The organism is Anaerotignum faecicola (genome assembly GCA_024460105.1).
GTDB lineage: Bacteria > Bacillota > Clostridia > Lachnospirales > Anaerotignaceae > JANFXS01.
On record JANFXS010000007.1, the window covers coordinates 1 to 57,671 of the forward strand.

52 protein-coding genes and 1 other annotated feature (1 of these 53 running past the window's edge) are annotated in these 57,671 nt (G+C 38.7%); of the genes, 48 read left to right on the top strand and 4 right to left on the bottom strand.

Features of this window, described 5'->3' with window-relative positions; translation table 11 throughout:
- From NE664_11120 to NE664_11185, 14 genes are all read left to right on the top strand, one after another.
- The coding region (locus NE664_11120) for a site-specific DNA-methyltransferase (GenBank protein ID MCQ4727192.1) at positions 1-323 on the top strand (323 nt) is incomplete at its 5' end.
- A gap of 20 nt (positions 324-343) precedes the next feature.
- Complete coding sequence (locus tag NE664_11125; protein ID MCQ4727193.1) at positions 344-3,481, top strand: DEAD/DEAH box helicase family protein; 3,138 nt, start codon at positions 344-346, stop codon at positions 3,479-3,481.
- A 939-nt stretch (positions 3,482-4,420) separates the two neighbouring features.
- Positions 4,421-6,121, top strand: coding sequence for an ABC transporter substrate-binding protein (locus NE664_11130; GenBank protein ID MCQ4727194.1), 1,701 nt, complete (start codon positions 4,421-4,423; stop codon positions 6,119-6,121).
- Positions 6,122-6,286: 165 nt separating this feature from the next.
- Positions 6,287-7,216 carry an ABC transporter permease gene (locus tag NE664_11135; protein MCQ4727195.1) on the top strand — a complete coding sequence of 310 codons (930 nt, stop codon included), beginning with the start codon at positions 6,287-6,289 and terminating at the stop codon, positions 7,214-7,216.
- Between the two features lie 14 nt (positions 7,217-7,230).
- Positions 7,231-8,133: an ABC transporter permease gene (locus NE664_11140; protein ID MCQ4727196.1), complete on the top strand. Its 903-nt coding sequence runs from the start codon at positions 7,231-7,233 to the stop codon at positions 8,131-8,133.
- A gap of 15 nt (positions 8,134-8,148) precedes the next feature.
- A complete protein-coding gene (locus NE664_11145; protein MCQ4727197.1) occupies positions 8,149-9,117 on the top strand; it encodes an ABC transporter ATP-binding protein in 969 nt (322 codons plus the stop codon).
- A 34-nt stretch (positions 9,118-9,151) separates the two neighbouring features.
- A complete protein-coding gene (locus NE664_11150) occupies positions 9,152-10,102 on the top strand; it encodes an ATP-binding cassette domain-containing protein (GenBank protein MCQ4727198.1) in 951 nt (316 codons plus the stop codon).
- A 30-nt stretch (positions 10,103-10,132) separates the two neighbouring features.
- The gene (locus NE664_11155) at positions 10,133-10,450 is read left to right on the top strand and encodes a (2Fe-2S)-binding protein (protein MCQ4727199.1); all 318 of its coding nucleotides are present in this window, start codon (positions 10,133-10,135) and stop codon (positions 10,448-10,450) included.
- Positions 10,447-12,033 carry an FAD-dependent oxidoreductase gene (locus NE664_11160; protein MCQ4727200.1) on the top strand — a complete coding sequence of 529 codons (1,587 nt, stop codon included), beginning with the start codon at positions 10,447-10,449 and terminating at the stop codon, positions 12,031-12,033. The genes NE664_11155 and NE664_11160 overlap by 4 nt, the downstream gene beginning before the upstream one ends.
- Positions 12,033-12,359 carry a (2Fe-2S)-binding protein gene (locus NE664_11165; GenBank protein MCQ4727201.1) on the top strand — a complete coding sequence of 109 codons (327 nt, stop codon included), beginning with the start codon at positions 12,033-12,035 and terminating at the stop codon, positions 12,357-12,359. Before NE664_11160 ends, NE664_11165 begins: the two co-directional genes overlap by 1 nt.
- A complete protein-coding gene (locus NE664_11170) occupies positions 12,356-13,531 on the top strand; it encodes an FAD-binding oxidoreductase (protein MCQ4727202.1) in 1,176 nt (391 codons plus the stop codon). Before NE664_11165 ends, NE664_11170 begins: the two co-directional genes overlap by 4 nt.
- 631 nt (positions 13,532-14,162) lie before the next feature.
- On the top strand, positions 14,163-14,927 hold the full coding sequence (locus NE664_11175) for a MerR family transcriptional regulator (protein ID MCQ4727203.1): 765 nt from the start codon (positions 14,163-14,165) through the stop codon (positions 14,925-14,927).
- Positions 14,928-15,268: 341 nt separating this feature from the next.
- Positions 15,269-15,895 carry a TetR/AcrR family transcriptional regulator gene (locus NE664_11180; protein MCQ4727204.1) on the top strand — a complete coding sequence of 209 codons (627 nt, stop codon included), beginning with the start codon at positions 15,269-15,271 and terminating at the stop codon, positions 15,893-15,895.
- A gap of 541 nt (positions 15,896-16,436) precedes the next feature.
- Positions 16,437-16,922 (top strand): hypothetical protein, encoded by a 486-nt coding sequence (locus NE664_11185; GenBank protein ID MCQ4727205.1) that lies wholly within the window; start codon positions 16,437-16,439, stop codon positions 16,920-16,922.
- 447 nt (positions 16,923-17,369) lie between these two features.
- On the opposite strand, the gene NE664_11190 is transcribed toward NE664_11185, so the two are convergent.
- Positions 17,370-18,011 (bottom strand): GntR family transcriptional regulator, encoded by a 642-nt coding sequence (locus tag NE664_11190; GenBank protein ID MCQ4727206.1) that lies wholly within the window; start codon positions 18,009-18,011, stop codon positions 17,370-17,372.
- A 389-nt stretch (positions 18,012-18,400) separates the two neighbouring features.
- Here NE664_11190 and NE664_11195 point away from each other — a divergent pair, with 389 nt between their 5' ends.
- Both NE664_11195 and NE664_11200 read left to right on the top strand, forming a co-directional pair.
- Positions 18,401-19,822 (top strand): YfcC family protein, encoded by a 1,422-nt coding sequence (locus tag NE664_11195; GenBank protein MCQ4727207.1) that lies wholly within the window; start codon positions 18,401-18,403, stop codon positions 19,820-19,822.
- A 39-nt stretch (positions 19,823-19,861) separates the two neighbouring features.
- On the top strand, positions 19,862-21,319 hold the full coding sequence (locus NE664_11200; protein ID MCQ4727208.1) for an aminoacyl-histidine dipeptidase: 1,458 nt from the start codon (positions 19,862-19,864) through the stop codon (positions 21,317-21,319).
- 182 nt (positions 21,320-21,501) lie between these two features.
- Here NE664_11200 and nth read toward each other — a convergent pair whose 3' ends face one another.
- Positions 21,502-22,149: an endonuclease III gene (nth, locus tag NE664_11205; GenBank protein ID MCQ4727209.1), complete on the bottom strand. Its 648-nt coding sequence runs from the start codon at positions 22,147-22,149 to the stop codon at positions 21,502-21,504.
- Positions 22,146-23,897 (bottom strand): B12-binding domain-containing radical SAM protein, encoded by a 1,752-nt coding sequence (locus tag NE664_11210; GenBank protein MCQ4727210.1) that lies wholly within the window; start codon positions 23,895-23,897, stop codon positions 22,146-22,148. Before NE664_11210 ends, nth begins: the two co-directional genes overlap by 4 nt.
- Positions 23,898-23,989: 92 nt before the next feature.
- Between NE664_11210 and NE664_11215 the strand changes: the two genes are divergently transcribed.
- From NE664_11215 to NE664_11335, 25 genes are all read left to right on the top strand, one after another.
- Entirely contained in the window at positions 23,990-24,337 is a 348-nt protein-coding gene (locus NE664_11215; GenBank protein ID MCQ4727211.1) for a sulfite exporter TauE/SafE family protein, read from the top strand.
- Positions 24,334-24,681: a sulfite exporter TauE/SafE family protein gene (locus tag NE664_11220; GenBank protein MCQ4727212.1), complete on the top strand. Its 348-nt coding sequence runs from the start codon at positions 24,334-24,336 to the stop codon at positions 24,679-24,681. The genes NE664_11215 and NE664_11220 overlap by 4 nt, the downstream gene beginning before the upstream one ends.
- A 12-nt stretch (positions 24,682-24,693) precedes the next feature.
- Positions 24,694-24,864: a hypothetical protein gene (locus NE664_11225; GenBank protein MCQ4727213.1), complete on the top strand. Its 171-nt coding sequence runs from the start codon at positions 24,694-24,696 to the stop codon at positions 24,862-24,864.
- Positions 24,865-25,085: 221 nt separating this feature from the next.
- Entirely contained in the window at positions 25,086-25,517 is a 432-nt protein-coding gene (gene mraZ, locus NE664_11230) for a division/cell wall cluster transcriptional repressor MraZ (GenBank protein ID MCQ4727214.1), read from the top strand.
- A gap of 125 nt (positions 25,518-25,642) precedes the next feature.
- Positions 25,643-26,575, top strand: coding sequence for a 16S rRNA (cytosine(1402)-N(4))-methyltransferase RsmH (gene rsmH, locus NE664_11235; GenBank protein ID MCQ4727215.1), 933 nt, complete (start codon positions 25,643-25,645; stop codon positions 26,573-26,575).
- Positions 26,576-26,598: 23 nt separating this feature from the next.
- Positions 26,599-27,141, top strand: coding sequence for a septum formation initiator family protein (locus NE664_11240; GenBank protein ID MCQ4727216.1), 543 nt, complete (start codon positions 26,599-26,601; stop codon positions 27,139-27,141).
- A gap of 62 nt (positions 27,142-27,203) precedes the next feature.
- Complete coding sequence (locus tag NE664_11245) at positions 27,204-29,459, top strand: penicillin-binding transpeptidase domain-containing protein (GenBank protein ID MCQ4727217.1); 2,256 nt, start codon at positions 27,204-27,206, stop codon at positions 29,457-29,459.
- A 172-nt stretch (positions 29,460-29,631) separates the two neighbouring features.
- Complete coding sequence (locus NE664_11250) at positions 29,632-31,524, top strand: penicillin-binding transpeptidase domain-containing protein (GenBank protein ID MCQ4727218.1); 1,893 nt, start codon at positions 29,632-29,634, stop codon at positions 31,522-31,524.
- A gap of 103 nt (positions 31,525-31,627) precedes the next feature.
- Positions 31,628-33,076 (top strand): UDP-N-acetylmuramoyl-L-alanyl-D-glutamate--2,6-diaminopimelate ligase, encoded by a 1,449-nt coding sequence (locus NE664_11255; protein ID MCQ4727219.1) that lies wholly within the window; start codon positions 31,628-31,630, stop codon positions 33,074-33,076.
- Positions 33,076-34,446, top strand: coding sequence for a UDP-N-acetylmuramoyl-tripeptide--D-alanyl-D-alanine ligase (locus NE664_11260; GenBank protein MCQ4727220.1), 1,371 nt, complete (start codon positions 33,076-33,078; stop codon positions 34,444-34,446). Before NE664_11255 ends, NE664_11260 begins: the two co-directional genes overlap by 1 nt.
- Positions 34,447-35,415 (top strand): phospho-N-acetylmuramoyl-pentapeptide-transferase, encoded by a 969-nt coding sequence (mraY, locus tag NE664_11265; GenBank protein ID MCQ4727221.1) that lies wholly within the window; start codon positions 34,447-34,449, stop codon positions 35,413-35,415.
- 15 nt (positions 35,416-35,430) lie between these two features.
- Positions 35,431-36,780: a UDP-N-acetylmuramoyl-L-alanine--D-glutamate ligase gene (gene murD / locus NE664_11270; protein MCQ4727222.1), complete on the top strand. Its 1,350-nt coding sequence runs from the start codon at positions 35,431-35,433 to the stop codon at positions 36,778-36,780.
- A 28-nt stretch (positions 36,781-36,808) separates the two neighbouring features.
- Positions 36,809-38,032 (top strand): putative lipid II flippase FtsW, encoded by a 1,224-nt coding sequence (gene ftsW / locus NE664_11275; GenBank protein MCQ4727223.1) that lies wholly within the window; start codon positions 36,809-36,811, stop codon positions 38,030-38,032.
- Between the two features lie 59 nt (positions 38,033-38,091).
- Positions 38,092-38,309, top strand: a binding site (T-box leader).
- Positions 38,310-38,367: 58 nt separating this feature from the next.
- A complete protein-coding gene (locus tag NE664_11280) occupies positions 38,368-41,004 on the top strand; it encodes a valine--tRNA ligase (GenBank protein MCQ4727224.1) in 2,637 nt (878 codons plus the stop codon).
- A 197-nt stretch (positions 41,005-41,201) separates the two neighbouring features.
- Positions 41,202-41,513 carry a 50S ribosomal protein L21 gene (gene rplU / locus NE664_11285; GenBank protein MCQ4727225.1) on the top strand — a complete coding sequence of 104 codons (312 nt, stop codon included), beginning with the start codon at positions 41,202-41,204 and terminating at the stop codon, positions 41,511-41,513.
- A gap of 8 nt (positions 41,514-41,521) precedes the next feature.
- The gene (locus NE664_11290; protein ID MCQ4727226.1) at positions 41,522-41,872 is read left to right on the top strand and encodes a ribosomal-processing cysteine protease Prp; all 351 of its coding nucleotides are present in this window, start codon (positions 41,522-41,524) and stop codon (positions 41,870-41,872) included.
- Positions 41,869-42,162, top strand: coding sequence for a 50S ribosomal protein L27 (gene rpmA, locus NE664_11295; protein ID MCQ4727227.1), 294 nt, complete (start codon positions 41,869-41,871; stop codon positions 42,160-42,162). Before NE664_11290 ends, rpmA begins: the two co-directional genes overlap by 4 nt.
- A 292-nt stretch (positions 42,163-42,454) precedes the next feature.
- On the top strand, positions 42,455-43,732 hold the full coding sequence (obgE, locus tag NE664_11300; GenBank protein ID MCQ4727228.1) for a GTPase ObgE: 1,278 nt from the start codon (positions 42,455-42,457) through the stop codon (positions 43,730-43,732).
- Between the two features lie 530 nt (positions 43,733-44,262).
- The gene (locus tag NE664_11305; protein ID MCQ4727229.1) at positions 44,263-46,089 is read left to right on the top strand and encodes a methyl-accepting chemotaxis protein; all 1,827 of its coding nucleotides are present in this window, start codon (positions 44,263-44,265) and stop codon (positions 46,087-46,089) included.
- Positions 46,090-46,608: 519 nt separating this feature from the next.
- The gene (locus NE664_11310; GenBank protein ID MCQ4727230.1) at positions 46,609-47,295 is read left to right on the top strand and encodes an ATP-binding protein; all 687 of its coding nucleotides are present in this window, start codon (positions 46,609-46,611) and stop codon (positions 47,293-47,295) included.
- Between the two features lie 24 nt (positions 47,296-47,319).
- Complete coding sequence (locus NE664_11315) at positions 47,320-47,538, top strand: 4Fe-4S binding protein (GenBank protein ID MCQ4727231.1); 219 nt, start codon at positions 47,320-47,322, stop codon at positions 47,536-47,538.
- Between the two features lie 16 nt (positions 47,539-47,554).
- A complete protein-coding gene (gene vorB / locus NE664_11320; protein ID MCQ4727232.1) occupies positions 47,555-48,616 on the top strand; it encodes a 3-methyl-2-oxobutanoate dehydrogenase subunit VorB in 1,062 nt (353 codons plus the stop codon).
- On the top strand, positions 48,616-49,365 hold the full coding sequence (locus NE664_11325; GenBank protein MCQ4727233.1) for a thiamine pyrophosphate-dependent enzyme: 750 nt from the start codon (positions 48,616-48,618) through the stop codon (positions 49,363-49,365). The genes vorB and NE664_11325 overlap by 1 nt, the downstream gene beginning before the upstream one ends.
- A 2-nt stretch (positions 49,366-49,367) precedes the next feature.
- Entirely contained in the window at positions 49,368-49,925 is a 558-nt protein-coding gene (locus tag NE664_11330) for a 2-oxoacid:acceptor oxidoreductase family protein (GenBank protein ID MCQ4727234.1), read from the top strand.
- Between the two features lie 110 nt (positions 49,926-50,035).
- On the top strand, positions 50,036-50,608 hold the full coding sequence (locus NE664_11335) for a VanZ family protein (protein ID MCQ4727235.1): 573 nt from the start codon (positions 50,036-50,038) through the stop codon (positions 50,606-50,608).
- A 161-nt stretch (positions 50,609-50,769) separates the two neighbouring features.
- On the opposite strand, the gene NE664_11340 is transcribed toward NE664_11335, so the two are convergent.
- A complete protein-coding gene (locus NE664_11340) occupies positions 50,770-51,129 on the bottom strand; it encodes a metal-dependent transcriptional regulator (protein MCQ4727236.1) in 360 nt (119 codons plus the stop codon).
- A 392-nt stretch (positions 51,130-51,521) separates the two neighbouring features.
- Here NE664_11340 and NE664_11345 point away from each other — a divergent pair, with 392 nt between their 5' ends.
- The 7 genes from NE664_11345 to NE664_11375 all read left to right on the top strand — a co-directional run.
- Positions 51,522-51,734, top strand: coding sequence for a ferrous iron transport protein A (locus tag NE664_11345; protein ID MCQ4727237.1), 213 nt, complete (start codon positions 51,522-51,524; stop codon positions 51,732-51,734).
- Between the two features lie 21 nt (positions 51,735-51,755).
- Entirely contained in the window at positions 51,756-51,977 is a 222-nt protein-coding gene (locus NE664_11350; protein ID MCQ4727238.1) for a ferrous iron transport protein A, read from the top strand.
- Between the two features lie 45 nt (positions 51,978-52,022).
- The gene (gene feoB, locus NE664_11355) at positions 52,023-54,197 is read left to right on the top strand and encodes a ferrous iron transport protein B (GenBank protein MCQ4727239.1); all 2,175 of its coding nucleotides are present in this window, start codon (positions 52,023-52,025) and stop codon (positions 54,195-54,197) included.
- A 12-nt stretch (positions 54,198-54,209) separates the two neighbouring features.
- Entirely contained in the window at positions 54,210-54,350 is a 141-nt protein-coding gene (locus tag NE664_11360) for a FeoB-associated Cys-rich membrane protein (protein ID MCQ4727240.1), read from the top strand.
- A gap of 365 nt (positions 54,351-54,715) precedes the next feature.
- Complete coding sequence (locus NE664_11365) at positions 54,716-55,180, top strand: MarR family transcriptional regulator (GenBank protein ID MCQ4727241.1); 465 nt, start codon at positions 54,716-54,718, stop codon at positions 55,178-55,180.
- Positions 55,174-56,910, top strand: coding sequence for an ABC transporter ATP-binding protein/permease (locus NE664_11370; protein ID MCQ4727242.1), 1,737 nt, complete (start codon positions 55,174-55,176; stop codon positions 56,908-56,910). The genes NE664_11365 and NE664_11370 overlap by 7 nt, the downstream gene beginning before the upstream one ends.
- Positions 56,903-57,671, top strand: the beginning of a protein-coding gene (locus NE664_11375; GenBank protein MCQ4727243.1) for an ABC transporter ATP-binding protein/permease. 1,043 nt of this gene lie beyond the right edge of the window; 769 of the gene's 1,812 nt are visible here — the first part of the coding sequence; the start codon lies at positions 56,903-56,905; the stop codon falls past the right edge of the window. Before NE664_11370 ends, NE664_11375 begins: the two co-directional genes overlap by 8 nt.

The following is a 57,671-nucleotide window of genomic DNA, read 5'->3' on the forward strand; positions in this document are numbered from 1 at the left end:
AAAGGATAGACGAATTTCTTGAAGGTGTGAAGCCGGGAAGAACGCGGCTTGACGTAGTGTATGAGATAATTCTTAAAACCGGTTTTCCCCTTACGGCTAAAGTAGAAACAATAGATATAAACGGCCGGGAGGTATACTCGATAGATAACGAAACAATACTTATATGCCTTTTTGAGAACGTCGGTTTTGAGGACGTGGAAGAAATGGCGCAGTACGCGCCGGCGCATATAGTGTTTGGAGAAAAGTGTTTCGCCGATACAAGCGCGGTGAAAAACGCCAAAGAAGCGTTGAGGGATACCGGCATTGATATAAAGTTTTTCTGATAAGGATTTTAGGTGATATAATGAAACTGAAGTTTACAAAACAGGATTTTCAAATGGCGGCGGTTTCGGCGGCGGCTGATTTGTTTAAGGGGCAGGAAAAAACTAACGGTACGTTTTCCGTTATAAAAGAAAACCAAGTCAGCCTTCATGAAACAGATTTGGGCATAAGGAACCATATTTCCATAAGCAGGGAGAAACTTTTGGAAAACCTTCACGAAGTGCAGAAGAGAAACAATCTTCCGCTGACTGACGATATAGACGATATGCAGTTTTCGATAGAAATGGAAACGGGCGCCGGAAAAACGTATGTTTTCGCGAGAACGGTTTTCGAGCTTAACAAGCTTTATGGGTTCACGAAGTTTATCATTGTTGTTCCGTCCATATCCGTCAGGGAGGGGGACTATAAGTTTTTGCAGATATCCGAGGAACATTTCGGCCTGGAATATAACAGAGCGCCTGTCAGGTATTTTATTTATAATTCCCAACGTCTTTCAGACGTGCGCCAGTTCGCCACATCAGGCAATATCGAAATAATGATTATAAATATAGACGCTTTTAAAAAAGCCGAAAATATCATAAACCAAGCGCAGGACAGGCTTAACGGCGAGAGCGCAATGGAGTTTATACGGGGCACAAGGCCGGTGCTTATTATAGATGAGCCGCAAAGCGTAGATCATACGGAAAAGGCAAAAGACGCGCTTGCCGCTTTAAATCCTTTGTGTACGTTCCGATATTCGGCCACATTCAGGGATACAACAAATCTTATTTACCGCCTGACGCCGGTGGATGCCTTTGAAATGGGCATTGTAAAGCAGATAAGCGTAATATCTGCTCAGGCCGGGGCCGACGCCAGCGAAGCGTATATACGGCTTTTGTCAGTAGACAACTCCAACGGGTTTAAAGCCAAAGTTGAGATTGACAAGCTGAACAAAGCCGGAAAAGCCGAGCGTAAGTCCGTGACTGTTAAGCCTAACGACGATTTGTTTGTTCTTTCCGGGAACAGGGAGATTTATAACGGATACGTCGTCGCGGGAATAGACTGCACAAAAGGCTTTGAGTCCATTGAATTCGACAACGCCGAAATTGTGAAACTGGGTCAGGCTATAGGAGGGGTTGACGATCTGCTTATTAAAAGAGAACAGATACGCCGAACCATAGAAACTCATCTGCAAAAGGAATTAATGTATTACGAAAAGGGAATAAAGGTACTCTCATTATTTTTTATTGACAAAGTTGCCAATTACAGAGGAGAGGAAAACGGGAAAGGAGTTTATGCCGGCATATTTGAGGAACTGTATGACGAATTAATCAATCAGCCGAGATTTAAATCCCTGAAAGGAAAATTCCCTTTTCCCGTGGACAAAGTGCATGGCGGATATTTTTCACAGGACAAAAAAGGGCGGCTTAAAAACACAAGAGGGGACACAAACGACGATGCTGACACTTATAACGCAATCATGCGGGATAAAGAATGGCTGTTAAGTTTTGAATGTCCTTTGCGGTTTATATTTTCCCACTCGGCCCTCAGGGAAGGCTGGGACAACCCTAACGTATTTCAGGTATGCGCTCTTATAGACCAAAAGTCGATGTTCACATGCCGCCAGAAGATAGGACGCGGCATGCGCCTTTGCGTAAATAAAAACGGCGACAGGATTACGGACAGGGACGTCAATATTCTTCACGTTGTGGGAAATGAAAGCGTAGGCGAGTTTGCCGACAGGCTTCAGAAGGAATACGAGGAAGATACGGGAATTAAATTCGGCGTTATCAATATAAGCCTTTTTAACGGGATTACATACACGGAAACAATATCGGAAGAAAAAGTTATCGACCATAATCATGCCGAGAAAGTTATATCGTTTTATAGAGAAAAGGGCCTTTTGGACGATAACGGCTTAATAGCTGCAGACGCCGATAAAAAACTTACGGACGAGAGAGTTCCGGAAGAAATAAAAGAAGTTATGCCCGTTATGGAAAATATGGCTAAAATGTCGGAGCCGATAACGGCGTTGGCGGGAAAAAGTTTTGTCCGCGAGAAAACAGAGGAAAAATCTATTACCTATGAAACGGCAAAAAGCCTTGTGGAACATTTAGAGGAAAAAGGCTATATAACCAAAACCGGAAAAATAAAAGACACAATGAAGGAAGCCTTAAAAAACAATACTTTGGATCTGCCGAAAAGGTTTGAGGCGGCTAAGGAAAAACTGACGGAGGCTATCAGGAAAGCGGACAAAAAGGTTATTATCAGGGACGCGTCCAAAGACGTTGTTGTGAAGCTGAAAAAGGACGTAATTATTTCGCCGGAATTTTTAGAACTTTGGGACAAGCTCAAATATAAAACAACATATAGGATTAAAATAGACGAGAATGAGTTTAAACGTCTCTGCATAGACAGCATAAACAATATGCCTAAGATACCGAAAGCCCACATAGTTTCGGCGGCGGCCGATATTTCCGTCAACAGGCAGGGCATAGGATACAATGAGAAAAGTGTCAAGACAACCGCTTTAAACTATGACGCGGTTTTTCTCCCCAATATTATAGATTCCGTTTGCGAGGCGTGCGTTATAAATAGAAGGACATGCAGGGATATTATTTTAGGCTGCGAAAGGTGCGGCGAGTTTTATAATAATCCAAATCTGTTTATAGAAAATGTTATCGACTGCATAAACGACGTCAGCTATAAATTAAGCATAGCGGGAATTAAATACCATAAACTTGCGGGGGAAGAATACTATATACAGGAAATATTTGACAGCGGGGAACTTTTGGCAAACCTTGACAAGAACGCCGTGGCAGTGGAGCGGAGCGTTTATAATTATGTGACGTATGACAGCGAAACGGTCGAAAGGCCAATGGCCGTCGCTCTTGACAACGATCCGGAAGTTAAAATGTTTTTCAAAATACCGTCAAAGTTTAAAATAAGAACGCCGCTGGGCATGTATAATCCGGACTGGGCCGTTATGCTTGAAAAAAACGGGGAACAGAAGCTGTATTTTGTTTTGGAAACAAAAGGAAGCACAATAAATTTAGATTTGCGGGACAGGGAAAAACTGAAAATTCATTGCGGGCAGGAGCATTTTAAGGCGCTTGATAATGGCGTGGTATTTCAAAAAGCTGACAACTGGAGCAAGTTCAAGACAAAAAGTGTTGAATAAAATAGTTTTATGTATAAAAACCTCAATTTTTTTGAGGTTTTTTATTTTGGAATTTATAATATTTATTTTTTAAGTTCGTTAAATATTTCCGAATGATCGTCGGATAAATTTATTAAGATGCTTAGACATATTTTGTAAGTTTACATTACATAACGCGTGTTTTGATATTTATGAAATAATGATTGGCTGTCGATAAATTTTTTTATGAATTGAAAATATATCTCTTTAATTTCGATATTTATCGGTTGCTATAGTTTTTTGTTTAAATATTTCCATATACTGTATTTAAAAATCATGTGCGGAAATGGCTGTTAGATATGTTCAGTCATAAAATTTTATTTAGCTTTAAACAGCTGTTTCACAATTTGCGATTTTATTTTTTGGGATTTTGGAGTTTTATAATATTTATTTTCTTGAAAAAATAAGGCTGTTTCTGTAATTTTGTATTAGAAAATATTTACTTATAGTGACATATTTGGATTTTTATATTTATTTGGATAATGAAAATATAATAATTACTTATGAATAATACTAAAATAAATTTGATTTTATATTGATATAAGTATGTTTCAAAAAGTAAAAAAATAAAGTGTTTTGGCATACATTTTTATTAAAAAATTGTTAAATACAATCTAATACAGTTTTAATATTTTTATTTTAAATAATTTTTTTATTATTTTATTAAAAAAATAGTGCATTATATATAAATTGATATTGACTCTATGCTAACTATATACTTTATAATTATGATCAATATAAAAGTCGCTTTTACAACTACATAAATTATGAGAAATAATGAATTTAGACTATGCAAACCGGGTTGGGAATCTAAATTGATTTAATGTATGTGTGTTTAAGAGCTGGCCGCATATACGTTGCACGGCTCTAAGATATAATGGCATGCGCAAGTTCTGCATGTTAAAAAAAGGAGGAAAAATTATGAAAAAGAAGTTTGCAATAGTGGGAATCAGCGTCTTTATGTCTGCAATACTTTTGTTAAGCGGCTGCGGCGGATCTTCAAGCGGTTCCGATTCGGCAGGTTCGGAGCCTGACAATGCCGCAAACGGCAGCGGGGAAGCTTCAAGCGCACAAAGCGAAGGCGAGAAACTTATGGCAAACGCCACGGCAAGGATGGGGACTGTTACCGTAGCAAACGGCGAGGGTGCGGATCGCGATGATTTGACATTTATAAGCGTTATAGAACCTACGTCTTTAGAACCCGGCGGGCTTGCTTCATCGGACTCAAACTTCCGCGTTGTCGCCACACAAATTTATGAAACCCTCGTAAGGGAAACCCCTATGGACAGGACTCAGCTTCAGCCTATGCTCGCGGAAAGCTGGGAATTCAATGAAGACAACACACAGGTAACTTTTAAAATTAAAGAGGGGGTAAAATTCCATAATGGAGATACGATGACAGCCGATGACGTTGCTTACTCCCTTAACAGGGCTATCGGCCTTGCAACGAATGCCGATATATCTGAAATGATGGCGGATGCCGTTGTTGTCGACGATACCCATGTTACACTTAATTTAAAATATGCTTACGGCCCTGTTTTAAACATATTAACAAATCCTAACTTTGCTGTTGTAAGCCAGAAATATGTTGAAGAGTGTGAAGCTAATGGCACAAACTTCGGGCGCAATCCTATGGGTACGGGCGCTTATAAGTTTGTTGAGTGGATAAACGGTTCCAGCATAACGCTCGAAGCTTTTGAGGAATGGAACGGCGGGGATGTTCCTATTAAAAACCTTACATACAACTTTATAACAGATACAACAACGGCCGCGGTTTCGCTTGAATCGGGGGACGCCGATTTATTATATGGAAGCGACAGCGCCGATATGGTTCGTATGGTTGATAATCCTGATATTAACGTAATGGCTACGCAGAGCTCAGGTTTCTATTTCCTTACGCTTAACACAGAAAGCGAACTTCTCAGTGACGAAAGGGTTCGTAAAGCAATTGCTATGTGTATTGACAGGCAGGAAATTATAGACGGAGGCCAGGATGGTCTTGGATGGGCAACAGAATGTCCGATCACTCCGGGCATATTCGGTTATCAGGAAGATTTCAAAGCTACGGCAACAGACCCTGAAGGAGCTAAAGCGCTTTTGGCTGAAGCAGGATATCCGGACGGAATAACAATTAAGTTCATTTGCCCTGAAGCAAACTATTATTCAAGGCCTGCGCAGGTTATCCAGGAACAGCTCAGAAGAGGCGGCATCAATGCTGAACTTACAATTATGGAAAGGGGCGCGTTTGATACGGATCTTTCAAACAGGAACTTTGAGATGTCATATTCATTTATAGGCGCTTCATATCCGGATGCCGACAACATTGTTTATAAATTATTCCATAGCCAATATGCAAATACAACAGGACAGACAAACATGGCTAATGTTGTAGACGAGGAAGCTGACAGGATAGTTGAAACCGCAAGGAAATCTTCTGATAGTGAAGAAAGATATGCCCTTTACGGTGAGCTTTCAGCATTAAATGATGCGAACGCTTGGTATATTCCTATTTTGACAAGTACAAACTCAATCGTGGCTTCAGCTCAGGTCGGCGGTGTAACGGCTAACTCAGGTTCATTCTATTATGTATCTGACTATACTTACCAGCCGGAGGCAGAATAGTGGTTTGTTAACAAATATTTTGCCGTCAGGCATGGTTAAACGTATCTTATTTTGATATGAAAACTAACATGCCTGACCATTTTAAAAAGCACATATTTACAGTTAGATGGGGTTACGGTAAAAGCAAACTGTAACCCCGTTTGTGTATAGGAAGGAGAGTGGATTATGCATAGATATATCATTAAACGATTATTGATGCTGATACCTGTTATGCTTGGAATTTCATTTATACTTTATTCCATTATGACGTTAACCCCGGGGGATCCCGCACAGTTAATGCTCGGCCCGGGAGCAACGGAAGAAGCCATAGAAATGAAAAGGGCAGAACTTGGCACTGATAAGGGTTTCTGGGAAGGATATGTAGATTGGTTAAGCGGTGCGCTTACGGGTGATTTTGGTGAAAGCTACCGTTCCAAAGAGCCTGTTTTTAATGAAGTTTTTGCAAGATTTCCTAATACTCTCAAACTTGCTTCATCTGCTATTTTACTTTCTGTTATATTTGGAATTGGGCTTGGGATTTTCCAAGCGGTCCGGCAATATTCAATGTCTGATAATATTATATCGGCAGGAACGCTGCTGTTAACTTCCATGCCTGATTTCTGGATAGGACTTATTTTAATTATTGTATTTTCTGTAAAGATAAAATTGTTCCCCGCTTCCGGTGCGAGTCATTGGTATAATTTTGTTTTGCCGGCTATAACGGCATCCATAAACTATACTGCCAATACTATACGTATGACGCGTTCTTCTATGCTTGAAGTAATAAGGAGCGATTATATACGTACAGCAAGGGCGAAAGGCGCGCCTGAAAAAACAGTTGTGTTTAAACATGCATTAAAAAATGCCCTCCTTCCTGTTGTTACCCTTATTGGTATTAACCTTGGGTGGCAGCTTGGGGGAACAATTATAGTGGAGCAGATTTTTGCAATACCGGGAATAGGAACTTTGATGATTGGTGCAGTTCGTGCAAAAGACACGCCTTTGCTTATGGCGTCGGTATTGTTTGTAGCTTTGCTTTCGGCAATTATTAATCTTGTGACAGATATATTGTATGCTTATATTGACCCAAGGATTAAGGCTGAGTACAGTAAATAAAGGAGGGATGTAGTATGAATGCAGCAACGGGAACTCCGGCAATGGAAACCGCTATTCATCAATATAAGAAAAGAAGCCAGATAGCCATGATTTGGCGCAGGTTTAAGAAAAATAAATTAGCAATGATAGGACTGATTTTATTTGCTGTCATGTTGTGTCTGGCAATTACGGCTCCACTTTACATAGATTATGAAGCGGACGTTATCACCCAGACAATATCTGAGCGATACCAAGGTCCAAGCGTTGAACATATATTTGGCACAGATCAATTTGGGCGCGACATATTTTCACGCGTATTTTGGGGTGCAAGAATTTCTATGTTCGTAGGCGTAGTAGTAGTTGTTATTTCTTTAATTATAGGCGCTGTTTTGGGAGCTTTGGCAGGGTTTTTCGGCGGGCCCATAGATAATATAATCATGCGTTTTATGGATATACTTCTTGCGATTCCCGGAACAATGCTTGCTATTACCATAGTAGCGGCCTTAGGAGGGGGTATCCAGAACCTTCTTTTGGCGTTGAGCATAGAGCAGATACCGAAAATGACACGTATTGTACGTTCGTCGGTACTTACTCTTAAAACCCAGGATTATATTGAGGCGGCAAGAGCATATGGCACAACTAACGCCCGTATAATTTTCAGGTACATACTTCCCAATGCGATAGGGCCAATTTTAGTTCAGGCAAGTTTAACAGTTGCAAGAACTATTATTTCCGTAGCCAGCATGAGTTTTATAGGGCTTGGAATTAACCCGCCTGAGCCTGAATGGGGAGCCATGCTTTCGGAGGCTAAATCACAGCTTATGAATTACCCTTATCTGGTAATGGCTCCGGGCATTGCCATTGTTTTAACGGTTACATCGCTTACCCTTGTTGGTGACGGGCTGAGGGATGCTTTAGACCCTAAAATGAAAAACTGACGGGAGGATATTAATATGGGAGAGAAATTACTTGAAATTAAAAATTTAAGTGTTGAATACCATACGGATGACGACGATGTATTTGCTGTTAACAATGTTAATTTAAGCATTGATAAAGGCGAAACGCTGGGATTTGTAGGCGAAACAGGCGCGGGAAAGACGACGACATGCCTTAGTATTATGCGCCTTCTCCCTCAAAAGATAGGAGAGGTTACAAGTGGGGATATTTTTCTTAACGGCGAATCATTGATGAACAAATCTGAGCCTGAAATGCGGGCCATACGAGGAAATGAAGTTTCTATGATTTTTCAAGATCCTATGACCAGTTTAAATCCTGTTTATACCGTAGGGGAGCAGATTGCGGAAGTAATACAGCTTCATAATCCTAAATTAAACAAGGCAGACGTTGAACAAAGGGTTGACGAGATGTTTACAATGGTAGGTTTGCCATGTGAAAGAAAAGGAGAATTCCCGCATCAGTTTTCAGGAGGTATGAAACAGAGGATAGTTATTGCAATGGCGCTTGCTTGCGAACCTAACCTTATACTTGCCGATGAGCCGACAACTGCCTTGGATGTTACTATACAGGCACAAGTGCTTGAAATGATGAAAGATTTAAAAGAAAAACTAAATACCGCAATGATACTTGTAACGCATGATTTAGGGATCGTTGCCCAAACATGTGACCATGTGGCGGTTATGTACGCCGGTGAAATTATTGAAAACGGGACTGTTGAGGACATATTCGAGGGAGAAAAACATCACCCTTATACAGTAGGGCTTTTTGGTTCAATACCTGATTTAACAAGCAAGGCTCCACGCCTTAATCCTATCGACGGTATGATGCCAGATCCTTCAAATTTGCCCAAGGGCTGCAAGTTTAATCCAAGGTGTCCTCACTGTATGGAGGTTTGTAAGGAAAAAGAGCCTTCCGAAACTTTAAATGGCGCCCATATGATAAAATGCCACTTATTCGGCAAGTAATGGAAACGGTTAAAGAGAAAGGGAGGTTTTCAATATGGAAATGCCATTAATCGAAACAAAGGGGCTGAAAAAATATTTTAAAACAAGACGCGGCCTGCTGCATGCAGTTGATGATGTAAACTTTAAAATATTTAAAGGGCAGACTTTGGGAGTCGTAGGAGAATCCGGATGTGGAAAATCTACATTGGGACGCGTTATGATACGTTTATTGGACGCTACTGAAGGCGAGGTGCTTTTTAATGGCGACAACATAATGCGCTATGATAAAAAGCAGGTAGATGAGATGCGCAAGGATTTGCAGATAATATTCCAAGATCCATATGCTTCTTTAAACCCTCGTATGTCGGTCAGCGAAATTATAGCGGAACCTTTGAAAGTATGTAAAATGGTTACGGGAAAAAAAGAACTTGAGGAACGTGTATTTGATTTAATGAAACAGGTTGGATTGGCAGAACGTCTTGTTAATGCTTTCCCTCATGAACTTGACGGCGGACGCCGCCAAAGGATTGGTGTGGCGCGTGCGCTGGCTCTGGAGCCTAAGTTTATTGTATGCGACGAGCCTGTTTCGGCGCTTGATGTTTCCATTCAGGCTCAGGTGCTTAACCTTCTTATGGATCTTCAGGAAAAACTCGGCCTTACATATATGTTTATAACACATGATCTCAGCGTGGTAAAGCATATAAGCACGGAAATAGCCGTTATGTATCTCGGACAGTGTGTGGAAAAAGCGCCTGCGGATGAACTTTTCGATAATCCGGTGCATCCATATACAAAAGCATTGTTGAGCGCCATACCTGTACCGAATTTAAAATACAGGAATATGCATAATGTCCTTACGGGCGAAGTGACAAGTCCGATTAACCCCAAACCCGGCTGTCGGTTCGCCGCAAGGTGCCCTAAGGCAAGGCCAGAATGTATTGGAACGAATTTAGGGCTGAAAGAAATAAGCCCAAACCATTTTGTATCTTGTATTGAATTTTCTTAACAGGGGTTAGTAAAAGAAAGAAGGATTGCTATGAGGATCGAAAAGCATCCAATTATTGATTCTTACAACAAAGGGAAAAAGGTAAAATTTTTTTGTGACGGCAAGGAATTTGAAGGGTATGAAGGGGAACCCATTGCCGCTGCACTAAGCGCGGCCGGAATGAAGATACATCGCTATACTAAAAAGCTTGGCCAGCCAAGGGGAATTTTCTGCGCTATAGGAAGATGTACGGACTGCGTTATGATTGTTAACGGCAAACCTAATGTAAGAACATGTGTAACAATGCTGGAGGAAGGAATGGTTGTTGAAACGCAGTATGGAACGGGCGCAGGGAGGAATCATAAATGAGAAGATATGATCTGATTGTTGTCGGCGCCGGGCCGGCTGGCCTGTCGGCAGCTATAGAAGCCGCCGAGCACGGCATGTCAGTCGGTATATTTGATGAGAACTCAAGGCCAGGGGGCCAGTTGTTTAAACAAATACACAAATTTTTCGGTTCGAAAGAGCATAAAGCCAAGATGAGGGGATTTAATATAGGATACCGGCTTTTGGATGATGCAGACCGCTTAGGAGTTGACGTACATTTAAATTCAGTTGTAATGGGAATTTATAACCCTTTGCGAATTACTGTATCCGAAGAAGGTGGGATAAGCAGCTTTTCGGCAGACAATATAATTTTGGCGACAGGTGCGTCGGAGAATGCAGCGCCGTTTGAAGGATGGACTTTACCGGGCGTTATAGGAGCCGGCGCTGCGCAAACAATGATGAACCTTCATGGAGTGATGCCCGGCAAAAGAATACTTATGGTAGGTTCGGGAAACGTAGGGTTAGTAGTAAGTTTCCAGTTGCTTCAGGCCGGATGCATGGTTGAAGCGGTAATCGATTCGGCTTCAAGAATAGGCGGTTATGGCGTCCATGCCGCAAAGGTAGCAAGAACAGGAGTGCCGTTCTTGCTTTCCCATACTATTGTTAAAGCCGAAGGAAGCGGTAAGGTTGAGAAAGTTACTATAGCGCAGGTAGACAGTAGGTTTAAAGTTGTGAAAGGTACGGAAAAGGAACTTGAAGTGGACACCGTATGCCTTGCTGTAGGGCTTTCGCCTATGAGCCAGCTTGCAAGGATGGCCGGATGCGACATTAACAATGCCACTCTTGCGCCGAAATGTGATATTTACGGTCATACATCGGTTTCCGGCCTTTTTGCGGCCGGAGATGTATCGGGCATTGAAGAAGCCAGTTCAGCCATGATAGAGGGGCGTATAGCAGCGCTTTCAGCGGCTAAAAGAAGCGGATTTATTTCTGTCGGAGAATTTGAGAAACGTTATGAATACCAGCAAAAATCCTTGATGAAATTAAGGAAGGGCATGTTTTGCCGTGAAAACAAAGGCAGGACGGATTTAACCAGCACAGACGAGGGATATCCGCTGTCAATCAGTTTAATGAAGAAAGGATATATTTCTGAGGATGAAATAAAGTTATATCCGGGAGCAGCTGAAAGCAGTGAAGCGGGCGTACATCCCGTAATTGAGTGTACACAGAATATACCTTGCAACCCATGTCAGGATGCGTGCAAATTTGGATATATAAGCGTTGGGGATGACATAACAAGAATACCGTCAGTTAAGGAGAATTGTAATTGCATAAATTGCGGTATGTGCGTTGCTGCCTGCCCGGGCCAAGCCATTTTTCTTATAGATAATGATGCTGAACCGGGATTTGCCTATATTACTATACCTTATGAGTTTATTCCGCTTCCGGCGACAGGCGAGAGAGGCGTTGCGCTTGACAGAAGCGGCAAGACTGTTTGCCAGGCTGAGGTTGTTCTTGTAAGAACGGGTAAGGCGTTTGATCATACTGCGCTTTTGACAATAAAAGTGCCTTCTGATATGTCCGGCCGTGCCCGATTTTATAAAGGAAACGGGGGTGAAGGATGATGTCCGGTTATATAGATCGTTCAAAGGATATAGGACCATTTGTTCCGAGGAAAGATGATAACATAATTATATGCAGGTGTGAGGAAATAACTAAAGGTGAAATACGAATGGCGGTGCATATGGGGCTTTGGACTATGAATGAAGTAAAGCGTATGTTAAGGCCGGGGATGGGTCTGTGCCAGGGGCAGACCTGTTCAAAAAATGTTAAAAATATTATTGCCGATGAACTGGGCATTTCCGCATCATTTCTGGATGAAGCCACAGCAAGGCCGCCCGTACGCCCTATTGAAATGGGCGTGTTTGGGAACGAGGTGGAGAAGCTATGAACAATTTAAATGCGGATGTTATTATAGTCGGCGCCGGAATTGTAGGAAACTCAGCGGCATATTATTTAAGAAAAAACGGCGTAAGCTGCATTGTGCTTGATGAGGATATGATAGGAAACGGTGGATCGAGCAGAAATGGAGGAGGAGTGCGTCAGTCTGGACGTGATCCCAGGGAATTCGGTTTAGCAGCGTATGCTGTAAAACATATTTGGCCATACATTTCAGAAGAATTAGGGTTTGATATAGAATACAGGCAGACAGGATATTTGGTTTGCGGATATAATGAAGAGCATTATAAAAGCATTTCATCAAGAATTGAAACAGCTGCATCTTTCGGGGTTGATATGGAGATGAAATGCGGCGATGAAGTTAAGGATATATGCCCTTATGTTTCAGAACATGTAACCTGTGCAGGATGGACGCCTTCCGACGGCGTGGCCAATCCTATGAGGACTACTTTGGCTTATTATATCAGGGCACGTGAGAAAGGCGCGGTCTTTATCACGGGAGAAAAGGCTGTTGGAATAAATAAAGTTAAAGGCCATGCACGTCAGGTGATAACCAAAAACGGCAACATATACGAGGGGGATAAGATTATTGTAGCGGCCGGATACCATGGCAGGCAGCTGCTTGAAACTGTCGGAATTTCAGTGCCACTTCAGAAAAAGCTGAATGAAATGATTGTAACCGAACCGACAGAGAAACTTTTTGACTTCATGATTGGAGGAATGTCAGGTTTTTATGGGCAGCAGACGGAGCACGGGTCCTTTGTTTTCGGAAGCCCAAGCGGAAGGGAATACTGTTTTTTTGAGCAGGATAAACCTATATCAACAGCAGTAACAGCATCTTTTATATGCAATTCTTTGGGTGTAGATTTACCTATATTAAAAGGGCTTAAAGTGGTAAGAGCATGGTCGGGATGGGTTGATATAAATCTGGACGGTGTGCCTGTTGTCGGTTCTGTTGAGGAGGTGCCTGGGCTTTTGACTGTAATCGGATCATCGGGACATGGATTCGGAATTGGGCCTGCGGTCGGATATTGTTTAGCTGATATGGCGTGTGATAAACCGTCGCCGGTTGATATATCCAAACTCCATTTTGACAGGTTTGATTATCTGAACAAACAGCCGAGATATCAATATGCTTCCGGAGGAGGGGCTTTGATAAGGTAAAAATGCCTTAGCTTTTTATGATTTATCATAATATGGCTGTGACGGTAGTTTGCCGTTGAGAATTATGAAGATAAAGTATTTTTAAAAGAAAGCGCTGAAATGTTTTTTATGAAATCAAGTTTTATTGTATTTCATGGTCATATAGTTTATTTTTGACTGTAAAATTGACAGGGTTTCTGAAAGGCGATTTGCATATTTTAACATAAAAAACGGCAGGAAGCGACGCTGTGAACAGACAGCGTCGCTTTTTTAATGCATAGAATTTTAAGTTCGGTATCGTTAATTTGTAATTTTATTTATTGCGGTTTTATATTTGGAACAATTTTATTTTTTCGATTTCTATTTATTTCGTGGTTTTCAATAAAAACCACTTGATAAATAAAACGGCATAAATATACATATGGATAGCGGGCGGATATAATGCAGATATATACAATGCTTTGCGTCATAATAAATACAGCTTGGCGTTTAAGCAGACAGTTGCCATATGACAACAGGAATGATTACAATGGTATGGTCTGAAAAAACTTTTTATATAAACCGTTGGAGCAGTTTAAAAAATTTAATTTTTCCTTGACTTTGACGCGACGTAAACGTGTACAATAAAAATACAGTTAGGAGGCGGATAAATATGGAATACGGAATAAATCAGTTGTCTAAATTATCGGGAGTAAGCGCGCGTACTTTAAGATACTATGATGAAATAAAACTGCTTTGCCCGTCAAGAACAAGCAGCTCCGGATACAGGTTTTACAGCAATAATGAAGTTAATTTGCTTCAGCAGATACTGTTTTATAAGGAAAGGGGGCTGCCATTGGAAAAAATCCGCTCTATACTGTATGATGAAAGCTTTGATATGCTTGAGGCTCTTTATGAACATTTAAATGAACTTGAAAATCAGGAAAGAAGGCTTTCTAAATTGATTAATACAGTAAAAGATACTATAGCGTCGGCGAAAGGAGAATTAGTTATGTGCGATTCTGAAAGATTTGAAGCGTTTAAAAAGGACGTAGTAAACAAATATGAAAATATATATGGTTTGGAAGCGAGGGAGAAATACGGAAACGACGAAGTCGATGCATCTTTAAATAAAGTTTTGGCTTTGACAAGGGAAGATTATAAAAGGTTTCAGGAAATTGGGAAAAATGTTAAGGAAGTCCTGAAAGAGGCTGTATTATCAGGTGAAAAACCTGAGAGTGAAGCGGGACGAAAAGCAGCCTCTCTGCACAAAGAGTGGCTGGGATATTCATGGAAAGATTATACGGAACAAAAACATAAAGGCACAGTTGATTTATATATACAGGATGCAAGATTTAGAGAATACTATGATAGGGAACAGGATGGATGCGCGGAGTTTCTTATTGCCGCAGTAAATTTCTGGGCGGGGAAGTTGTAGAAATACCTGAATATATGAAAAAATAATGGCAAGGGAGATAGATAATTTAAACAGAAAATTGGAAAGCGCGTTATAATAAAATATATGCGTTTAATTTCTAAGAATATTACTAAAAATATTTATCGGGCTGAATGCATAATTTTACATGAAAGAGATGTTATTGGCAATATAGACTTAAGTTAGAAGAAGCCGCCTCTAAAAATGTAATATTTTATACGAATAAAGTGCAAAGGTGTCGACTTACTGCAAGTCTTATTTTACTCTTGTATTATATTTTTTTATATGGTAAAATAAAATCAAAATATAGAATTTGTTTTTATTTTATGCATGGGGGATGGAAGATGCCGAAGGTAGCCTATTCTGAGGCCGAGCGGGAACATATCAGGACTGAGCTTATAACTGTTGGACTTGAGCTTATGGCAAAACAGGGAATACAACATACAACTGTTGAACAGATATATAAGAAAATTGGGATTTCAAGGACGTTTTTTTACTCCTTTTTTCCTACAAAAGAAGATTTGGTTGTCGAAACATTGTATCTTCAGCAGCCGAAAATTATTAAATATGCTGAAAAACTTATGTCTGATCCTGAGTTGAGTTGGCGCGAAGCCGTAAAACGTTTTCTTGAGTCTTGCTGTTACGGCGAAAAGAACAGCATTGCCGTTTTAACGATTGAAGAACAACAACTTATCTTTAAGCGTTTATCAAAAGAAAGTTATAGAATATTCCGTGAAAAACAAACTGCTCTTTTCGGTAAAATATTAGAGAGCTTTGGCATTAGAGCAGACAAGGCAAGTATTAGTTTGTTTACTAATTTAAGTCTTACAGCGATTATTATATGCAGGGCAATCCCGGACACACTGCCTTTATTTGTTCCTGAGGCTGCCGAAGAAACGGTTGAATTTCAGATTAATGCGATTGTAGATGCTTTAGAAACGTTGAGGGAGCATAAACCACGTATTGACTGATACGAAGATATTTAAATCCGTCCGAATATTATGTTTCGGCGTTTTATTCAGACGGATTTATTTTACAGATAATAAAGATAAATTTTAGTTTTTATATTTATTTTTATGTTTTAAGTTTGAATATTGAATAATTTTTTATAAAGTATTTTTCAAATTCAGGCATTTAAAAAGTTCATGGGAATTAACGATATTAAACTGTTAAGCTCACAGAGTACAAAATCGCCTTCAAGAATTAACTTATAATGCGTCAACTATGCAGTTGTAAGTAAAGCAATACGATTTTTATAAATAAACTGCCGGTTGAGCCGGATACTATTTTGTATAAAAAATAGAGTATGAATAATTGTAATGCAAACAGTTTTGCTTTACAAGGGCACAAACCTCCAACAAAGAAAAATTTCCGCATTTCGGCGTTGAATACGCTTGCCATAGGATTTGTTACGCCTTGAACGGCAGCATTGCGAGGTTAAAACCGTGTGGCCAAACTGCTCTATTAACAATATATCTGCAAAAATATAATAAAATATAGGAGGAAAGTAATATGGGATTATTCAGTAAACTATTCAAAGGACCGGAAATTGACATGGAGAAGAGTAATGAGAATGCAAAAAAGATGCGTGCGTTATTTAATCATGTTGTAGAAAACGGGAATAACTACAGGTTGATTTTTGGATACACCGAGGACGTAAGCCGTTTTAATTATGGGTTTGTACATGGCAGTAAGACCAAAATCGGAAATCTTATTGTCGGATGGAATGATATGGAAGAGACTATTGTGGTTGTTCCTACAGTACCGGATCTTTCAGGATGTGGCGAACCGACATATTACCGTCGTACTGAGATTTTAAAAGCGTATAGGAATAAGTATCCTACAGATGCATTTATTATTTATTTGGATCGAAAAAGTTATATTGGTATTAATGCGTATGATTGGCTTGAAGATGAAAAATTGTATGTTTACATATCCCAAGACGATGAACTGGCGGCTTTTACCGACTTCTTTATGAACCGGTTTGCAAAAAAATAAATAATAAATATTAAAAATAGTGCGGAAAATTTTTTATTTTTTAAGTTGAATTAAAAGGCGGGGGGCGTATTTTATTTAATGAAAATTTTGAGGTAATAAAGTTTAGCGGTAGATTTTGTTTTAAACGTATATCATGTTATAAGTCTGATAAGATTAATTGTTGGCGAGCATTTTGAAACAGGAGATTAAATTGAATCAGAGGCATTATATATAGCTTGCTGCTTGAACAAATTTTCAGATGCAGAGAACATTATTTAAATTTATGCGGGAAAATACGTTTGATTTTTAGATACGGTTATAAAATCAAATATAACCGTTTTTTGTATAATACGTTTAGAATGTAGATTACTATCGTTTAGAAGGCGGATTTAGTAAATGTGAAATAAAAAACAAAAGCGGCGGCAAACTTAAAATTCTAAGTTTACCGCCGCTTTTGTTTTTTTAATTTTATTTCCAATGTTCTGTTATTGCTTTTTCCAAAAGCTTCATATCTTTTTCAAGAAAGGCCCGTAGTATTAAACGGTGGCCGTCGTTGCCTTTTTTTAAAAGTTCTGCTGTGTTTGAGTTATTGATGTTTTGATCCAGCGAAATATTTATATCCGGGGAATTATTTATTACATGATAGATTGTGTCAACAAGTATATGGTTATTGCTTTTTTGAAAATAAATATCATGGAATTTTCGTTGATTTGTTACATAGTCATGGAAATTATTAAATTCAATAGCCAAATCAATTTTTGCAATTGTTTCTTTCATGCGAAGGATATCTTCATCCGTAAGGTTATTAACGGCTTTCCTTGCACAAAGGAAATCTAAATCGGCAATAACCTCAAAAGCTGCAAGCCGTTCAGCTTCCGTAAATTTTTTTACAAAAAAACCTTTATATGGTTTTTTATCTAAAATTCCGTCTTTTGCCAAATTTGACATTACTTCTCTTACAGGAGTGCGGCTGACTTTAAAATATTCGGCAATAGGAGCCTCAAGGATTTTTTCTCCAGGCAAAAATGTACCGTTTTGGATACCGTTTTTTATATATTCATAAATTTGCTCTTTTATATGTTTTTTTGATTTACCGCGTTTATTTTCCATTTTAATTCCTCCAGCTCTTAAAAGCCAATGTATATATTTTAATAATATGGCAAGCGTTTTAAATTGTCAATTGTGATTTTATATTATAACACGATATTGACAATTTTTGAAACAATATTATAATTAATACAATTTTAAAAATAATTTAAATTGTATTAATTATAATAAATATTGCAATAAAAGTCCGATTATATATGGATAAATTAAATAATTAAAATAGTATTAAATAATAATATTTTAAAAAATATTATAAAAATAATATTGACATAAAATGGTTTTAGTGATAATTTTAAATTAACGTTGAAGGAGGGGGAGGCGTGGAAATAACAAAAATATTTATGTAGGCGATATTCATTAATAATTACGTATTTTTAGGAAGGGGAATGTGTATGGAAACGAAAAAAAGAAAAATTAAGATGCCTTCTACATATGGGACGCTGGCTATTTTTATTATTTTAGTGGCGATATTGTCATGGATAATACCGGGAGGCGCTTATGATTATATCGATTTGCAGCCGGTTGCGGGAAGCTACCATTTGGCTCAGTCAGATCCTCAGAGCTTGTTTGACATTATACAGGCTCCTATAAACGGATTTTTTGACTCTGTAGATATTATCCTTTATACATTGGTGATAGGCGGATTTATGGCTGTCGTTTCAAAGACCGGAGCGATTGACGCCGGAATAGGGAAAATACTTGAAAAATTAAATGGAAAAGAACAGCTGATGATACCTATTTTGATGTGCATGTTTGCTGTTGGAGGGGCCACGTTCGGAATGGAAGAAGAAACTCTCCCGTTTTTCCCGATTGTTATTCCGATTTTTCTGGCGGCAGGATATGATACTATAACTGCCATAGCGGTTATAAAGCTAGGAGCGGCGTTGGGAACAATGGGTTCTTTGGCAAATCCGTTTTCTGTTGCCATTGCCTGCAAGTTTGCGGATATTTCCATGGGTGACGGTATTTTAATACGTTTTTTAATATTATTTACAGGGATACCGATAGGGCTGTTTTTTGTAATGCGTTATGCCGCTATGGTGAAAAAAGATCCAACGAAATCAATTGTATACGATTTGTCGGAGGAAATGAAACAGAAGTTTCTCGGAAATGTTAGGGAAGGAAATAAGCTTCCTGAATTTACAAAACAAAGAAAAGTAATACTTATTATGTTTGCCTTAACTTTCGTTATAATGCTTTGGGGGATTATACCGTTTGAGGATTTGGGAATTACATTTATTCCGACCCTTGGCTGGTGGTTTGGTGAACTTGCAAGCCTTTTTTTGGGGGCCAGTATAATTATGGCGATTTATATGAAGTACAGCGAAGAGGAGTTTACAGATACGTTTATGGACGGTGCGAGAGGGCTTCTTGAAGTTGCTATTGTGATTGGCGTTGCAAGAGGAATTACAGTTGTCATGAACAATGCCATGATTACGGACACAATACTCCATGCCGGTGAAATGCTTTTGTCAAATGTTTCTTCCGCCGTATATTCAACTGCATCTTACTTATTTTATTTTATTATGAGTTTTGTAATACCATCCAGTTCGGGACTTGCTACACTCTCTATGGGCATTATGGCTCCGCTTGCCGATTTTGCGGGAGTTTCAAGGCATATAATTGTAATCGGATTTTCAGCGGCCAATGCGGTTGTCGGTTTTCTTGCCCCAACATGCGGACTGCTTATGGGCGTACTTGCAATGTGCAAAATACCGCTTTCAAAATGGATAAAATATGTTTGGAAACTGGTGGCCGCTATAATGATTGTAACTATTATTATTTTGTGCGCTGCAACCATAATTGGGATTTAGAGTTTTAAGTCTTAATAAAGCAGAAGGGGGAAACATCAAATGGAAAAGAGGTTACTTGAAAATATAGAACCAAAAGAAGTATTTTATTTTTTTGAAGAAATAAGTAAAATACCCAGAGGAACAGGAAACGAAAAGGCAGTAAGCGATTGGCTTGTAAAATTTGCGAAAGACAGAGGGCTTTATTATTTACAGGATGAAAAGTTTAATATATATATAAGAAAAGAAGCAACAAAGGGTTATGAAAGCAGGCCGGGAGTTATTTTTCAATCCCACATGGATATGGTTTGTGAAAAAAAAGAAGGAGCGCGGCATGATTTTTTGAAAGATCCAATTAATATAGTCGTAGAAGGAGACAAAATAACCGCTAGAGATACGACTTTGGGAGGCGACGACGGCATTGGCATGGCGCTTACGCTTGCGCTTTTGGATTCGGATACCATTGAACATCCACTTTTAGAAGCGGTTATTACTGTAGACGAAGAACTTGGAATGACAGGCGCCGAATGTTTTGATGCAGGAATGCTTGAAGGAGATATATTTATAAATCTTGATTCAGATGACGACGGAGTTTTTGTTGTCGGAAGTGCGGGAGGTCCGACTGTAAGCGCCCATATACCAATTGAATGGGAAAACGGCGGAGAGGGAGTTTCTTATATGCTTTCAGTTACAGGACTTTTGGGAGGTCATTCGGGTGAGGATATACACCGGGAAAGAGGCAATGCCAATAAATTGATTTCAAGGGTGCTTGACGCTATGGAACGTACGGCTGAATTTGAAATGGCATATGTAAACGGCGGCGTTATGTGCAATGCGATCCCGCGTGAAGCAAGGGCTTTGTTATTGGTAAAGGAAAGTAATGTTCTGAAGCTGAAAGAAGTTGCGGATGAGTATTCAAAAATTTATGCGAATGAATATAGGCTAAGCGATAAAGGGCTGACGTTGAGTTTTGAGCCTTTTGAAAGTAAAGTTGAAAGGGTGTTTTCAAAAAAGACGAAAGAGTCTGTAATCAGTTTTGGATGTCTTTGCGAAACAGGAATTATACGTATGAACCTTGAGTTTGAAAATGTTGTTGAGTCATCCAATAGTCTTGGTACGGTAACTACGGGAGAAGAGAGCGTTAAATTTACATTTGTAACGCGAAGTTCAATAGAAAGTATGTACCGAAATATGGTTTATAAAATTGACAGGCTTGCAAAAATATTTGGCGGGTACATGTGTAAGGAGTATGATTGCTTGGAATGGCCATATGATCCGGAAAATAGGATAAAAAAGATTTTTGAAAGCATTTATATGGAATTCTTCGGAAGGGAAGCAAGATCTGTTGTTCTGCATACGGGCCTTGAGTGCGGTATCATAGGCAGGAATGTCGGCCGTAAGATCGATATGATTTCAATGGGGCCGGAATGTAAAGATTTACATATGCCCGGAGAATGGCTCAGTATTGAATCAACTAAACGGTATTGGTCGATGCTTGCCGAAGTATTAAGAAGGGTTTGAATCGGTGCAAAAATAAGTTATGTTTTTTATTTTTTAATAGTTAAAATAACAAAAATATAAAGACTGGTAAAGAGGCATATCTTTATCAGTCTTTATCGTTGGTACTGATTTGGTTTTCTGATAATATGTTTAGAAAGGCATAATATTAATTTATTTAATATATCGTTATTACTTTATAAAGTTTATACAGCCCCGGGAGACTTTCTTATATAATCGTCGCATAGCCGGCTTAGAGGGCATATGTGGCATTGGGGGCGTCTTGCTATACATATTTTGCGTCCGTGGGCTATTACTTGCGTGTTATAACTTATCCAGTGATCCTGCGGCAGAATCTCCATTAATTCAAATTCTATTTTTACGGGATCTTGGCTTTTAGTAAAACCGATTAAATTTGAAATACGCTTTACATGCGTGTCAACGACTATGCTTGGTATACCGTATATATTCCCGCGTATAACGTTAGCTGTTTTTCGGCCTACTCCTGCAAGGGAAGTAAGCTTATCTATATCCTGAGGGACTTCACCGTTAAAATCGGTCAAAAGCTTTTGACAGCACAGAATAATATTTTTTGCTTTATTATGATAAAATCCTGTGGAACGTATATCGTTTTCAAGCTCCGAAAGGCTTGCTTCTGCAAAATCTTTAATAGAAGTATATTTTTCAAATAAATCTTTTGTTACTATATTTACTCTGTCGTCCGTACACTGGGCGCTCAATATTGTAGCAATCAAAAGCTGCCATGGATTTTGATGATTTAAATAACATTTTGTAGGACCGTAAACGTCGTCCAAAATTTTAAGCACTTCATTAACTTGTTCTTTATTTTTCATGTTTTTACCTCGATTTCTTTAGTTTCGGCATGGTTTGTAATAAAATTTCTGTTACTGTAATCGAAAAGTATGTAGAAACAACCTTTTGAAATTGATCCGGAGCCGACATATTCCAACGGGTTTATCGAAAACTTTTCTATAGTGCACATACGGCTTAGCTGCGCGGGGGTATAGTTTATTAAGTTTGGAAGAAATTTTTTAACATTTTCCTTATCGGAAAAAAATTTCCTTTTGCTGTTTTTAAATTCCTCCGACGTATCAATTGGCAGCCATGAAGGGCAGGAATTAAGGGTTTCACTTAAAAGCATATCATATTTGAGAAGATTTGTTATTATTTCGACTTTGTTTTCGGCAGCCATATATGATGTTGCAAATTCAAATAGTATTGTATACAATTCCTGCTTGCTGTGGCTGACATTGTGACAGCCGTTCTTTTCCCAAAAAGAAGCGAACTTTTCAAAAAAAACAAACGGCGTTTCGAAAACAGTTGCCAAATATTTAACGGTATTTAATGCTTTTGGGCTATTGTAATATGTTTCGACAATATTTTCAATGCCTTTTAGCAATGTCATTTCTTCAAATGTCATATCTTTTGTAAAAAGGGTTTCATAAGGCGCTTTGCCGCGGTATTCAATACCGTATTTTTCCGCATCTTTTTTAAGCCCGGAGCCTTTTAGGACTTTAAGGAAACCAAGTTGGAGCTGATCCGGATAAAGGCTGTAAACGTCGTTAAATGATTTGGCAAAGGAATTGTATCCTTCAAAAGGCAATCCGGCTATTAAGTCAAGATGTATATGTATATTTTTTAGTTCTTGTATTTTTATTATTTTTTCTTTCAGCGGCTCAAAATTCGGGTTCCTTTTAACGGCTTCCAAAGTTTTTGGGTTTGTAGACTGTATACCGATTTCAAACTGAAACAGCCCGTTCCTTGCGTTTTTTAAAATTTCAATACTGCTTTCGGTTATAATATGACCTTCTATTTCCATATGGAAATTTGTAACGCCGTTGTCATTTTCTATCAAATATTTCCAAATAGCTTCGGAATGTTCTTTGCTGCAGTTAAAAGTCCTGTCTACAAATTTTACCTGACGCACTTTGTTTTTAAGAAAAAAGTCTAAATGTTTATATACTTTTTCAAGAGGCATAAACCTAACTCCTTTTTCAATGGATGAAAGGCAGAACTGGCAGTTGTACGGACATCCGCGCTGTGTTTCGTAATATATGATTTTATGTTTTAAATCGTCAATACTGTCGTATACGAAAGGAAGTTTTTCCATGTCAATAGGCTTTTCTGGAGGGGTTGAAACAATACTTTTACCGTCTTTGTATGTTATGCCGTTAACGCCCGATAAATTTGAATTATTAATTAAAGCGCAGGCTGTGTTATAAAAAGATATTTCGCCTTCGCCGCGTATAACAATGTCAATGCAACTATGATTTCTGATAAAATCTTCGCTTTCATAACTGACTTCAGGCCCGCCGCATAAAATTATGCATTTTGGCAAAACTTTTTTTAAGTTTTCAGCTAATGACAGTACGAGAGCTATATTCCAGATATAGCATGAGAAGCAGATAACGTCGGGACGCTTTTTAAATATTTCGGTTAATATATAGTCTTCGTGGTTATTTATGGTATATTCCGCACATTCAATATATCCGCTTATAGATTGGCACGACTTTTTCAAATACCTTATAGCTAAAGACGAATGTATAAATTTTGCATTTATGGCAGTCAGCAGGATCTTCATTTTTAATATCTCCTTAAATTTTACTGTTGAATATAAATTATAACATATTATCGGCTGTTTTTGCACACCCTATTAAGGCAAAGAGGTGCTTTATGAAAATTAAAAAAATAATTATAGGTATTGTAACAGGATTTATAAACGGATTATTCGGAAGCGGCGGCGGTACGATAGCCGTTCCGGCATTTCAGAAGCTTTTGGGAATAGAGCCGCACAAAAGCCATGCCACTGTAATTGCCCTTATACTGCCTTTAAGTATTATATCGGCGTTTGTTTATTTAAGAAAAGTAGATATAGAATGGGCCGGGGTGTTGTGGGTCAGCATCGGAGGAATAGCCGGAGGATATATTGGGGCGTCGATTTTAAACAAAATATCTACAAAGTGGCTTCATAGGATCTTTGGAGCGTTTATGATTGCGGCGGCGGTTAGGATGATATTATGACGTATATTTTAATAGGCCTTGTGTCAGGGGTAATAAGCGGAATGGGCATAGGCGGCGGAACAATACTGATACCCGCGCTTTGTTTTATTATGAATTTGGAACAGCAGCAGGCACAGAATATTAACCTTCTGTTTTTTATTCCGACGGCCGTTGTGGCGTTAATTAAACATAAAAAACAGGGCAATATAGATTTTAAAGCAGTTAAACCGGTTATTGTATTTGGTATTGCCGGGGCGGTAGCCGGTTCTCTTATTGCGGTTAATATGGAGGCCGATATTTTAAGAAAAATATTCGGAGGCTTCCTGCTTATAATGGGCATTTGGGAAATTTTTAAGAAAAAATAAGGAGGGTTACAATTGAAAATTGTTGAATTTGAAATGTTTAAAAGAAAGTTTGCCGATGCAAGCGACGACGAAAAAATAACTATGTATTCCACAACGGAAGGACTTACAAAAGATCAATATATGGAGCTATTAAGGAATTTTCCTTTGAATAAATTAAATGAGCTTGAGGAAGCGCTGAAATAAGTAACTTTGCGGCCGTATGCATTATTATGAATGTATACGGCTTTTCTAATCATATTTTGTAAATTTAAGTTGGAAAAAATCATTAATTTGAAAGGTTTATTTGTGGTTTTGTATTGTAATTTTCTTAAATTTATATTACAATGTGGTTACAAGTGGTTGAAAATGGTTGTAAGTGGAGGGAATTGCCTTAGCTTTTTAAATTTGGATGCGCGGTGGTTAAAATGTTCATGGGCGAATACCAGCATAATATTGATGCAAAGGGCAGAGTCATTATTCCTTCCAAATTAAGGGAAAACCTTAGCGGAACTTTTATTGTTACAAGGGGCCTTGACAAGTGCCTTTTTATCTATGATCGAAAACGCTGGGAAGATATAATCGGTAAGCTAAAAGAACTTCCGTGGACCGATCCGGATGTCAGAAGGTTTGCGCGGTTTTTCACCGCCGGGGCTGTTGAATGTTCTTTTGACAGTCAGGGCAGAATATTAATTCCGCAAAATCTCAGAGAGCACGCTATGTTGGACAAACTTATAGTTACAATAGGCGTTGTTGACAGGATAGAAATTTGGAATAAAGCTCTTTGGGACGACTATAATAATGAAGAAAATTTTATAAATAACGGATTTGCAGAAAAAATGGCGGCGCTTGGAATTTAAATGATATGCCGTTTAATGTTTTTATGGATATAGAGCTCTTATTTTTTGGTGTGTGGTTTATATTAAGATTTGAAGCGGTTTTTAATTTACGTAAAAGGACAGTTTAGATAAAGGTTGTGGTTCCGTTGGATTTTAAGCACATTTCAGTGCTGTTGGACGAATGTATAGATGGGCTGAAAATAAAAAAAGACGGCGTATATGTGGATGGGACGCTGGGCGGGGCCGGGCACTCGTATGAAATATGCAGGCGTCTTGACGGCGGGCGGCTTATAGGGATAGATCAGGATATAAATGCTATTAATGCGGCAAAAGAGCGGCTTAGAGAATTTGAAGGTACCGTTACATATATAAATGATAACTTCAGCAATATTAAAAATATATTGGAAAAAGAAGGAATAGTTAAAGCCGACGGGTTCCTTTTGGATATAGGGGTTTCAAGCCACCAGCTTGACGAAGCGGAGCGTGGATTTTCATATATGCATGACGCGCCGCTTGATATGAGAATGGATATAACAAAACCTCTTTCGGCATTTGAAGTTGTGAACGAATACAGCGAAGAGGCTTTGAATGATATTATTTTTAAGTACGGAGAGGAACGCTGGGCAAAACGGATAGCAAAGTTCATAGTGGAAGAAAGGAAAATCAAGCCTATTGAAACAACTTTTGATCTTGTGGACATAATCAAAAAAGCCGTGCCCAAAGGCGCGAGAAAAGACGGGCCACATCCTGCAAAAAGAACTTTTCAGGCCATTAGGATTGAAGTTAACGGAGAATTGGAAATTTTGGAAAGCACGATAGAATGTATGACAGAAATGCTTAATCCGGGAGGAAGACTGTGTATAATAACTTTTCATTCTTTGGAAGACAGAATTGTTAAAAATGCTTTCAGAAAACAGGAGAATCCATGCACATGCCCTCCGCAGTTTCCGGTATGTATATGCGGCATGAAACCGAAGGCAAGAGTTATAACTAGGAAACCTATAATTCCGGGGGATAAGGAATTAAAAGAAAACCATAGGGCAAGAAGCGCAAAACTTAGGATTTTGGAAAGAATATAAAATTAAGAAGAGGGGATTTGTACATGGCGCGCAGTGTTAGATACAGTTATTCGAAAGCGGCTTATAATACAAGCAGTTCTGCATACGCTTTACAGCCAGCCCAACTGCCGGTTTATGACGACGAGAAAGAAAGGAAAAAACGGCTTAGGCTTAAAAAGATCAGGGAAAAGGCCGAGGAAAAAAGGTATAACAGGCAGGTAGCTGTTCACAGGGCAAAACTTATATTTTCAGTTGGGGTTGTAGTAGCCGGAGCTTTTGCATTTGTAAATTCCGAAGCCCAAATAACGCAGCAGACTCGTACTAATAAGGCGCTTAACGAAGAACTTATTATGCTTCAGAATGATAATGCGGCCCTTCAGGCAGAAATATCAGACAAAATTGATTTGGAATACATAAGGACAGAAGCAATTAACCGGCTTAATATGTCGGAGCCTCAGGATTATCAGGTATCATATATAGATGTTCCGAAGCAGAGTTATACGGTTCAGTACGAAATTCATGAGGCGGCAGAAGATAAAGACGATGATTTTTCAATATCAGCATTAATAGATTTGTTTAAACAGTAATTAAATAAAAGCCGCGCCTTATTTATGTTAATTGGCGCGGTTTTTAATTAGAGGTGGAATAATTGCCGAAAAGAAAGAATTTAAATAACCGCAGAAGAAAAAGCGAACTTAGCTCAAAATCAAAAGGGAAATTGTTATTTTTGTTTTTAATGTTTATAATTGCGTTTGCTGGGCTTGGAACAAGAGTTTTTTTCATAAAAGAAGTACATGGCGAAGAATATGAAACAGCGGCAAAGACTCAGCAGGTTAACAGGTATGACAGCGTCATACCGCCAAACAGGGGGGCTATAACAGACAGGAACAATCAAACGTTGGCGGTAAGTACAACTGTTTACAATATAATTCTTGACGTCAGGGTTCTTGTTACATACTCTCAGGAAGAACAGGAAAAGACAATCAAGGCTCTTTCGGAAGCTTTGGAGGGCGTTGAGTATGAAACTTTAAAAGATTATATAACGATAGTCGATCCTGAAAACAATACCCCTAAGCTTGATACAAGCTATAAAATACTTGCAAAAAAGCAGCCAAGGGAAGTAAAGGAAGCTTTGGAAGCGCAGGAACTTAAAGGCGTCGTTTATGAAAAAGACAGTAAAAGAAAATACCCGGGAGATACGCTTGCTTCACATGTTATAGGGTTTGTACGGGATTCTATGTGGGGGCTTGAAAAGGAATACAACAGCTACATGAGCGGGGTTTCAGGAAGGGCGTATATAACTTTTGACGGAGCAAAAGGAGCGGTTGAACATGAAATACCGGCGGAGGATGGATGCACCGTTGTAACAACGCTTGATTATACTATGCAGACATTCGCAGAAGAGGCTGTTGAGAACATGGTTGCGGAGTATAACCCGGAAAATGCCGCCGCTATGATTATGGATCCAAATACGGGCGAGATACTTGCTATGGCCTCGTCGCCGAATTTTAACTTAAATGATCCGGCAAATCCCATTGCGCTTTCTACGGACGAAAGTTTTAAAGAACGCTGGGAAGCAATGACGCCAGATGAGCAGGTTGAATATTTAAATAATACGTGGACTAATTTTAATATAACGTCTACATTTGAACCGGGTTCGATTTACAAGCCTATTGTGGTCGCGGCGGCGCTTGAAGAGGGCGTTATCAGCCCTACCGACACATATTACTGCAGCGGTTCAAAACAGGTTGCCGACAGGACAATCGGATGCCATTTAAGAAGCGGGCACGGAACTCAGACAGTAGAACAGGTTCTTGCTAACAGCTGTAATGTCGGAATGATGGATATAGCGGCTAAAATGGGCGTTGATATGATGTATAAATATCAGAAAGATTTTGGTTTCGGGCAGCTTACCGGAATTGATCTGCCGAGGGAAGAAAGTGCAAAAGCGCTGCTTCATGCAAAAGAAAATATAGGCGTAACCGAACTTGCTACTATGAGTTTCGGTCAGGGATTTAATGCGACGGCTATCCAAGCGCTCAATGCAATGGCAGCGGTTATAAACGGCGGCAGCCTTATGAAACCATATATTGTTTCACAAGTAGTTGACAGGGATGGGAACATAGTTAAAGAGAATAAGCCTGAGGTTGTACGGAAAGTAATTTCAAAAGAAACTTCCGATATTGTAAGGGAGCAGCTTGTTTCCGTTGTTGAAAACGGAACAGGAAAAAAGGCCAGGATAGAAGGATATAAATTCGGCGGAAAAACAGGTACGGCTGAGCAGAATAGGACGGAGCCGCGTGAATATACGGTTTCGTTTATAGGATATCTTCCTGCTGACAACCCGCAGTATATTGCAATTACGCTTATACATAAGCCGGAACATTATCAGGACGGCGTTACAACAGTTGCTCCGGAAATGAAAAGGCTTATGGAAAATATTATTAAGTATAAGTCCATAGAACCTAATTACGAAGTTGAAGGTTCGGGTTCAAATGATGAAAATACTACGACTGTATATGATTATACGGGTTCTTCGCTTCCGGATGTATTAAATGAAATATCGGGGCGTAATTTAGACTATGAAATTGTAGGAACAGGGAACCTTGTTGTTAATCAGGTACCGCACGGCATAACTGAAGTCAGCGAAGGAACGAAAGTTATACTCTATGTGGAAAAAGACGCGAACGAAACAGGAACTATAGCAGTGCCGAACGTAAAAGGCATGAGTTACGGAGAAGCCGTAACGGAAATTGTAGACGCCGGTCTTACGGTTGATGAGGAATCAGGCGAAACTGACGGCGTTGTAGTATCAACGACTCCTTCCATAGGCGTTACCGTTGAAGAGGGAACGAGCGTTATTCTGAAAATGGAGAAAAAAGAAGAACCGGAAGAAACAGGTTGAATTAAGTTGTATTTAAGGCCCTGAAATGTTATGTTTTTAGGGCCTTTTATATTAAGGTTCATATAAAACCACAGCTTAAAATAAAATATATGTAACCAATATTTAATTAGGAGATGTGGTTTTGGATAGAATATCTATAATATTTAAAAGGAAACTCTTATTTTTCCTTGTTATGTTTATATTAGCTTTTGTCGTTTTAATGGCCCGGGTTATATATATACAGACGGCAAAATCCGAAGAACTGCAGGGTATGGCATATGAACAGCAGACAAGGGATAGGCTTATAACGCCAAAAAGAGGAAATATTGAAGACAGAAACGGCGAAGGGATCGCCGTAACGCAGTCTGTTAATGCCGTAAGCGTTATACATGCACAGGTAGAAGACGAAGAGGCAACCGCAAAATATCTTGCGGAAAAACTTGACCTGAATTATGATGACGTTTTAAAGAAAGTTTCTCAAAGAGTTGCTCTTGTAAGGATTAAAACAAAGGTAGATAAAGAAACTGCTCTTGAAATAAGAAACGCCGATATTCCCGGCGTGGTAGTTGACGAGGATGTAAAACGGATTTACCCTTACAGCAGCCTTGCGGCACAGGTTATAGGATTTGTCGGAAAGGATAATCAAGGAATTATAGGCTTGGAGGCGAAGTATGATGAATATCTTAAAGGGGAAATGGGCAAAATTCTTACCCTTACAGATTCGCGCGGCGTTGAAATAAGCGATTATCAGGAAAGGATTGAGCCTGTTAACGGCGGAAACCTTGTAACTACGATTGATTTAACAATCCAGCAGTTTGCCGAACAAACCATTGAAAAAGCGGTTACCGCAAAACAGGCTAAAAGAGGAATTATTATTGTGCTTAATCCGCAAAATGGAGAAATATACGCAATGGCAAATTATCCTTCGTTCGATTTAAATACGCCTTTTGAAATAAATGACGAAGCTTTAGCGGCTCAGTGGGACAGCTTTTCCGCTGAGGAACAGAATAATTATTTAAATAAAATGTGGAGGAATACAGCAATAAACGATACATACGAGCCGGGCAGTACATTTAAGATAGTTACGTCGTCAGCCGGGCTGGAGGAAGGCGCGGTAACGGTTAACGATACGTTTAACTGCAATGGGTATTATATTGCTGGAGACAGGATGATTAAATGCTGGAGATATCCGCGCACTCATGGAAGCCAGACTTTTGCAGAGGGTGTTCAAAACAGCTGCAATCCCGTTTTTATGGCGGTTGCCCAAAGACTTGGGCCGGAAAAATTTTATGAATATATGATTAAATTTGGTTTTGATAAAAAAACAGGGATAGATCTTCCGGGAGAAGCCGTAGGCATAATGCATAAATTAGAAAATGTGGGGCCGGTGGAACTTGCAACAATGAGTTTCGGTCAGAGTTTTCAGATAACGCCTCTTCAGCTTCTTAAAGCGGCAAGCGCGATTGTTAACGGAGGATATTCCATAATGCCGCATTTTGCCAAAGCCATAAAGGATGAAAACGGAAAAATTGTACATCAGTTTGAATTTGAAAAGGGCGAACAGATTATTTCAACGGAAACGTCGGACACAATGAGAGGCATACTTGAGAGCGTTGTTGCCGAAGGAACAGGAAACAAGGCGTATATTCCCGGGTACAGGATTGGAGGAAAGACTGCAACGAGCGAAAAGCTTCCGAGGAGAAGCGGAAAATATATAGCTTCATTTATGGCTTTTGCTCCAAGCGACAATCCGCAGGTTATGGCTCTTGTATTGATAGACGAACCGCAGGGAGTTTATTACGGCGGCACTGTTGCCGGGCCTGTAATGAAAGAACTGTTGAGTAATGTTCTTCCGCATTTGGGAATAGAACCAAACTACAATGAAAAGGAATTAGAGCTTGATGAGGTTAAGACTTCTGTAGTTCCCGATATTGTCGGAATGGAAGTTGCAGAAGCAAAAAAAATTTTAAGCGATATAAATCTTATCTGTGAAATTAAAAGCGAAGGCGAAATAGTTGCTCAACAGTTCCCGAAAGCAGGCGAAACCGTTAATTTAGGCAGTAAAATACTTATTTATGCCGAATAAAAGGTATTTTTATACAAATATGCAGTGGCAAAATATAAAAAATTATAAAGTACAAATGGAAATTTTATGGTATAATTAAACTTTGGATTGGAGGTATACGATAATGAAGCTTACGGCAATTATGGAAGGTATAAAAATGAATTCCATAAAAGGAAATATAAATACCGAAATAAATAAAATAGTTTATGATTCAAGAAAAGTTCAAAAAGGCGACGTTTTTGTATGCATATCGGGATTTAAAACCGACGGGCACAATTATGTGCCTATGGCTGTTGAAAAAGGCGCATGCGCCGTTGTTGCTGAAAGGGAAATTGACGTTCCGGAATATATAACGCTTTTAACGGTTGAAAACACAAGGGCTTCTCTGGCTAAAATGGGCGCTAACTATTATGAAAATCCAAGCAGGAAAATGAATATAATAGGCGTTACCGGAACGAATGGGAAAACGAGCACAACATATATTATAAAAAATATACTTGATAAGCTTGACAGAAAGGTCGGCATTATCGGAACAATAGAAAACAGGATTGGGGATAAAGTTCTCCATACGGAACGCACTACTCCGGAAAGCCTTGAACTTCAGGCGCTGCTTGCGCAAATGGTTGACGAGGGAGTTACCGATGTCGTTATGGAAGTTTCAAGCCATGCGCTTGATCTCCATAGGGTTGACTGCTGCGAATACAATGTAGCCATATTTACAAATTTGACCCAAGACCATTTGGATTACCATAAGACTATGGAAAATTATAAGATTGCAAAGGGAAAACTGCTTGAGCGTACTGACAAATGCGTTATTAATATAGATGACAATTTCGGAGAATATATGAAAAGCGTTTCAAAAGGCAGCGTAATAACAATCGGAATAGAAAACGAAGCTGATTTAAAGGCGGAAAATATACGCATAGACGCCGACGGAGTATATTTCCGGCTTGATTATAAAAACAAAGAATACCCGATACATCTTAATATACCGGGAAAATTCAGTATTTATAATGCTTTGGGATGCATCGGCGCATGTTTGTTTATGGGAATAGATATGGATACTATTATTGACGGAATAAGTTCCATAAAAGGCGTAAAGGGAAGGTTTCAGACGATTAAAGGGCCCTTTGGGGCAAACGCTATTGTGGATTACGCCCACACTCCGGATAGTCTGGAAAATATACTTAATACGGCAAGGGAATTTGTTGCAGGCAGAATAATAACCGTATTCGGCTGCGGGGGAGATAGGGATCGTACAAAACGTCCCATAATGGGCGAAATCGGCGGCAGGCTTTCTGATTTATGTATTATTACAAGCGATAACCCGCGCTCGGAAGATCCGGAAAGGATACTTGACGATATTGAAGAAGGCATTAAGCGTACGTCATGCGAATATAAAAGGGAGGCCGACAGACGAAAAGCTATATTTGAAGCCGTTAACTCTGCTAATAAAGGCGATTTGATAATAGTAGCTGGAAAGGGACACGAAGATTATCAAATATTTCCCGACAGGACAATTCATTTTGATGACGCCGAGGTTGTCAGGGAAGCATTTGGGGAGGACTTTTGATGAAAAGCATCTCTTTAAAAGAAATTTGCAAAGCCGTTGGTGGAAGGTTTCAAAGCGGCGCTGATGAAAATTTTAAAATTGAAAATATCACGACCGATACAAGGGAAGTTGGAGCAAATTCACTTTTTATACCTTTGAGGGGAGAACGGTTTGACGGGCATGATTTTATATTGCAGGCGTTTGAAAAAGGCGCGGCATGTTCGTTAAGCGAGAAAGAAGTTTCGACGGAAAAACCTGTCATACTGGTAGAAAATTCGCTTAAAGCATTGAGAGATTTGGCGGCGTATTATCTAAGTTTGTTTAATATTAAAGTTGTGGCGATAACGGGAAGCGTCGGAAAAACTACTACAAAAGATATGGTCGCCTCTGTGCTTGAAGAAAAATACAAGGTGCTTAAAACGCAGGGAAATTTTAACAATGAAATAGGCTTGCCTAAAACTGTATTCAATATAACTGATGAACATGAAGTAGCCGTTTTGGAAATGGGAATGAATAATTTTGGTGAGATCCATAATCTTTCCGAAATAGCTAAGCCCGACATAGCGGTTATCACTAACGTCGGCGTTGCGCATATAGAAAATCTCGGAAGCCGCGAGGGTGTATTAAAGGCTAAGTGCGAAATATTTGATTTTATGAAAGAAAACGGCGTTGCTGTGCTTAACAGGGACAACGATTTATTAAGGACAATAGACGGAAAGTACAGATTTAAAATATTATGGTTCGGAAATGGCCATGTCGGAGACTTTTATGCATCAAACATTGTTTCTAAAGGCCTTGACGGAATAAGCTGTACAATATATTGCCCGAATGGCGAGTTTGACGCCGAAATAAGCGTCCCCGGCGAACATATGGTATATAATGCGTTAACTGCGGCGGCTGTCGGTTATGAACTCGGCCTTGATACGTTTCAGATAAAGCGCGGCATAGAAAATTTTATACCTACGGCAAGACGAATGGCAATTTCAACTACCGAATACGGCATAACCATTATAAACGATGCATACAATGCCAATCCGGTATCCATGAATGCGGCGATAGACGTGCTTGCAAAAAGCACAGGTAGAAAAGTTGCGGTTTTGGGAGAGATGCTGGAGCTGGGCAAATATTCAAGCGAATTCCATAAGGAAGTAGGGGATTATGCGGCTCAAAAAGGCATAGACCTTGTAATATGTATCGGCGAAACTTTCGCAAAGGCAACATATATGGGCGCAAGCGTAATGGGTGCGGACACATTATATTTTAAAACACAGGAAGAAATGTTTGATAAAGGCCTAAAAGGCATATTTAAAAAAGGCGATACTGTTTTAGTCAAGGCATCTATGAGGATGCATCTTGAAAAAACGGTTGAAAAATTACAAGAGGTGAAATAATTGGGGTTACTTGAATATACCATTTATGCTGTTATAATATCGTTTATATTGGGAGTTATATTTTGTCCTGTGCTTATACCGGTGCTTCATAAGCTTAAATACGGGCAGACAGAACGCGACGACGGGCCGCAAAGCCATTTGAAAAAAAGCGGGACTCCGACAATGGGAGGGATCGCGATACTTGCTGCATTTGCTATTACAAGCCTTTTGTTTATTAAGGGGAATTTTGAAGGAACTGCAGTTTTGGCAGTTACTATAGGGTTTGGCGTAATTGGCTTTATTGACGATTATATTAAGGTTGTAAAAAAGCGTTCTCTCGGGCTTAGGGCATATCAAAAAATAATATTGCAGCTTATAATTGCTGTGGTATTTGGAATATATATATTTAAAAGCGGCGTCGGAACAGATGTCTTAATACCGTTTACGCCGGGAAAAACAATTTCTCTGGGGGTTCTGTATTGGCCGTTTATGGTTGTGGTGCTCCTTGGTACTGTTAATGGGGTTAACCTGACAGACGGACTTGACGGTCTGGCAGGAGGGGTTACGCTTATTGTAGCCGCATTTTTTGCCATTGTATCATGGGCGGCGGGAAGCGGCATAACTGCCATAAGCGGTGCGGCATGCGGAAGTTTATTGGCGTTTTTAATATTTAACGCGTACCCTGCAAAGGTATTTATGGGTGATACGGGCTCGCTTGCATTGGGCGGTTTTGTTGCGGCAAGCGCATTAATACTCAGGATGCCGTTATTCATACTGTTTGTCGGTATAATATATTTGATTGAAAGCCTTTCGGTTATAATTCAGGTTGGTTGGTATAAGAAAACAAAAAAACGTGTATTTAAAATGGCGCCTATCCATCATCATTTTGAACTTTGCGGCTGGAGCGAAACGAAAGTTGTTACAGTATTTTACACAATAACGGCTATTGCTTGCCTTATTGCTTTTTTAGGATGCAAATACATGTTTTAGGAAGAAGGATTGTCTGTGGATTTTAAAAATAAAAAAATTATTGTCTGCGGTATGGCTAAAAGCGGGATTTCCGCCGCATTCCTTTTAAAGGATTTAGGGGCCGACGTTACTTTGCAGGATTTAAAAGAAAAAGAAAGACTCGGAGATATATCGTATATTGAAAATAAAGGGATTAAAATATATTCAGGCAAGAATCCCGACGAAATAATCGGCGGCATGGATTTGGCCGTTGTAAGCCCCGGAATTCCGACAAGCCTTCCTTTTTTTGAAATTGCAAAAAAAGCCGGCGTGAAAGTTATCAGTGAAGTTGAACTTTCATATATGGTTACGCCATGCCCTGTTATTGCTATAACCGGAACTAACGGAAAAACGACGACTACAGCGCTTACAGGTGAAATAATAAAGGAAAAATATCCGTCGTGCGCTGTTGTAGGCAATATTGGGGTGCCCTATTCCGGTGAAGTTTTAAGGCTTAACAAAGATGATTATGTTGTTGCTGAAATAAGCAGTTTCCAGCTGGAAACATCTTATAGCTTTCATCCTCATATCAGCGCTGTGCTTAATATAACGCCGGATCATCTTGACAGGCATAAAACTGTTGAAAATTATACGCGTATTAAAGAAAAGATATTTTCCAATCAGGACGAAAATGATTTTACCGTATTAAACTACGATGATCCGGCCACAAGGAATATGGCTTTAAGAACAAAGGCGAAAGTATTTTTTTTCAGTTCGGGTCATAAAATTAATGAAGGAATATATATCGACAATGGAAATATAATGTTAAAACGGCACGGAAAGGATCGCTTTATTTTAAATGTAAAAGAGCTTAAAATACTTGGGACGCATAATTACGAAAATGTAATGGCGTCTGTGGCTATTGCGCTTTGCGCCGGTATTGATATTGACAGTATAATTGAAGTTGTAAAAAAGTTCCCGGGCGTTGAACACAGGATTGAATTTGTCAGGTCTGTTGACGGCGTTGATTATTATAATGATTCTAAGGGAACCAACTGCGACGCTGCGGTAAGGGGAATTTTGGCTATGGTTAAGCCTTGCGTGCTTATAGGCGGCGGATATGATAAGGGAGCCGAATACGATGAATGGGTTGAAAAATTCAGCGGGCGCGTTAAACATTTAGTACTTGTCGGAGCAACAAAAGACAAGATTGCGGAATGCTGCCTTAAACATGGTTTTAATAATTTTACAAAGGCAGATACCTTTGAAGAGGCCGTAGTTCTTTCAAAAAATATTGCGGAAAGCGGAGAATGTGTCTTGCTTTCGCCTGCATGCGCAAGCTGGGGAATGTTTAGTAATTATGAAGAACGAGGAAACATGTTTAAAGAGATTGTCGGCAATTTTTAAATAGAACAGAGTCTTGGAGGTGAATGCTTTGGCGCAAAGGAGAAGGACACATAACAAAAGCAAAATACGCAGTCTTGACGCCGAAAGGGCAAGACGCCTGCGCGAAAGGGCAAAGTCAACGCCTACAAGGGCTTCAAAAGCTAAGAGAAAGGCCGGAAAGTTCGATTTTACATTATTTCTTGTCGTGCTGCTCCTTATGCTTTTTGGAATTGTTATGGTTTTCAGTTCCAGCTATTATTATGCTTTAACAAATTCAAATTTTAATAACGATATGTACTATTTTGTTAAAAGGCAGATAATGTGGTCGGGACTTGGAATATGCGCCATGATATTTTTAATGAATTTTCCGTACAGGATTATTAAGAATTTTACTTTCATTGCATACATATTTGCCATTGCGTGCCTTATACTTGTACTTATAGTAGGTATAGAGGGCAACGGATCCAAAAGATGGCTTGGAATTCCCAACACAAGCATAGGGTTCCAGCCGTCTGAAGTTGCAAAAATAGTCGTTATACTGTATTTATCAAATTATATATCCTCACATAAGGGGATACTTGGAACCGTAAAGGGATTTATAAAGTGCTGCGTAATACTTTTTGTTCCGGTTGTGCTTATAGCGGTGGAAAACCTAAGTACGGCTATTGTTGTAACCGGAATCGGGGTATGTATACTTTTTGTGGCAAGCCCTAAGGTATGGTATTTCTTTGCGGCTGCGGTTCCTGTAGGCATACTTGGCGTTGCGGCGGTAACCATGCCTAAATTTGCATATCGGTTTGACCGTATTAAATATTGGCTCGATCCTTTTTCGGATCCTACTGATAAAGGGTTCCAGATAATTCAGTCTTTATATGCGGTTGCAAGCGGAGGGTTTTTCGGATTGGGTATTGGACAGAGCAGGCAGAAAACGTATGTTCCGGAGCCATATAACGACATTATATTTGCTATAATCTGCGAGGAGCTTGGAATGTTTGGGGCGGCTGTTGTAATTCTCCTGTTTGCAATACTAGTGTGCAGAGGCATAAAAATTGCAATGAATGCAGAAGATACTTTCGGTTCGCTTTGCGCAACAGGAATTACGGCGCTTATCGGGATACAGGCGATAATAAATATTGCCGTTGCAACGAATACAATGCCTAATACAGGCATGGCGCTTCCTTTTATAAGCTATGGAGGTTCCGGTATGGTATTTACTTTGTCATCTATGGGAATACTTCTTAACATATCAAGATATCAGCGCGGAAGAGAATAAAACACTTGACAAAATAAATAAGGTTTAATAAAATTATTGAATGTATAATACTTAAAATGCTAAAGATAATGAACAAGAGGAGTAGGCTGCAACTGCTTTAAGAGAGGGAAACCATAAGCTGAAAGGTTTCCTATGAAAAGTACAGCCAAAGGTAGCTTGGGAATTGATATGCTGAACATTTTTAATAGGCATATACGTGTTGTTGCGTTAAAGACTTCTAAGAGCCTGCTTACATTAAGCGGGAATTAAGGTGGTATCGCGAGCTTTCGTCCTTTTTCGGCGGAAGCTTTTTTATTTTTTTGGCATATAATTTTTAGTTGACTGGAGGAACACGAATGATTAAAGAACTTGAAAAAGTTTATGACCCTTCTGTTGTGGAAGAACGCCTTTACAGCACATGGCTTGACAGAAAATATTTCCATACAGAGGTTGATAAAACGAAAAAACCATATACAATAGTTATGCCGCCGCCGAATATTACCGGACAGCTTCATATGGGGCATGCCCTTGATAATACCATACAGGATATACTTATACGCTGGAAAAGGATGAGCGGGTATAATGCGCTTTGGGTGCCGGGCATTGACCATGCAAGTATTTCAACCGAGCTTAAAGTCGTACAGAAAATGGCGGAAGACGGGCTGAAAAAAGAGGACGTCGGACGCGAGGGGTTTTTAAAGCGCGCTTGGGAATGGAAAGAGGAATACGGCGGAATTATATTAAAGCAGCTCAGGAAAATGGGAAGCAGCTGCGATTGGGACAGAGTAAGATTTACAATGGACGAAGGATGTTCCGACGCCGTGCTTGAGGTGTTCACAAGGCTTTACGATGAAGGGCTTATTTACAGAGGAGAAAAGCTTGTAAACTGGTGCCCTAAATGTATGACGACAATTTCCGATGCAGAGGTAAACCATGTTGATAAACAAGGCGGATTTTGGCATATTAAATATCCTGTTAAAGACAGCGGAGAGTTTTTGCAGCTTGCAACAACAAGGCCTGAAACAATGCTTGGAGATACTGCGGTAGCAGTACACCCGGAAGATGAAAGATACCAGAAATTTATAGGAAAAACATGTGTGCTTCCTCTTGTCGGCCGTGAAATACCTATTATTGCGGATAAATATGTTGAAAAAGATTTCGGCACAGGAGTTGTTAAGATTACTCCTGCGCATGATCCAAACGACTTTGAAGTGGGCATCCGCCACAACCTTGAACGCATTAACGTAATGAACGACGACGGCACAATGAATGAGAATGCCGGAAAGTATAAAGGCCTTGACCGCTATGAAGCCCGTAAGTTAATAGTTAAAGAATTGGAAGAAGAGGGTCTTCTTGTTAAGGTTGAGGACATAAACCATGCGGTAGGCGTGCATGAACGCTGCAATACTGTTGTCGAGCCGCTTATAAAGCTTCAATGGTTTGTTAAAATGGAAGAACTTGCAAAACCGGCAATCGACGTTTATAAAAACGGCGAGCTGAATATAATTCCGGACAGGTTCGGAAAAATATATCTTCACTGGCTTGAAAATATAAAAGACTGGTGCATATCAAGACAGCTTTGGTGGGGGCACCGTATACCGGCGTATTACTGCCAAAAATGCGGCCATATAGAAGTAAGCAAAACAGCGCCGCAAAAGTGCGGTAAATGCGGGGAAAGTGAATTTAAACAGGATGAGGATACATTGGACACGTGGTTTTCATCTGCTTTATGGCCGTTTTCAACCCTTGGCTGGCCTGAAAACACAGAGGAGCTTAAACATTTTTATCCCACAAGCGTTCTGGTGACGGCTTATGATATTATTTTCTTCTGGGTTATCAGAATGGTGTTTTCAGGGCTTAAACAAATGGATGAGATACCGTTTAAGGATGTGTTTATACACGGGCTTATACGTGACGATCAGGGGAGAAAATTCAGCAAATCGCTCGGAAACGGCATTGATCCGCTTGAAGTTATTGAAAAATACGGCGCCGACGCCCTCAGGCTTACTTTAATTACAGGGAATGCCCCCGGCAACGACATGCGTTTTTATTGGGAGAGGCTTGACGCAAGCCGAAACTTTGCAAATAAGCTTTGGAACGCCTCGAGGTTTGTCCTTATGAATCTTGAAGATAATAAAAACGACGAACTGCTTTTCCTCACGCCGGCTGACAAGTGGATTATCAGCAAAGTTAACACGCTTGCAAAAGAAGTTACAGATAATATGTCCAATTATGAACTGGGGCTTGCCGTTGATAAAATACACAGTTTCCTTTGGGATGAATACTGCGATTGGTATATCGAAATGGTAAAGCCAAGGCTTTATAATAAAGAAGATAAAACCAGGAACGCGGCTTTATGGACGTTAAAGGAAGTGCTTATAAACGCCCTTAAACTTCTTCACCCATACATGCCTTTTATAACAGAGGAAATATTTATGCATGTACAAAGCGATGAAGAAAGTATAATGATAAGCAAATGGCCGGAGTTTAGGGAAGAGTGGAATTTCAAAGAGAGCGAAGCGGAAATTGATCTAATAAAAGAAGCTGTAAGAAGCATTAGAAATATACGCGCCGAAATGAATGTTGTGCCGGCAAAAAAAGCAAAAGTATTTGTTGTAAGCAATGACGAATATGTGAGAGATGTGTTTAAGAGATCGGAAGTTTTTCTCAGAAATTTGGCTTATGCCAGCGAGCTTTATGTGCAGGATAATAAAAACGGAATTGATGACGACGCCGTAAGCTGCGTAATTCAAAATGCCGTCATATATATGCCTTTTGCAGAACTTGTCGATATTTCAAAGGAAATAGAGCGGCTCACAAAAGAAAAGGAAAAAATGCTTAAGGAAATAGACAGGGTTGACAAAAAACTTTCAAACCAAGGATTTGTTTCAAAGGCGCCGCAGTCTGTTATTGACGAAGAAAAAGCAAAAGGCGAGAAATATAAATCAATGCTTTTGCAAATTGAAGACAGGCTGTCACAGATGTCAAAATAAAAGAACTCTCGTTTTTCGATTTTTATGTTAATAATTATGATGGAAATAAAAGAAAAATTGTTGACATATATATTTGAACATGTTATTATATAACAAGTGCGTTTGAAAGCACGGTTTCAGCCGCACGGAGAGGTTTTAAACAGGAAGAAAGGCTTCCTGTGCCGTATCCGGCGAGTATAGTGCGAGGAGGTGTACATGTGTACGCGATAATTGAAACAGGTGGAAAACAGTATAAAGTTTCTGAAGGTGATGTAATCACCGTTGAAAAATTAGGTGTTGAAGCAGGCAGCGAGTTTGTTTTTGATAAGGTTTTGGCTTTGTCAAATGAAACAGGTTTATCTGTTGGCGCTCCTTATGTTGAAAACGCTAAAGTTTCTGCTTCTGTAATCGGCGACGGGAAAGCTAAGAAGGTTATTATTTATAAATATAAGCCTAAAAAAGGTTTCCATAAAAAAAGGGGCCACAGGCAGCCGTTTACTAAATTAAAAATTAACACAATTACACTTTAATTTTTAATATGATAAAAGCGGATATTTACAGAAATAAAGATTTTGTAATTTATGGATTCCGTTTAAGCGGCCATGCGGGCTTTGCCGACAGCGGCGACGATATTATTTGTTCGGCGGTAAGTATACTTGTTATCAATACAATCAATGCTATTGAAAGATTTACCAATGAAAAGTATAATTTTGAAGCAGATGAGGAAAACGGCGGATATATAAATTACAGCCTTCCTTTAATAAAAGGCGGCAAAAAAAATCATGACGTAGAGCTTTTGCTTGAAACAATGCTTTACGGCCTTAGCAATATTGAAAATGAGTACGGTTGTTATATAAAAATTAACGACGAAGGAGGTAGAACGGTATGATGAAATTAAACCTTCAGTTTTTTGCTCATAAGAAGGGCGTTGGTTCAACAAAGAACGGACGTGATTCTAAAGCAAAAAGGCTCGGTGCAAAACGTGCTGACGGACAGTTCGTTTTGGCTGGGAACATTCTCTATACTCAGAGGGGAACAAAAATTCATCCGGGCACTAATGTTGGTATCGGCGGCAATGACAGCCTTTTCGCTTTAGTTGACGGTACAGTTAGATACGAAAGAAAAGGCAGGGATAAAAAACAGGTTTCTGTTTACCCTGTAGTTGAAGCAGCAGAATAATTGGTTTATGAGGGTTTCAGATGACGTCATTTGAAACCCTTTTATTATATTAATATGATATTAATTATTAAATAAGGCAATAATTTCAGATTATAAGCATGAATATAGTTTTGCGTGCGGCTTACGGCACAATAACATGTTTTAATACATTAAGAATATGAAAGTATTTATGCATATTAAGATCTGGAAATTGAAATTTTGCTTTGTGAGTATTTTGTTATGCAGTAAGATAAAGATTGCAATAGTTCAAGAAATCGTAATTTATTGTAATTCCATATAAAGAGGTGAAAAAATGTTTGTCGACAGAGTTAAAATACACATAAAGGGCGGCAACGGCGGCGATGGGGCCGTTTCTTTTTATAGGGCAAAATATATAACCCATGGCGGCCCTGACGGAGGCGACGGCGGAAAGGGCGGGGATATTATATTTGAAGGAAGTTCAAGCATGAACACCCTAATGGATTTCCGCTATAAAAGAAGCTTTAAAGCGCAGCCTGGAGAGCCGGGCAGCAAAAGGAACAGGTTTGGCAAAGACGGCGAAAGCGTTGTAATCAAAGTTCCGGTGGGCACTGTAGTTAAAGAGGCTTCAAGCAACAAGATTATGGCCGACATAACAAGGCCGAACGAAAGAAAAACGGTTATAAAAGGCGGAAAAGGCGGAAAAGGCAACCAGCACTTTGCAACGCCGACAAGGCAGGCTCCAAGATATGCCGAAAGAGGGCAGACGTCTAAAGAATATGACGTTATACTTGAGCTTAAACTTATCGCAGATGTTGGAATAATTGGTTTCCCAAATGTTGGGAAAAGCACGCTTTTGTCAATGGTTACTAACGCCAATCCCAAAATAGCGAATTACCATTTTACAACGCTTGCGCCTAATTTGGGTGTTGTGCAGGGCAAAAACGGCGAAGATTTTGTACTTGCCGATATACCCGGACTTGTTGAAGGAGCAAGCGAAGGAGTTGGGTTGGGTCATGAATTTTTAAGGCATGTGGAAAGAACGAAGGTTTTTATACATGTTGTTGATGCGGCGGCGCTTGAGGGAAACGATCCTGTTGAAGAAATAGAAAAGATTAACGCCGAACTTTTTAATTATAACAGTGAATTGAGTAAACGCCCTCAAATAATAGCCGCAAACAAGATTGATATACCTGAAGCACAGGAGAATGTTGAAAGACTGAAGGCTGTTTATGAACCAAAAGGATATAAAGTTTTTCCTATTTCAGCTGCGGCAAATAAAGGACTTGACGATTTATTGGCAGCTGTTGCTTTAAAACTTAAAGAATATCCTGAAAATATTGTGTTTGAAGAGGATTTCGAAGAGTTCATTGAACCGGATATCGATAAAGAGCCTTTTGAAATAGAGATATATGACGGAAATTATTATGTTGTAACAGGCGTAGGCGTTGAAAAGATGATCGGATATACTAATATTGATACCGAAAAGGGATTTGCTTTCTTCCAGAAATATTTGAGGGAAAAAGGTATAATAGATGCATTGGAAGAAAAAGGGATAAAAGAAGGAGACACAGTTAAAATTTACGATTTGGAATTTGAATATTTTAAATAATTTTTTATTTTATTTAAACATATATATAAGGGTTGTTTTATAACAACCCTTAATATTTTGAATTTTTTTCCGATATTATATTATGTCGATTAAATATTTCAGGTAATTTTGCATTTATTCGCCATTGTTCAATATTTTATTGCAAAAACGAATGTTTTTATTTGTACATGATTGTATTATTAAATTTAATGTAGTATAATATATTTCATTGAAAATAAGTATCATGGCAGGCATATTGAATTTATTTAAACATGCTCGGAAGATTTATTTTTGATTTTAAGAAATGGACTTGCATTTTAAATGATAACTTTTATTGACCATATTAGCTGCAGCATGCTTTATTTTGTGTTATATATGCTGTTTTAAATATAACCGATTTATGTGTGCATTTAAATTTTTGGAATATAAGCATAATTTTATCAGGCAGTTTTTTTGGTATTTAATTGAATTTTTATAAGTTGAATTAAATATTTGGTTGCATAAGCAGGTACATATTAAAACACTGAGATTTGTTAGGAGGAGTACATGGTATGAAAAAATTTTCAAAAGGGTTGTCCATAAAGAAAAAAATGATCGCCGGATTTGCAGCTGTAATTGTGGTTTCAGGATTGGGATCTATAGTAGGGCTGAGGCAGCTTATAAAAGCTAAGGAACAGGCCAACTGGGTTTATGAATATTACGGCGAAGGGCAAAAATTCGTGGTTAATTTTTTAGCCGAATTTAACAATAATCAAAAATTGATATCTTTAGGCGTATATATGACGGATCAGGCCTCAAGTCAGGATATGATGAACAGAGTTGTTGAAAGTTCAAATATTTTGGAAACAGATATTGCTGAAATGGAGAATGTTTTGTTGGATGAATCTAACAAGAAAAACTTAGAAGAGGTGAAAGGATACTTAAATGAATATTTTTCATATAGGAAACAAGTTGAAAACTATGTAAAAAGCAATGATATGCGTGCTGCTCAAAAAATAGTTGAGCATGAACTTGTGCCGTTATGTGACAATATAACAAATGTTATAGATAAAATTATTGAAAATAAAACGGAAAACGGACGTACACAAATGGATGCCCTTGATTCCATGATTTTTAAAGCGGAAGTTATGGTAATTGGAAGCCTTATAGTCGGTGTTCTTGTTTCAGTTATAATGGCTTTAAAGATTACCGGAGGCATCAGCAGAGGAGCAAAGAACCTTCTCGAAGGCATGGAGTCATTATTTGAAGGAAAGCTTGATAATCATATTGAGGTTGTTTCAAACGATGAACTCGGAGAAGTATCGGCGAGGTTCAATGCAAGCTGTGAAAGGCTTAATGAATATGTAACGTTAGTTAACGCCGCTATGGAAAAAGTTGCGGAAGGCGATCTTACGGTTAAATCTTCAACAGATTTTAAAGGCGTTTTCCGTGTGATGCAGGATACAATACTTAAGACGATTGCAATGCAAAATGAAATGATGAGAACTATTGAATCTACAGCCGAACAGGTTGCAAGCGGCTCCCAGCAGGTATCAGACGGCGCACAGGCATTTGCACAGGGTGCAACTGAACAGGCAAGCGCCGTTGAAGAACTTTTGGCTACAATTACAGATGTTTCGGCCGATGTTAAAAAGACGGCCGAACATGCTGAAGAATCAAGCACTCGCTCATCAGAAGCCATGGATTTGGCGGGAAATGCCAATGACAAGATGAAAAGTATGGTTGACGCAATGGAACAAATCAGCCTTAAATCCACAGAGATCAGTAAGATCATTAAAACTATTGAAGATATAGCGTTCCAGACTAATATCCTTGCCCTTAATGCGGCTGTTGAAGCAGCAAGAGCCGGCAGCGCCGGAAAAGGTTTTGCAGTAGTTGCGGATGAAGTCAGAAATCTTGCTTCAAAAAGCGCCGAAGCGGCAAGCGATACAACAAGGCTTATTGAGGACTCAATTGCGGCCGTAAATAACGGACAGGCCATTGCGAAAGATGTTGCCGTTGCTATGCAGGAAACGACAGAAAAAGTTATTGTTTCGGTTGATTTAGTACATTTAATTGCGGAAGGGGCAAAAAGGCAGGCCGAGGCTATCGCTCAGCTCAGTGTTGGCGTAGATCAAATATCTTCCGTTGTACAGACAAACTCGGCGACAGCTGAGGAAAGTGCGGCGGCAAGCGAGGAATTGTCGGCACAGGCAAATGAACTGGAGCGTGTACTATCAAAGTTTACGCTTGATGACGGAAGCGGAAGTATGAATTTGTCGGCTAAAAAAGGCGATGTTTCAAAGAATACATACAGCTATCCATCGGCAGAAACTTCATACAACGGTGATGAATTGAATTATGCTCATTCATCGTCGTTTGATATGTCAAAATATTAATTTATATAACTATGCGGGCATTGCAAATTGAAATGCCCGCTTTTTGTTTTCAGATTTAAGAATTAAAAAATGTATACAAGCATAATTTAATTATATACCTGTATAAGCAATTTTTACATATTTTTTATAGTAACGTTTTTGTTTGATATATACAAATAATTTTAAGTAAATAATGTTAATTAAATAACAAAAACTGAAAGTTGTTCGGATTAAAAAACACTTAAAGCAATTTTAACGTGAATATAATGTAATATATATGAAATTTAAATGATAATAAAGAATTTATTTATACAATTTTAAGATTTTTGATTATTTAATTCTGTATAATTTTGCAGAAAAATATTTTGTTTTTAGTGGTACAATGTAAATTGTGTTTAAAAAAATACAAAATCAATATTGCATGATATGTTTAAAAGAGTTATAATCAACAATATCGATTTGGAAAATATCAAATTTTTTAATATTTTAATACTTTTATAACAAAATATTTGTTTTAGATTAGTTTTTAGGAGGCCGATTATGGTTTCGGATGACAAAAGGGTTAGGATTATAACAGGTCATTACGGCAGCGGTAAAACTGAGTTTGCAGTTAATTATGCAACTAAACTGGTCAGGCAGTCATGCCAAAAAGTAGCCTTAGCCGATATGGATATAGTTAATGTGTATTTTCGCTCAAGGGAAGTAAGGGACAAGCTTATTAAAGAAGGAATAAGGATGATTGATTCTTCCATAAGCGCTTCAGCCGATCTCCCCGCAATCCCGGCGGAGGCTTTTGCGCCGTTTGAGGATAAAAGCTACAATTACATTATAGATCTTGGCGGTAATGATGTTGGAACCATTGTATTGGGCAGATATAAAGAACTTATTGATCCATCGGAAACAGAGTTTTTTATGGTTGTTAATGTATTCAGGCCCGATACAAGCAATGTTGAAAAAATTCTTGAACAAAAAGAAAAATTAGAATACTCTTCCGGGCTTTCCGTCACTGGGTTCGTAAATAACTCTAACTTGGTTAGGGACACAAAAGCAGAAGATATTTTGTTGGGGGATGAAATACTTTCTGAAGCGGGCCGTATTGCCGGAATTCCGATTAAATATACCTCATATGTAGAGGAAGTAGTATTAGACATGACGCCTGAAATAAAGGAAAAACTTTCCGGCTGCGTGTTTCCCATGAAGTATTTTATGAGGGAAGTGTGGATGTAAAATTTTCAAGGAGGTGCTGTTAGAATGGCAAAGTTTACTGTAACTTTCAATGAAAAAGAATGTAAAGGCTGTGAATTATGCGTTGTTTCATGTCCTAAAAAAATTATTGCGCTTAACATGGAAATTACTAATGATGCTGGTTACAGCCCGGCAAGCATAAAAGACATGGATTCATGTATCGGATGTGCAAGCTGTGCTAGAATGTGTCCAGATTGTGTAATTACAATCGTTAAAAACGACTAGGAAGGAGGAGAAGGTAATGGCAAAAGTTATTATGAAAGGTAATGAGGCTTTTTCAAAAGCTGCTATTCTTGGTGGATGCAGATACTTCTTCGGATATCCTATAACACCACAGAATGAAGTTCCTGAATATTTATCAAGAGAATTATTTGAGGTGGGCGGTACGTTTATACAGGCCGAAAGCGAAGTTGCCGCAATAAACATGGTATACGGTGCGGGAGCTGCCGGCGCGCGCGTTATGACAAGTTCATCATCGCCGGGAATCGCCCTTAAACAGGAGGGTATCGGATACTGCGTAATGGGTGAAATTCCTTGCGTTATTGTGTCTGTAATGCGCGGCGGCCCTGGACTTGGCACAATACAGCCTTCACAGAGTGATTACAATCAGGCTACGCGCGGAGGCGGAAATGGTGATTATCATTTGCCTGTTCTTGCTCCGGGTTCGATTCAGGAAGCTGTAGACGATATAAAAGAAGCGTTTGAAATAGCAGAATTTTATAGAACGCCTGTTATGGTAGTTGCCGACGGCCTTATCGGGCAGATGATGGAACCGGTAGATTTTGACGTACCTGTTAAAACAAGGAAACAGGCGGACAAATCTACATGGGCATTAGGCATGAGCCCTAAAGGAAAAACAAACACTATCGTAAACCTTGAGATTGACGCGCATACATGCGAGGAAAGAAACTTGAGATTCTTCAGAGATAAATATGCTGTTATTGAAAAAGAAGAAGTTAAATACAATGAATTTATGATGGAAGACGCTGAATATGCATTTGTCGCATACGGCACAACAAGCAGGATTGTAAAAAATTCAGTTAAAGAATTGAGGGAAAAAGGTTACAAGATTGGCTTAATCCAGCCGCGTACGTTATGGCCTTTCCCACAGGTTCCGTTCCAGAATAAAAATATCAAAAAATTCATCGTTTGCGAAATGAGCATGGGCCAGATGGTTCCTGATGTTCAGCTTGCGGTTGGCGATAAGGATAAGGTTACTTTCTACGGCAGGTGCGGCGGCGTTATCCCAACACCTGAAGAATGTGCAGCATATGCGGAAAAGGTTATGGGAGGTGACAAATAATGTCAACAACATTATTCGAAAGACCTGAGGGTTTAACAGACGTTAGGATGCACTATTGCCCAGGCTGCGGACACGGTATTGTTCACAGGATTATAGCTGAATGTATTTCAGAAATGGGCGAAACTGACAATACGATTATTTGCGCTCCTGTTGGATGTGCAGTTTTTATTCCGAGATATTTTACATATGATTCAATCCACTGTGCACACGGAAGAGCTCCAGCTACTGCAACCGGTATAAAAAGAGTTCATCCTGACAAAATGGTAATTACATATCAGGGAGACGGCGACCTTGCTTCTATTGGAATGGCTGAAATAGTGCATGCGGCGGCAAGGGGTGAAAAGATTACTACTATCTTTATTAATAACGGTATTTACGGTATGACAGGAGGCCAGATGGCTCCTACAACTCTTCCTGGTATGAGAGCTACGACATCTCAAAGCGGAAGGGACGTTGGAAGAAATGGAAATCCAATTCGTATTTGCGAGCTTTTAAGCACATTAGACGGACCTGCATATATTGAAAGGGTTGCAGTTGATAAACCGGGCAATGTTATGAAAACTAAAAAGGCAATTAAAAAAGCCCTTGAATATCAGAAAGCCGGAAAAGGATTTACAATGATTGAGGTAGTATCAACATGCCCGACTAACTGGGGCATGAGCGCAACAAAAGCGATGGAATTTGTTACTGAAAAAATGATTCCATACTATCCTCTCGGTGTATTTAAAGATATAGAGGAGGGGAAATAATTATGGGAAAAACACATAAAATCAGTTGTGCAGGTTTCGGCGGACAGGGCGTTATGTCCATGGGCCAGCTTTTAACATATGCGGGTATGATTGATGGGAAAGAAGTTTCATGGGTTCCGGCTTATGGCCCGGAAATGCGCGGAGGTACGGCAAACTGTTCTGTTATTGTTTCGGATGAACCTGTCGGATCGCCTATTTTTGAAGAAGGCGTTACTACCGCTGTTGTTATGAACCTTCCTTCATTCCATAAGTTTGTTCCGAAGGTCGCTCCCGGTGGATCTATATTTGTTAATTCAAGTATTATCACAGAAAAGGTTGACAGAACTGATGTTAATGTTTATTATATCCCTGCTAATGATATTGCAAATGAACTTGGAAATGCAAAATTAATTAATATCATTATGCTTGGAGCCGTGATTGAAATTGATAAAATCGTAGAGCCGGAATCAATACTTAAAGCATTCCTTAAAGTTTTCGGCGACAACAAAGCAAAGCTGATTCCTATTAACAGGGAAGCTTTGGCGAAAGGCGCTGAAATAGCTAAATCGCTTGTAAAATAAACACACTTCCTATTAATGCGGGTTTATTCCTGCAGCAAGGGCAGAAAGTAATTTTCTGCTCTTGTTTTAGTTGAAAAGTATGTTTATGAAAGAATGGGGGAATAAACGAAATGGCGTTTTCGGATATTTTACATTTAAGTATTTTTGCCGCTTTTATCGGAGTTATATGCGCATTTTTATGTGGTCTTATACAGTTTGTCAAGAGGAAATACGTAGATTATGGTTTTTGCATATACGTTTTTTTGTGCAGCGCATATGTTTTAATGGCTTTTATTATACTTTTTAAACCTTATAATTATAAAGGAGATATGGATTTAACATTGATAAATTTTATAAATTTAGAAGCGTTTAAAACTATATCAATTTATATTCAAGATCAAAATTATATACCTATTATTGGAAGTATAATTATTACTTTGCCGTTGTTTCCATTGTCATATGTATTATTAAATAGGTTTGTATCTATGAAAAAATGCTTTTTAATTTTGCTTATTTTAATATTAATAATCGAACCTTTGCAGTTGACAATTGATATAATAACAATGTATCCTAATAAAGTAGTTGACATAGATGATTTTATATTAAATTTGTCAGGATATTTAATCGGCTTTATTTTAACGGCTCTTATTTACAAATCATGTCTAATAAAACTCAGAAATAGCACAGGTGTGACAAATTTATAATGGTATAAATATATCTCAGAACATTCTGCGGTATGTATATAAAATGTATTAACGAAATTTTTAACAAGTAAATTTTTATGGCTTATAAACAGTATGAAATATATTTATATAACGCAATTTGATATATAAAAAATGGCCTCAGTTTTGAGAGCCATTTTTTATCATCTCATAATTTTTTTAATGCAGTCAAAAGTTATGTCGCTGATTACATGCTCAATACGGCAGGCGTCATCAGAAGCTGTAGTTTCGTCGACTCCTATCGACATAAGATAATCTTTAAGGATACAATGCCTTTCATATATTTTTTCTGCAACTTCGCGGCCGGATTCTGTTAGAAGAAGCTGGTTAATTGAACCGATTTCTACATATCCTGCTTCTTTTAATACTGAAACGGCACGGCTGACGCTGGGTTTTGAAAAACCTAGTTCATTGGCAACGTCGACTGAACGGGCAATTCCATTACGCTGTTCTAATATTAATATGGTTTCGAGATAGTTTTCCCCGGATTCCTGAAGTTTCAATAGATTCACCAACCCTATCATATTTCTATATTTTATCAACTATATATTACCATATAGTTGCAATTTGTTCAAACAAATATTTAAAAATATACGGTTTAATTTATAAAACTTGCTATAACTATATTTTGCTGTAATGGTAAAAGTTTGCATATAAATATAATTTTAAAAGTAATTTTTGTATTTTAAAAATAAAATTGCATTTATACATATCATCTGAAAATTGAAAATATATATTAGTATAAGTTAACTTTTTTTGCCCAAAGGTATTGACAATAGATGTTAGCTGATGTAAACTGTTTAAAGGTTATTGATAGGTAATAAGTGTTAAATAATAGTTATTAAAATTACTGCTATACATATTTTGTTGCTTAATGACAAAAAGGAGGTTATTGATGATGCCTTTAACAATGCTATCCTCTGGACAGAGCGAAACTATTAAACGAATTACGGGAAAAGATGAAACAAAGAAATTTTTGGAAAGCCTTGGCTTTGTCGTCGGAGGGAACATATCTGTTATTTCAGAATCCGGCGGAAATTTAATTGTTAATGTTAAAGATACCCGTGTAGCTATCAGTAAAGTTATGGCCAATAGAGTAATGGTCTGAATAAAGAAAGGACGCGATGAGTTGAAAACACTTAAAGACACAAAGCCCGGAGAAATTGTAAAGGTTATTAAGATAGACGGCGCAGGAGCCGTTAAACGCCGTATTATGGATATGGGAATAACTAAAGGCGTTGAAATTTTTGTAAGGAAGGTTGCCCCTCTCGGCGATCCTATAGAAATACAGGTGAGGGGATACGAACTGTCACTAAGAAAAGCCGATTCTGAAATGATAGCTGTAGAATAATAGCGTATAGATATTTTATTAAGAATTTCTAAGGGGGACATAAAAATGGGAATAAAAATAGCGTTGGCTGGAAACCCAAATTGCGGAAAAACAACATTGTTTAACGCGCTTACAGGTTCAAACCAGTTTGTCGGAAACTGGCCTGGCGTTACGGTTGAAAAAAAAGAAGGAAGGCTTAAAGGCCATAAAGATGTTGTGATAATGGACTTGCCTGGTATATATTCCCTTTCGCCATATACTCTTGAAGAGGTTGTTGCAAGGAACTATCTTATTAATGAAAGGCCGGATGCTATATTAAATATAGTTGACGGCACAAACCTGGAACGTAATCTTTATTTAACTACGCAGCTTTGCGAACTCGGTATTCCGGTTGTAATGGCAATCAACATGATGGACGTCGTACAAAAGAACGGCGATATCATAAATATAAAACAATTATCTAAAAATCTTGGATGCGATGTAGTGGAAATATCCGCTCTTAAAGGAACAGGAATTAAGGAAGCGGCCGAAAAAGCTGTTAATGCCGCTAAAACAAAAGATATAAGAGGCGCGGTACATACGTTTGCAAATCAAGTGGAAATTGCTTTGAACAGTATAAGTTCAATGTTAGATGATTCAATAAGCGAAGAACAAAAAAGGTTCTATGCTATTAAGCTTTTTGAACGTGATGAAAAGATTTCGGAAATGTTAAAGACTGTTCCTAATGTTGAATCTGTTATTGCCGAAACTGAAGAAGCAATGGATGATGATTCTGAAAGTATCATCACAAATGAGAGATATGTATATATTTCGTCGATTATAAACGGATGCCTAAAAAAGAAAAATAACGGAGGCCTTACTTTATCTGATAAAATTGATAGGGTTGTTACAAACAGATTTTTAGCTCTTCCGATATTTGCCGCTGTAATGTTTATTGTTTATTATGTTTCGGTTACAACTGTCGGCGGGATAGCGACGGATTGGGCAAATGACGGCGTTTTCGGCGAAGGTTGGAATTTGTTCGGAAGCAGTATTTTTGTTCCCGGCGTTCCTGTTATTGTCGGAAATATTCTGGAATCAATAAATTGTGCGCCTTGGTTAAGTTCTCTTATACTTGATGGCATTATAGCGGGAGTAGGGGCTGTTTTAGGGTTCGTTCCGCAGATGCTGATACTTTTTATTTTCCTTGCTTTCCTTGAAGCATGCGGATACATGGCAAGGATAGCGTTTATTATGGATAGGATATTCAGAAAATTCGGACTTTCGGGAAAAACTTTTATTCCGATGCTTATTGGCACCGGATGCGGGGTTCCGGGAGTTATGGCTTCAAGAACAATCGAAAACGACAGGGATAGGAAAATGACAATAATGACGACAACATTTATCCCTTGCGGAGCAAAACTTCCGATTATCGCTCTTATAGCGGGAGCTCTTTTTGATAATGCGGCATGGGTTGCGCCTAGCGCTTATTTTGTTGGTATTGCGGCAATAATTTGTTCTGGAATTATATTAAAGAAAACAAAAATGTTTGAAGGCGAGGCGGCTCCGTTTGTTATGGAACTTCCGGCTTATCATATGCCTACTGTGATGAACGTACTTAGAAGCATGTGGGAAAGAGGTTGGTCGTTTATTAAAAAGGCCGGTTCGATTATCCTCCTTTCAACGATATTTATTTGGTTTACATCGAACTTTGGTATCGTCGATGGTAAATTTACAATGGTAGAAGATTTAAGCCAAGGTTTCCTTGCAAATATCGGAAGCGCTGTAAGCTGGGTATTTGCGCCTTTAGGATGGGGCGATTGGAAATCGGCGGTTGCGGCTATTACGGGTCTTGTTGCAAAAGAGAATGTTGTAGGTACTTTTGGTATACTTTACGGTTTTACTGAAGTTGCTGAAGACGGAAGCGAAATTTGGGGGACTCTTGCGGGCAGCATGACAACATGGGCGGCATATTCATTCCTCGTATTCAATCTGCTTTGCGCTCCTTGTTTCGCCGCTATGGGTGCAATCAAACGTGAAATGAATAATATAAAATGGTTCTGGTTTGCTATAGGTTATCAAACGATACTTGCATATGGCGCGTCGCTTTGTATTTATCAAATCGGTACCTTTATATCAGGAGGCGGTTTCGGAATAGGAACTGCAGCCGCAATAATCGTAATAGCTTTCTTTATTTATATGCTTGTAAGGCCTCAAAAAGGAAATGGGAGTTTAACTAAAAAAATTCCTGTTAAGGCATAAGGAGGTAATTTTATGGGAACTTATATAGTTGGAGGAATAGTTTTAATAATAATTATTTTGGCTGTTAGGCAAGTTAGAAAAACTAAGAAAAATGGCGGATGCGGCTGTGGATGTGACAATTGTGCGTCACATTGCCTAGATCACAAACAATAACAGAAAAAACTGTCGGGAGATTTATACTGCTTTCCCGGCAGTTTTTTATTTAACGGCATGTTGAATTTGGTATATATTTTCCGGATTTGTTTTATTTTTAAGCGACATATAAAATTTGAAAAAACAATGTAAAAACCATGAATAATTCCATTGTATTCAGATTGAAATAAAGTGTTGAAAGCCTGAACTATAAAACAGAATAGGCATGTTATCATATAGCTTGTATAAGCATTTATTTTTTAAATATACTAAAATTATTTTAATTTTTATAAATTTATATTGACATAAAAAGTATTTGTATATAGAATATTAGCTACCTAACTAAAAAGTTAGGAGGCTAATTAATTTTGAAAGGGGATTATAATTTGAGTAGTAATTTTGAATTTAAAGCGGCATTATGTGAGGCAGAGAGAGAGTTAAAGAAATTTAATATACTGCATAGGGCCAAATTTTCAAAATTAGCGGAAAAAGAGAATATTTTTCCCGGACAACTGCCGATACTTGTTTTTATATCTCAAAATAACGGCTGTACCCAGAAGAATATTGCCGATGTTCTCAATTTCCGAGCCGCAAGTATAACGGATTCCCTTAAAAGAATGGAAAAGGCCGGTTTAATAATAAGAAAGCAGGACAATAAAGATTTAAGGGTTATAAGGGTATTTATAACTGAAAGCGGGATAAAACATATGCAGATTGGTATCAAAATAAGTTACAGAATGGAGGAATGTTATTTTAAAGGATTTTCAGAGGAAGAAAAAGCGATGTGCCTTTCTTTCGTTAAAAGGATGTGCCGAAATTTGGAACAAAATGAAGGAGGAGCAGAATGTTAAAACTTGCTAAATATCTGAAGAAATATAAACTGTATACAATTCTTGCGCCGCTTCTTATGATGATAGAGGTTGCAAGCGAACTTTTACAGCCTAAATTAATGACAAAAATCATCGATAACGGTGTTGTGGCCGGAAATCTCGATTATATAATAAAAGTCGGCATAATTATGGTCGTAATAGCGGCGCTTGGCATAATAGGCGGGATTGGCTGTCTCATTTTTGCAAGTTTGACAAGCCAAGGCTTCGGAGCCGATCTAAGGGATGATTTATTTAAAAAAATACAGGAATTTTCTTTTAAAAACATTGATACATTTAAACCGTCGTCTTTAATAACAAGGCTTACGAACGATGTGACGCAAATGCAGAATATTGTTCTTATGAGTCTAAGGATGCTTGTAAGGGCGCCGCTTCTGTTTGTGGGCGGAATTATGATGACGTTTACAATAAACAGAAAATTGTCTTTGATATTTTTGGTTATGATACCCATTGTTCTGGCTGCCATAACAGTATTAATCAAATTAAGCTTTCCGCTTTTTAAAATTGTCCAGGAGAAACTTGACAAAGTTAATACTGTAATGCGGGAAAATCTTTCCGGAGTAAGAGTTGTAAAGGTTTTTGTAAGAAGCGATTACGAAATTAAGAAATTTGATGAAGCCAACAAAGATTATAAAGACACTACAATTAAGGCTTTTAGGACAATCGTCCTAATTATGCCTGTCATGATGCTTGTAATGAATTTCGGTATTATTGCAATTCTCTATTTCGGCGGTATTCAGGTTAAAGCCGGAACAATGGAAATAGGCGACATAATGGCGTTTATAACATACTTAACACAGATACTTATGGCGCTGATGATGATTTCGATGGTATTTATGATATTTTCAAGAGCTAAAGTATCGGCAGACCGTATAAACGAAGTGCTTGAAACCAAAGTTGATATTGTAACCCCGGAAAATGCCGTTAAAGAAACAAATGAAACAGGCACTGTCGAGTTTAGAAACGTATCGTTTAGATATGAAGGCGGAACAGGAGAACCTGTGCTTGAAAACATAAACTTTTCGGTTAAAAAAGGGGAAACAGTTGCTATACTCGGAGAAACCGGAAGCGGAAAGTCAACTCTTGTTAACTTAATACCTCGTCTTTATGATGTTACGGAAGGCGAAGTTTTTGTTGACGGCGTTAATGTAAAGGAATTTGACCTTGAAGTTCTGAGAAAGAAAGTAGCGGTAGTATTGCAGGAAGCAATATTGTTCAGCGGGACAATAAAAGATAACATACTTTGGGGAAAGCCGGATGCAGACGATGAAGAAATATACAAAGCGGCAGAGTTTGCACAGGCGCATGGTTTTGTTATGGAACTTCCTGCTAATTATGGAACAGAACTCGGTCAAAAGGGCGTAAACCTTTCAGGGGGGCAGAAACAAAGGCTTTCAATAGCAAGGGCGCTTATTAAGAACCCTGAAATCCTAATACTTGACGACAGCACAAGCGCCGTGGATATGGTTACGGAAAAGAAAATTCAAAATGCGCTTGCAAAAGAACTTAAAGACAGCACAAAAATTATAATTGCCCAAAGGATCAGTTCAGTTATGAACGCAGACAAAATATTAGTGCTCGGAAACGGGACCATATCTGCCATGGGAACCCATGAAGAACTGCTCAAAACAAGCAAAGACTATCAGGAGATATATTATTCTCAGACAGGAAAGGGGGCTGTTTCAGGTGAATGAGAAAAATAAAAGTGTTAATATCAGGCCGGGCAATAAAAATGCCGTAAATTTTGAAAAAGCTAAAAACATCAAAGGCACGGCAATACGTTTAATGAAATACCTTTCCAAACATAAGGCAAAGCTTTTTGGGATACTTCTCCTTATAATAGCTTCAACGCTAATGAGTACGGTAGCCACACGGGTTATGGGAATTGCGATTGACGAATTTATAAGCGCCGGCAATATAGCCGGGCTTGTTAAAATTTGCGGCGCCCTGCTTATACTGTATCTTTTTGCAAGCTTATTTACATGGCTTCAAAGTGTGACGATGATTAGTATTTCACAACAGACTGTTGAAGAAATAAGGAAAGAAGTTTTTGACAAGCTTCAAAAACTCCCATTAAAATATTTTGACTCAAAACCGCACGGCGAGGTAATGAGCCGTGTCACTAACGATGTTGACAATATTTCAAATACATTAAACCAATGCATATCCCAGATATTAAGCAGCCTGCTGACAGTTATATTTACTCTTGCCGCAATGTGTATATTAAGCCCGCTTCTTACATTAATAACTATCATTATAATTCCTGTAATGCTTCTGATTACGAAGCAAGTCGCGGCAAAAAGCAGTAAGTATTTTATGAAAAGACAGCAGAAGCTGGGAAACCTCAACGGCTATATAGAGGAAGTAGTTTCAGGGCAGAAGGTTATAAAAGTGTTCACAAGGGAAGAAGAAGAAATTAAAGAATTTGAGGTCATTAACAGGGATCTTTTATCTT

What these genes read in the sequence shown, in the direction of transcription:
- NE664_11155 (MCQ4727199.1), top strand. Translation starts at nt 10,133, where the DNA reads ATGAGGATCGAAAAGCATCCAATTATTGATTCTTACAACAAAGGGAAA.
- NE664_11130 (MCQ4727194.1), top strand. Translation starts at nt 4,421, where the DNA reads ATGAAAAAGAAGTTTGCAATAGTGGGAATCAGCGTCTTTATGTCTGCA.
- NE664_11315 (MCQ4727231.1), top strand. Translation starts at nt 47,320, where the DNA reads ATGGCAAAGTTTACTGTAACTTTCAATGAAAAAGAATGTAAAGGCTGT.
- obgE (MCQ4727228.1), top strand. Translation starts at nt 42,455, where the DNA reads ATGTTTGTCGACAGAGTTAAAATACACATAAAGGGCGGCAACGGCGGC.
- NE664_11305 (MCQ4727229.1), top strand. Translation starts at nt 44,263, where the DNA reads ATGAAAAAATTTTCAAAAGGGTTGTCCATAAAGAAAAAAATGATCGCC.
- NE664_11180 (MCQ4727204.1), top strand. Translation starts at nt 15,269, where the DNA reads ATGCCGAAGGTAGCCTATTCTGAGGCCGAGCGGGAACATATCAGGACT.
- NE664_11220 (MCQ4727212.1), top strand. Translation starts at nt 24,334, where the DNA reads ATGACGTATATTTTAATAGGCCTTGTGTCAGGGGTAATAAGCGGAATG.
- NE664_11195 (MCQ4727207.1), top strand. Translation starts at nt 18,401, where the DNA reads ATGGAAACGAAAAAAAGAAAAATTAAGATGCCTTCTACATATGGGACG.
- NE664_11175 (MCQ4727203.1), top strand. Translation starts at nt 14,163, where the DNA reads ATGGAATACGGAATAAATCAGTTGTCTAAATTATCGGGAGTAAGCGCG.
- NE664_11215 (MCQ4727211.1), top strand. Translation starts at nt 23,990, where the DNA reads ATGAAAATTAAAAAAATAATTATAGGTATTGTAACAGGATTTATAAAC.
- NE664_11325 (MCQ4727233.1), top strand. Translation starts at nt 48,616, where the DNA reads ATGTCAACAACATTATTCGAAAGACCTGAGGGTTTAACAGACGTTAGG.
- NE664_11345 (MCQ4727237.1), top strand. Translation starts at nt 51,522, where the DNA reads ATGATGCCTTTAACAATGCTATCCTCTGGACAGAGCGAAACTATTAAA.
- NE664_11165 (MCQ4727201.1), top strand. Translation starts at nt 12,033, where the DNA reads ATGTCCGGTTATATAGATCGTTCAAAGGATATAGGACCATTTGTTCCG.
- NE664_11140 (MCQ4727196.1), top strand. Translation starts at nt 7,231, where the DNA reads ATGAATGCAGCAACGGGAACTCCGGCAATGGAAACCGCTATTCATCAA.
- NE664_11240 (MCQ4727216.1), top strand. Translation starts at nt 26,599, where the DNA reads ATGGCGCGCAGTGTTAGATACAGTTATTCGAAAGCGGCTTATAATACA.
- NE664_11250 (MCQ4727218.1), top strand. Translation starts at nt 29,632, where the DNA reads ATGTTTATATTAGCTTTTGTCGTTTTAATGGCCCGGGTTATATATATA.
- NE664_11200 (MCQ4727208.1), top strand. Translation starts at nt 19,862, where the DNA reads ATGGAAAAGAGGTTACTTGAAAATATAGAACCAAAAGAAGTATTTTAT.
- NE664_11310 (MCQ4727230.1), top strand. Translation starts at nt 46,609, where the DNA reads ATGGTTTCGGATGACAAAAGGGTTAGGATTATAACAGGTCATTACGGC.
- NE664_11145 (MCQ4727197.1), top strand. Translation starts at nt 8,149, where the DNA reads ATGGGAGAGAAATTACTTGAAATTAAAAATTTAAGTGTTGAATACCAT.
- NE664_11335 (MCQ4727235.1), top strand. Translation starts at nt 50,036, where the DNA reads ATGGCGTTTTCGGATATTTTACATTTAAGTATTTTTGCCGCTTTTATC.
- NE664_11210 (MCQ4727210.1), bottom strand. Translation starts at nt 23,897, where the DNA reads ATGAAGATCCTGCTGACTGCCATAAATGCAAAATTTATACATTCGTCT.
- NE664_11170 (MCQ4727202.1), top strand. Translation starts at nt 12,356, where the DNA reads ATGAACAATTTAAATGCGGATGTTATTATAGTCGGCGCCGGAATTGTA.
- vorB (MCQ4727232.1), top strand. Translation starts at nt 47,555, where the DNA reads ATGGCAAAAGTTATTATGAAAGGTAATGAGGCTTTTTCAAAAGCTGCT.
- NE664_11330 (MCQ4727234.1), top strand. Translation starts at nt 49,368, where the DNA reads ATGGGAAAAACACATAAAATCAGTTGTGCAGGTTTCGGCGGACAGGGC.
- feoB (MCQ4727239.1), top strand. Translation starts at nt 52,023, where the DNA reads ATGGGAATAAAAATAGCGTTGGCTGGAAACCCAAATTGCGGAAAAACA.
- NE664_11160 (MCQ4727200.1), top strand. Translation starts at nt 10,447, where the DNA reads ATGAGAAGATATGATCTGATTGTTGTCGGCGCCGGGCCGGCTGGCCTG.
- NE664_11255 (MCQ4727219.1), top strand. Translation starts at nt 31,628, where the DNA reads ATGAAGCTTACGGCAATTATGGAAGGTATAAAAATGAATTCCATAAAA.
- NE664_11360 (MCQ4727240.1), top strand. Translation starts at nt 54,210, where the DNA reads ATGGGAACTTATATAGTTGGAGGAATAGTTTTAATAATAATTATTTTG.
- NE664_11125 (MCQ4727193.1), top strand. Translation starts at nt 344, where the DNA reads ATGAAACTGAAGTTTACAAAACAGGATTTTCAAATGGCGGCGGTTTCG.
- nth (MCQ4727209.1), bottom strand. Translation starts at nt 22,149, where the DNA reads ATGAAAAATAAAGAACAAGTTAATGAAGTGCTTAAAATTTTGGACGAC.
- NE664_11280 (MCQ4727224.1), top strand. Translation starts at nt 38,368, where the DNA reads ATGATTAAAGAACTTGAAAAAGTTTATGACCCTTCTGTTGTGGAAGAA.
- rpmA (MCQ4727227.1), top strand. Translation starts at nt 41,869, where the DNA reads ATGATGAAATTAAACCTTCAGTTTTTTGCTCATAAGAAGGGCGTTGGT.
- NE664_11370 (MCQ4727242.1), top strand. Translation starts at nt 55,174, where the DNA reads ATGTTAAAACTTGCTAAATATCTGAAGAAATATAAACTGTATACAATT.
- NE664_11190 (MCQ4727206.1), bottom strand. Translation starts at nt 18,011, where the DNA reads ATGGAAAATAAACGCGGTAAATCAAAAAAACATATAAAAGAGCAAATT.
- NE664_11290 (MCQ4727226.1), top strand. Translation starts at nt 41,522, where the DNA reads ATGATAAAAGCGGATATTTACAGAAATAAAGATTTTGTAATTTATGGA.
- NE664_11260 (MCQ4727220.1), top strand. Translation starts at nt 33,076, where the DNA reads ATGAAAAGCATCTCTTTAAAAGAAATTTGCAAAGCCGTTGGTGGAAGG.
- NE664_11135 (MCQ4727195.1), top strand. Translation starts at nt 6,287, where the DNA reads ATGCATAGATATATCATTAAACGATTATTGATGCTGATACCTGTTATG.
- NE664_11185 (MCQ4727205.1), top strand. Translation starts at nt 16,437, where the DNA reads ATGGGATTATTCAGTAAACTATTCAAAGGACCGGAAATTGACATGGAG.
- NE664_11150 (MCQ4727198.1), top strand. Translation starts at nt 9,152, where the DNA reads ATGGAAATGCCATTAATCGAAACAAAGGGGCTGAAAAAATATTTTAAA.
- mraZ (MCQ4727214.1), top strand. Translation starts at nt 25,086, where the DNA reads ATGTTCATGGGCGAATACCAGCATAATATTGATGCAAAGGGCAGAGTC.